This is a genomic window from Alkaliphilus sp. B6464, from assembly GCF_018141165.1.
Lineage (GTDB): Bacteria > Bacillota > Clostridia > Peptostreptococcales > Natronincolaceae > Alkaliphilus_B.
Map to the genome: position 1 here is coordinate 1,153,428 of NZ_CP058557.1, position 57,671 is coordinate 1,211,098.

The window sequence follows — 57,671 nt, forward strand, 5'->3', positions numbered from 1 at the left end:
GAAATGGCTCTAAGAGTAACTAAGATTAGAGATTTTAATGGGGATCTGCATATTGTTCCTAATGGAGAAATAAGCAAAGTAACCAATAAAAGTAGTGGTAAAATGAGAGCACTTGTTGAAATGTCAATTGCATATGAGGAAGATATTGATAATGCTATTGCTGTTTTGAATAAAGCAAGTGAAAAGTTAGGTGCGGAGAATGAACAAATTGTAGAAGGTCCAACTGTATTGGGTGTAAGTAAGTTAGAAAATTCATATGTGGCAATTTCAATTGTTGCAAAGACTTTACCAATGGAGCAATGGGCTATTGAGCGTCTAATGAGAAAAACCTTTAAAGAGGCCTTTGACAATGCAGGAATAGAGATTCCTTATCCAAGGACTGTAGTAATTACTAAAAAAGATTAAGTAATATAGAGGTAGATTGGAGTGGTAATGATAATGCCTATAAAGCTAGAAATTGGGGATGTAGTTGAATTAAAAAAACAACATCCTTGTGGAAGTAAAAGTTTTGAGATTTTAAGAACCGGTGCCGATTTTAGAATAAAGTGTTTGGGCTGTGAAAAGCAAATTTGGCTTCCAAGGCCAGAACTTGAAAGAAGAATACGAAAAATAACAAATAATGAAGCTAATAAAAGCTAATTAACACAGGATACTAATAAAGAAGCCGAGATTCTGATAATTCAGACTTGACTAAATTATAGAACTTATTGAACTTTGAATGAATTTTTGATAAAAACATTTCTATTTATTAAAAGAATGTTATAATGATAATAAATTGTTTTATAAAACATACATTTTATTTTACTTTATTATTTTAAATACTTTATGGAGGGATTTTTCAATGAAGTTTGCAAAAAGAATGGATTATTTGAAAGCATCAGAAATTAGAGAGCTACTAAAGCTTGCAGAAAAACCAGAAGTTATTTCTTTTGCTGGAGGGCTTCCTGCACCAGAGCTATTCCCTACAGAAGAATTAGTTAAAGTTTCAGAAGCTGTATTAAGAGAATCAGGTAGACAAGCTCTTCAATACGGACCAACAGATGGATTTACACCACTTAGAGAAAAAATTGCAAAAAGAATGGAGAAGTTTGGATTTAAAACTGCTGTAGAGAACATTTTAATTACAAGTGGATCTCAACAAGGTTTAGACTTCTCTGCTAGAGTTTTCTTAAATGAAGGTGACATAGTAATTTGTGAAAGTCCAAGCTACTTAGGTGCTATTAATGCATTCAAAGCTTCTATGCCTGAGTTTGTTGAAATTGCAACAGATGCAGAAGGTATGATTATGGAAGATCTAGAAGAAGTTTTAAAAACTAGAGAAAATGTTAAAATGATCTATGTTATTCCGGATTTCCAAAATCCATCAGGAAAAACATGGTCTATTGAAAGACGTAAAAGATTAATCGAACTTGCTAATGAATACGATTTACCAATTATAGAAGATAACCCATACGGAGATCTTAGATTTGAAGGAGAAATTCCTCCATCACTTAAAGCTTTTGATACAGAAGGACGTGTTATTTTCTTAGGAACATTCTCTAAAACATTCTGTCCTGGTATGAGAATCGGCTGGGTAATTGCAGATGCTCCAATTCTTCAAAAATATAACTTCATTAAACAAGGAGCAGACCTACAATCTAGTACAATTGCCCAAAGAGAAATGGACAAGTTCTTAGAAATGTATGATCTTGATGCTCACATTGAAAACCTTATAAAAGTATATAGAAGCCGTAGAGATGTTATGATGGAAGCTATTAAAGAGCATTTCCCAAGCAACGTAAGCTACACATATCCTGAAGGAGGACTATTTACATGGGTGGTTCTTCCAGAAAATATTAGTGCAAGAGACGTAATGCCAAAAGCATTAGAGCAAAACGTAGCCTTCGTTCCAGGAGGATCGTTCTTCCCTAATGGTGGACATGAAAATACATTTAGATTAAACTATTCAAATATGCCTGAAGATAAAATTAAAGAAGGTATTGCAAGATTAGGAAAAGTATTAAAAGAAATGATGTAATTAATAAATCGAGAGTGGCCATTTGGCCACTCTCTTTTCATTGTAAGGGGGAGATTGGGATGAATAAAATGTTATATTGTGGGGGCTATCTTAGTTATAGGATTGCCAGTAATTTTATATTATATACATGAGAAATAAAATATTTTTACTAGCATTCAATAATAAATAAAAGATATGTGTATTGAATACCAGCCAAATGATATAATAATATATTAATGTATCAATATAATTTGTTGATTATTTAACAATATTATTAAGGAGAAGAGATAGTATGTTCCTAGAAGTGCTTAACAATATGAAAATTAAAGATGTTATGGATACTAAAATAGTTACAATTACTAAGGATGCTACTTTAAGACAGGGCATTGAGATAATGCTTCAATATAATAAAGGAGATGTTATCGTTCTTGATAATACAAACAAATTGTTTGGTATCCTAACTATGACCGATATATCGTTAATTGGAGGAGCTTTTTTCAGCAAAAACAAGCTAGACCGACCAATAGGATTATACTGTAATCGAGATATTATATGGACCACCATAGAAGAAAATGCAATTTCCACAAAAGAATTGATGAAGGAAAAAGGCATAGGAAGATTACCAGTAGTTAAAGATCACAAGGTAATAGGTATTGTTAGAATTAGGGACTTGCTAGATAAAGTATATTCAAAAATAGATAAAACTATGGAAACCTTTGGCTATATACTAAACGGTATTCATGAGGCTGTATGTGTAGTGGATCAATATGGAAAAGTAATTTTTTGGTCTAAGAGCTCTGAGTTATTATATGGTATAAAATCTGAGGATATAATTAATAAAGAGATTAGTGAATATTTCCCAAAGGCCTTATTATTAGAGGCATTAAAAAATAGGAAATCAATAACTAGTATATATCATATGCCGAGGGAAGAAAGTCATGTATTTTTAAGTGCAGAGCCACTTTATATTGATAATGAGTTTGTTGGTGCTGTTTCAACAGACAGAGATATAACAGAGGTAATGAATCTTTCTGTGGAGCTTGAGAAAACTAAAGAAAGGCTGGATTTGCTACAGGAAGAAATGAAAAAAATTACAATGGATAAGTACTCTTTTGGTCAAATATTAGGTAAAAGTGAAATTATTATAGATAGAATTAACAAGGCGAAAAAGGTAGCAAGAACAAGTAGCAATGTATTAATTAGTGGTGAAAGTGGTACCGGTAAAGAGGTTTTTGCCAGAGCCTTGCATCAAGAAAGTGGAAGGAAGGGCGATTTTGTTGCAATTAATTGTAGTGCTATCCCAGAATCATTATTCGAGAGCGAAATGTTTGGCTATGAAGGAGGAGCATTTACAGGGGCTTTAAAAAATGGAAAGATGGGGAAAATAGAACTAGCTAATAAAGGAACTTTATTTCTGGATGAAATAGGTGATATGCCTTTTCATATGCAGGCGAAAATGCTGAGAGTTTTACAGGAAAGACAGATCGTTAGAATTGGCTCTGATAAGACTATAGATGTTGATGTTAGAATTATATCCGCTACTCATCATGATCTGAGAAAATTAGTTAATGAAGGGGAGTTCAGAGAAGATTTATTTTATAGATTAAATGTCGTCAATATAGAATTACCAAGCCTAAGAGAAAGAAAAGAAGATATACCTATATTGATAACGCAATTTATAAAAGAATTTTGCCAAGAAAACAATCTTAACCATCCAATTATAACTCCAGAAGTTTTAAGAATACTAATAAACTATAGTTGGCAAGGAAATATTAGAGAGTTAAAAAATACAATAGAGCATTTGTTGGTATTTTCTCAAGAAGGTGAAATTAAAATTAGTAGTATACCTGAGCACATTTTGAGTAAACGGGCAGTAGACGATTTATATAATGAAAATTTTGATTTGCAAAAAAACGTTGAGCGAATAGAATATGAAACTATTAAAAAGGTAATGAATATGGTAGGAAATAATAAAAGTAAAGCTGCAAATATTTTAAATATACCAAGAAGTACTTTATATTATAAGATGAATTATTATAATATGGACTAATTTAAGTATGATAAAGAAACTTGATTTAGCTAGAGTTAAACTCTAGCTAAATTTTTTTGAGTACCTGAAAGCTTATAATAAATTTATTTTTTTATAACTGTCAACTAGCTGACAGTTTTGTTTTTTTTGTATATAAGATAGCATACATCAACATTATTCGACAAAAAATTATCAAAAATAACTGAATTATTATACAAAAGTGTCAGTACACTGACATTTTCGTAGCTTTAATAATAATAGATTCCAAAAAAAATCTAACATAATCGCTCGTGTAAAATAAATTTTTTAAATTTTAATAGTTGAAATATCAATATATGTAACGAGTTCTATAGAAAAATTAAATAATGTTTATTTTAATTGGCACGCCTATTGCTCTATATAAGTGTAACAAAAGGAGGTGATAAGAATGTTTATTAAAATACCATTGAAACAACATGTTGGCGCCCACTGCAAAGCAATTGTAAAACTAGATGAGGAAGTTAAAAAGGGACAATTGCTAGCTACACCAGATGGATTAGGGGCTAATATTCATTCGAGTGTATATGGAATTGTTAAGGAAATAACCAATAATGATATAACCATTGAAGTCAATATAAATCAGCCAGAGGAATATGTAAGGATTAAAGAAACCAGTAACTATCTAGAGGCTATAGAAGAAGCAGGGGTTGTTGGAGCAGGAGGCGCTGGGTTTCCAGCCCATATTAAATTAAATGTAGACCTAAATGGCGGTTATGTAATAGTCAATGCCGCTGAATGTGAACCTATATTAAGTCACAACATACTTGTATTAGAAGAGCAGCCTGAATTAATTTTGAGGGGCTTAAAATATGCAATGGAAATCACTAATGCTGCTAAGGGATATATTGCCATTAAACCTAAGCATAAAAAGGCAATTATTGCTCTAGGAAAGGCTTGTAAAAATGAGTCAAATATAGAGGTAAAGTTTTTACCAGATATGTATCCTGCAGGAGATGAGAGGGTTATTGTAAGAGAATTGTTAGAAGTGGAGCTAAAACCAGGACAATTACCATCAGAGGCTAACGCTGTAATTTCAAATGTTGAAACTATAAAAAATATTTGTTTGGCTATTGAAGAAAGAAGACCAGTAATTACAAAGGATATAACTGTAGGCGGACGTGTTGCAGAATCTAAAGTATTCTTAGATGCATCTATTGGTTATCCGATATCCCACTTCATAGAAAAATGTGGTGGATATAATGAGCCTTACGGTGAGATTGTGCTTGGTGGACCTTTTACAGGAAAAAAGGGCGAAGAGGAAACCTCTATTACTAAGATTACTGGAGGAATTTTAATAGCGATGCCTTTTCCTCAGGAAAAAAGAAAAGCAGGGGTTATAGCTTGTGAGTGTGGTGCACAGGAGGAAAGACTTAGGGAAATTGCTGCGGGAATGGGCACTGTTGTTGTGGCAGAAGTTAAATGTAAGAGAATGACAGAAACCAATGGTAGATATAGATGTGATTTGCCAGGTGTATGCCCTGGCCAAGCTGAGAAGGTACTGGCTCTAAAAAAACAAGGAGCTGAAGTGATTATTACTGGAACTTGTGAGGACTGAACTAACACAGTCATGCAGACGGCTCCTAGGTTAGGAGTACCAGTATATCATAGTACAGACCATGTTTTAAGGGCATCAGGACATAAATTATATAGGAAAAGACAATAAGAAGGAGGTCTGTTTTAAATGTCAATTTCACCAGAAACAGTAAAAAAACATGGTAATGATCCAGCAGTTTCTTGTTGTAGATTTGAAGCGGGTACAGTAGTTGGAGCTTCTAATTTAGAAGACCCTAATATTTTCCCAGATTTAGTTGATTCAGGATTGTTGGAAATGCCAGAAGATTGTTTGAAAATTAGTGAGGTAATTGGAGCGAAATTAATAAAAACCATTGATGCTTTAGTTCCCATGACACCAGATTATTTGGAGGGTGTTAATAAAGAAACTAGTGTAGAGAAAGCTACAACATCTGTAGAAAAAGCAGAGTCTAAGAATGAAACCTTGAATAATCAAGTAGTAGATTCCAGTGTAGTGGCCAGCGGAGGAACAATCAAAATCCACATTGGAGAGGGAAAAAATATCAACTTAGAAATTCCTCTTTCATTAGGAGGAATAACTACTTTAGCTAAGCCAGAGCCTTCAAGAGAAGTAGGCTTAGATACAAAAGAAGAGATAGTAGAACTTAAAAAAGAGACTAATGTTTTAGAAGCAAAAGAAATAAGGAGATTAACTAAAAAGCACTTTAACATTGAAAAAGTAGAGTTTGGAAAAGAAACAAGAATAGAAGGTACTACTCTATATATTAGAGAGGATATTTGCAAGGATGCATTAAAGGCAGACAAGCTAGTAACTGATATTAAACTAGATATTATTACTCCTGATAGATATAAGGAATACAGTGAAACCATTATGGATGTTCAACCTATTGCTACTAAAGAAGAAGGTAAATTAGGAATCGGTACTACAAGAGTATTAGATGGTGTAATAGTGATGGTTACTGGAACCGACGAAAATGGAGTACAAATTGGAGAATTTGGTTCTTCTGAGGGAGTTTTAGAAACAAATATTATGTGGGGTAGACCAGGTGCTCCTGATAAAGGTGACATATTTATTAAAACCCAAGTAACTATTAAGGCTGGTACTAATATGGAAAGACCAGGCCCACTTGCAGCCCATAAGGCTTCAGATTATATAACACAGGAAATAAGAGAAGCAATTAAAAAGTTAGATGAAAGTCTTGTAACTAATACAGAGGAATTGGTGCAGTATAGAAGGCCTGGTAAGAAGAAGGTAGCAATTGTAAAAGAGATTATGGGACAGGGTGCAATGCATGACAACTTAATATTACCAGTGGAGCCAGTAGGTGTATTAGGTGGAAAGCCAAATGTTGACTTAGGTAATGTCCCAGTTGTTCTATCTCCTTTAGAAGTTTTGGATGGTAGTATCCACGCTTTAACTTGTATAGGACCTGCTTCTAAGGAAAACTCAAGGCATTATTGGAGAGAGCCTCTAGTAATTGAAGCAATGAATGATGAAGAAATAGATTTAGCAGCTGTTGTATTTGTAGGTTCTCCTCAAATTAACTCAGAGAAGTTTTATGTATCCGAAAGACTAGGTATGATAGTTGAATCTATGGATTTAGATGGTGTAATCATAACCACAGAAGGCTTTGGGAATAACCATATTGATTTTGCTAGTCATCATGAGCAAGTAGGACAAAGAGGAGTTCCTGTAGTTGGAATGACCTTTGCTGCAAATCAAGGGGCCTTGGTTGTTGGTAATGAGTATATGACCTATATGATTGATCTTAATAAATCAAAACTAGGAATTGAAAACGAAATACTATCAAACAACACTTTATGTAAGGAAGATGCTGTAAGGGCACTAGCCATGTTAAAGGTAGCAATGGCCGGTGAAGATGTTAAAGAAGCAGAGAGAAAATGGAATTCCAACGTAAAGATTAACAATATAGAAATGCTTGAAAAAACCTATGGTTCGAAAGTTGAACTGGTTGAAAATGAACAAATACTTCCAAAGAGTAAGAAACGTTTAGAAATCTACGAAAAATAGTTTTAAAAGATTAAACAAAGGAGCTCAAATATATGGACAATTTGAAATATGGAAATAGACAGATATATATGGAAGGAATAATTGTTGAAATACAAGATGGAGCGGTATCCATAGATCTGAAGGGCAGATTAGGTTTTATGAAAATTCCAAGAAGGATGCTAATTTCGAACCATGATATTAAAGTAGGCCAAGAAGTTGGTTTTATGATGAGCTATCCTGAAAGCTTGAGTGAAGAAATAAATAAAAAATATTTAGATACTATCAACCACAATAAAACAAAGAAGGAGGAGATATTAAATGAGTCTTTCAATAGTTAAAGGGCTACAGTCTGAAATATTTGTACCAATTACACCATCACCAGTTTGGACACCGGTACAAAAAGAGTTAAAAGATATGACAGTAGCACTTGCAACAGCAGCAGGTGTACATTTAAAATCTGATAAAAGATTTAATCTTGCAGGAGATTTTAGCTTTAGAGAAGTTCCAGTTAAAGCACTATCTAGTGATCTAATGGTATCCCACGGAGGATATGACAATGGTGATGTAAATAAGGACATAAACTGTATGTTTCCAATAGATCGTTTAAAGGAATTAGCTGAAGAAGGCTTCATTAAAGCCGCTGCACCAGTACATTTTGGATTTATGGGTGGTGGCGGAGATCAGCAAAAATTCCAAGAGGAAACAGGTCCTGAAATAGCAAGAAAATTGAAAGAAGAGGGTGTAGATGCAGTTTTACTAACAGCTGGCTGAGGTACTTGTCATCGCTCTGCTGTAATCGTACAGAGAGCTATTGAGGAATCGGGGATTCCTACAATTATTATAGCAGCTTTACCACCAGTAGTAAGGCAAAATGGTACACCTAGGGCCGTAGCACCGCTTGTGCCAATGGGAGCAAACGCTGGAGCACCAAATGATAAGGCAATGCAAACTGCAATAGTTAGAGATTCATTAAAGCAGCTAGTAGAAATTTCATCTGTAGGTCAAATAGTCCAGTTACCATATGAATATACAGCCAAAGTTTAAAAAATATAAACCCACTCCTTTATGGAGTGGAGCTCCCAAAATAAGAAGGTGATCTAGTGGAAAATGAAATTCTTTTAAGAAGATTAGTAATTAAATCCTTCCATATAGATAAGGTGTTATTCGGAGATAGGAATAGTATTGAAAACGGAACTTTAGCAATTAGCAAGGAAATTATGGATTTAATCTTAGAAAATGAAGAAACCATTGATTCAATAAATATCAATTTAATATCTCCTGAGGATCACAATATGTGGGTTAACAGCATAATGGACATTATACCTATTTCAACTAAGGCCTTAGGCCAGTTAGGAGAAGGTATAACCCATACTTTAACTGGAGCATATGTTATGTTAACAGGTATGAGTAAGGATGGTTTTCAGATGGCCGAGTTTGGCTCGTCGGAAGGGATATTAAAAGAAACCATGGTTTTGGGAAGGGCCGGTACACCAAGCAACACCGATTTCATAATAAACTTTGACGTAATATTTAAAAGGGGCTACCCCTTTGATAGAAGTTTACCCTTGGCAGCCCATAGAAGTTGTGACAAGTTTATGCAAGATATTAGACAGGTACTAAAGAATATTGATGGACGCCAGGCGGCTGAAGTTAGGGAATATTACGACAAAATAAGACCGGGTAAGAAAAAAGTAGTAATAATAAAGCAAATTGCAGGACAGGGCGCTATGTATGATAATCAGTTATTTCCTAAGGAGCCCAGTGGATTTGTTGGAGGTAGATCCATAATAGATATAGGAAATGTACCTATTATAGTTACTCCTAATGAATACAGAGATGGTGTACTGCGAGCTATGACTTAAGGTGGTGATTATTAATGGGAATTGGGCCATCAACTAAAGAAACTACACTTCATCATTTTAGAGATCCACTCCTTAATATTGTATCTGGGGATGAAGACTTAGACCTTTTGGGAATTATCTTTGTGGGAACCCCTCAAGATAATAATGATAAACACTTTGTGGGACAAAGAACAGCGGCAATGGCGGAAATGATGAGGGCTGATGGAGTTATTATATCTGTTGATGGATGGGGAAACTCTCATGTGGACTATGCTAACACCATAGCGGAAATAGGACAAAGAGGTATTCCAGTTGTTGGTCTTAGCTTTATAGGGAAGCAGGCCAAGTTTGTAGTAAAAAATAAGTATATGGATACAATAGTTGATTTCAATAAATCTATAGAAGGAATTGAAACGGAAGTAGTCGGAGAGAACAATGTAATTGAGTTAGATGCCAAAAAGGTACTAGCATTACTAAAGTTGAAGATGAAAAAGGAGGATAAGTAAATGAACTTTGTAAAGAGTATTCATGCTATAGATTCTCATACTATGGGGGAGCCTACCCGTATGGTTGTAGGTGGTATACCAAATATTCCAGGAAATACAATGGCTGCAAAGAAGGCTTTTTTAGAGAGGGAAATGGACGAGATTAGAACTACTATTATGCACGAGCCTAGAGGGCATAATGATATGTTTGGATCCATAGTTTTAGCGCCCACACAAGAAGAAGCGGATTTTGGAATTATCTTTATGGATGGTGGAGGCTATTTGAATATGTGTGGTCATGGTTCTATAGGAGCTATTACTATAGCTGTAGAAACTGGTATGGTACCAACAAAAGAACCTTTTACAGAGGTAGTAATGGATACGCCAGCTGGTTTAATAAGAGGAAAAGCTAAGGTAGAGAAGGGTAAAGTAAAAGAGGTTTCTATTGTAAATGTCCCGGCATTTTTATATAAGCAGGATATAAAAATTATTGTACCAGAGATAGGGGAAGTTATATTAGATATTTCCTTTGGAGGTAGTTTCTTTGCAATAGTGAATGCGAGGCAGTTAAAAACAACTATAGAGCCTAAAAATACGCAAAGACTAGTTGATATTGGACTAAAAATAAGAGAAATAATAAATAACACGGTAGAGATAAAGCATCCATTATTAGACCATATTAAAACAGTTGATTTGGTGGAGATTTATGATGATCCAGTGCACAAAGATGCGGATTATAGAAATGTTGTTATATTTGGACAAGGTCAAGTGGATAGATCTCCTTGCGGTACGGGAACAAGTGCTAAGTTAGCTACTTTATATTCAAAAGGACAGATTAAAATAGATGAATCATTTGTCTATGAAAGCATTTTAGGAACAATATTTAAGGGAAGAGTAATTGGAACTACAAAAGTAGGGGAGTAAGAAGCGATTATACCAGAAATAACGGGATCAGCTTTTATAACAGGATTCAATCAATTTGTTGTGTCTCCAGATGATCCAGTGAAAACAGGGTTTATACTAAAGTAGTAATAGTTGAGCAATAGGAAGCCTTAATGAGGTATTGTAAAGACGATAGTTAAAATTTTAACAAATTATAAAAATTGGGGGGAAATAATGATGATAACTGCGGTTTTAGGTGTTTTAGCAGCTTTAACAATTTGTTTTGCTATAGTTTTTATAAATGATATAGTTAAGCATAAAAATAATTTAGAATCAAACTCATGGTTAAAGGTAAGTGTAATTGGGTTTATTACAAACTTTTTCGATACCTTAGGAATTGGTTCTTTTGCACCTACCACAGCTTTATTGAAGGCCTTTAAGCAAACAAAAGATAGGGTAATTCCTGGTACTTTAAATGTTGCTTGTACTATACCGGTTGTAGCAGAGGCTTTTATTTTTATGACAGTAATAAAGGTGGAACCAATTACACTAATAGGCATGCTTGCAGCAGCAGCTCTAGGTGCTTGGGTAGGGGCAGGTATAGTTTCAAAACTACCAGAGAAAATAATTCAGTTTACAATGGGTGTAGCTTTATTTATAACAGCATTTTTAATGTTTGCATCTAAGGTAGGATGGATGCCTGGAGGTGGAGATGCAATTGGATTAGAAGGTGGTAAATTAATATTTGCTATAGCAGCTAACTTTGTATTAGGGGCCTTAATGACAGCGGGGATTGGTCTTTATGCACCTTGTATGGCTTTAGTGTACTTTTTAGGTATGTCGCCGAATATTGCCTTTCCAATTATGATGGGATCCTGTGCGTTTCTTATGCCAGTAGCTTCTGTAAAGTTTGTTAAGGAAGGAGCATACGACAGAAAGGCATCCTTAGGTATAACAATAGGTGGAGCTATTGGAGTATTTATTGCGGCATATATTGTAAAGTCATTACCACTTAATATATTAGGTTGGTTAGTTATTGGTGTTATTTTATATACTTCAATTACAATGTTAAAATCAGCTAGCAAAGAACATAGTAAATCAGGTGTTGCCATTGAATAAAGGTTTTGAAGAGAAATAAAATAAAAAATAAAAAAACTAATAATAGAATAAATTATTATTTTAGGTTACAATATAAATAATCGTAAATTGTTATAAAAATTTTAACAATATACGATTATTTATTTGCATTCAGTTAAATGAAGTGATATAATATCTTAATGTGAGAAAATCATTTCTCTGCCCTGTAATAAAACAGGGCCGCTAAGTCCAAAGGGAGGTGGAAAAATGAACAAGTATGAATTAGTATACATTCTAAAGTCAAACGTTGAAGACGAAAAAAGAACTCAACTATTAGACAAATTTAGAGGTATCATCGAAGCTGATGGAGCAATCGAAAATGTTGATGAGTGGGGTAACAGAAAGTTAGCTTATGAAATCAACAAGGTAAACGAAGGATACTACACTTTAGTAAACTTCAATGCTGGAGCTGATGTACCAAAAGAATTAGACAGAAACTTAAAAATTGCTGATGAAGTAATTAGACATATGATTATTAAAATAGAAGAATAATCGTAAAGGTGGGAGAAAAATGAATAGAGTAATTTTAATCGGACGTCTTGCTAGAGACCCAGAGTTACGTTTTACTGCAAGCGGAAAAGCCGTAGCCACCTTTAGTATAGCAGTAAATAGGCCATTTTCTAAAGAAAAGGAAGCAGATTTTTTCAACATAGTAGTATGGGGAAAAACTGCTGAAAACTGTGCTAACTATCTTGCAAAAGGTAGATTGGTAGGATTAGAAGGAAGACTTCAAAGCAGATCCTATGAAACTCAAACTGGCGAAAAACGGTATGTTACAGAGGTTATAGCTGATCAGGTAGAGTTTTTAGAGTGGGGTAATAAAGAAGGACAAGGACAATCCCCATCTAAAAGAAATGATGATTTTGGGTCTGTAGATATAGATATTAACGAATTCCAGGCAATGGATGATGACGAAGACATCCCATTCTAGAGAAGAGGAGGGAAAAAGATGGTAAACAATAAAAGAAGACGTAAAACAAGAAAAAAAATCTGTGTTTTCTGTGCTGATAAAACAAAAAATATTGATTATAAAGATGTGCATAAACTAAAAAAATACGTAACTGAAAGAGGTAAGATTTTACCAAGAAGAATTTCAGGAAATTGTGCAATTCATCAAAGAGAGTTAACACAAGCAATCAAAAGATCAAGACACATTGCCTTATTACCATATACAATGGATTAATATAAGTATAATAAAAGGAAGTAACAATCGTTACTTCCTTTTAAATTTTTTGGATACGATATCGAATTAACATATTGTTTAAAGAATTTGATTTTTAGTGTGAATACGAAATTAAAGAATATAGTCAAAACAGCAATGTAACTAATTTTATATTAATTACATTGCTGTTTTCTATACCAAATAGAGATTAATAGTTTTATATAAACAATGTATAATAGAGAGGAAAAGGTTTAGTAAAACCATAGAAGAGTCCACTATAGAAGAAATCCAGGGAAATATAGGTATACATTAATCATCGTTAAGGCTAAAATATATAATATAATGATTGTATAGTAGGTGAAGTATGAGAAAATTTGAATTAAGAGAAATAATATTTATAAGTTTAATAGTTGCTGCAATTTTAACTATTGGTTATGCATTACTACCGTTTATGCAAATGCTACCTACTCCTGCATTTCGGGCTCTTTTAGTAGCTCCAATCTATAGCGTAGGGGTTACACTATTGGCTTCTAGAATTAGAAGGCCAGGAACTATTACTATGATGGGATTATTAATAGGTGGATTGCTAAGTATCTTCTTTATTTGGATGTTTTTTATAGCTACTATAGGCGGTATTTTAACAGATATTACATGTTTTACATTATTTAAGGGATATGACAAAGATAAAAGCATTGCTATTGCTGCGGGATTGTTTCCTGCCTATCAATTACCAATTACATTTGTGGTTGTAGCATATACATTAGGTGGTGTTACAAAAGACCTTCTAAATAATTCGCTGGCTATATTAATTCCAACTATTATTACTTTTATTTTAGGCTATATAACCTCTAAGGGGTTACAAAAAATTCTACGCGGTCGTAGTTTTGAGTCAATGTAGTTTAAAACTTGCAATAGGAGTGCACATAGGTAAAACACTATGTGGGCTTCTTTTTTATAAGTAGGACAGGACAGACGACTTTTTAAATTATTTTAAAGGATTTATTTATGGGTAAGGAGAATAATATGCATATTGTAACTATAATTTAAAGCATAAAAGGAGAGAAACAAATGGCCTACATAGTAATGGGAGATCATTTTATAGATAGTGAAGAAGTTTTAAAGAAAATTAAAGAAAATACTCAATTTAAAATGGTAAAAGATTTAACTAAAGGCTCAAAGCGAGAGGATACTTTGATTTTTCAAATTATACAAGATGTAAAGCAATTAAAACGAGAATTAGATCTAGAGGGCCAAGCAATTGATGTGAATGAAGAGGAATTAATTGAAGAACTAATGAGTCTAGCTGATGAAACAGCTTACATGGTAGATGATTTTATTCCAGAGGATGCTATATGTTATGTTTATTCCTATCATTATGACGAAGGATCAGAAGAGATAAAAACTATTGTTGTTGCGGCTGATGAAGTTATAGGGGGGCTTAGATTAAGGGATGTGGCGGAAAGAGTTTTACGTTCTGTTGATTAGTAAAGAAAATTTGATTTATATAAAATTTAGTGCCAAATTTGAAATTTTTGAATTAATTTGGTTTAATAGTACTAAGCAATAAAATACAAAATAGAAGGGGGAATTCTAAAATGGCTACACCGGTATTAAATATTGAATTGAGGAATGTTAAAGGAAAAAACAAAGTACTTAAGACAAGAAGAAGTGGAAATGTACCAGGAGTAGTTTACAGCAGAGGAGAAAAGACAAAAGAGATATCATTAAACGAAAGAGAAATGGAAAAAATATTATCAAGATATGGTCAAAGTATGAAAATAGCTTTGGATCTTGAAGGAAAGAGATCCTTTGCAATTATTAAAGAAATACAAAGAGGTAATATTAATAATGAAATATTGCATATGGACTTCCAAACATTAGATGAAAATGAAAAGATTAAAATTCAAATGCCAATTCAAATTATTAATAGAGAAGAGGTAGAATCTTCGGTTCGATTTATACAGATGAATATTAATGAGGTAGAAATTCAAACCTATCCTAAGTATTTACCAGACAAAGTTGAACTAGATGCTATTAAACTAAATGAAAAGGATGTTCTAACAATAGAAGATTTAGATATTGCTAAAAATGAACATATTGAGATATTAGAAGATAGAGAAAAGGTAGTAGCTTCTTTTGCTCATATATCAAGTAGAGCTGAAGTAGATAAAGAAGAAGTATAATTAAACTACACTAGTGGTGAATTAAATTTCACCGCTTTTTTGTTATGTAAATGATGACTAGACTACTAAAAGTATAAAACATAAACTTTTGGAAATAATTGATTAGAAAAGAAACTAGGGGTGATTTATCTATGAAATATGCTTTTAGTAGCGAAGTCAGAAAAGATCTAGGTAAAAATGCAAGTCATCGTTTAAGAGAAAGAGGATATGTACCCGCTGTCATTTATGGAAGTAATATGAATACATTGCCTTTAGAAATTAACTCTAAGGAAGTAGAGGATTTTACTAGAAATTATGGTAGTGGAGGACTAGTAGGATTAAATGTTGGAGGAGTTAATTACACAGTTTTCGTTAAAGAAATTCAGAAGGATCCTGTTACAGGTAAAATAATTCATGTTGATTTTCAACAAGCTTCCCAGAATGAGAGAATAAATGTATCGGTTCCTATAATATTAAGGGGTAAATCCTCAGTTGAAAGAGGCGGTTCAATAATCCAACAACAATTAAGAGATATAGAGGTGGAGTGCTCCGCTAGAGACATTCCTAAAGCTTTAGAGTTTGATATCTCTCAATTTAAGCCTGGAGACATATTAAAGGTTGCAGATATGGAATTTGGACAGGAAATTAGTATTATTCAAGACCCTCAATCTATTATTGCATCAATTGCCTTTGCTAAAGATAGTATAGAAGAAAGCGAAGAGTAAATATAATAGACAGCAGATGCAAGATTTCAATACTTGTATCTGCTATTTAAATTTTTTTGCAAAATATGTTGACATGAATTCTAAACCGTGATATAGTTGTACAAGTCGTCACCAGTAAAAAACATTTTAAATATTGATTTTAAAATTTTAAAAATAACTGTTGACAAAGATTAATAACCATGATATAGTAGTTAGAGTCCCCACGAGGGACATTGAAGGGCATAAGCCCTCAAAGAGGTCTTTGAAAACTAAACAGTATAGATTAAGCCAGCAAATAATAAATCCATCTTTAAAAGATGGTACCCAGAAATTTTATTTAAGAGTTTGATCCTGGCTCAGGATGAACGCTGGCGGCGTGCCTAACACATGCAAGTCGAGCGAAATTATTTTCAGGAAGCCTTCGGGTGGAATGATTTTAATTTAGCGGCGGACGGGTGAGTAACGCGTGGGCAACCTACCCTGTACAGGGGAATAACAATGGGAAACCATTGCTAATACCCCATAATACCTTTTAGGGGCATCCCTAAAAGGTCAAAGAATTTCGGTATAGGATGGGCCCGCGTCTGATTAGCTAGTTGGTGAGGTAATGGCTCACCAAGGCGACGATCAGTAGCCGGCCTGAGAGGGTGAACGGCCACACTGGAACTGAGACACGGTCCAGACTCCTACGGGAGGCAGCAGTGGGGAATATTGCACAATGGGGGAAACCCTGATGCAGCAACGCCGCGTGAGCGATGAAGGCTTTCGAGTCGTAAAGCTCTGTCCTAAGGGAAGATAATGACGGTACCTTAGGAGGAAGCCCCGGCTAACTACGTGCCAGCAGCCGCGGTAATACGTAGGGGGCAAGCGTTATCCGGAATCATTGGGCGTAAAGGGTGCGTAGGCGGCCCTATGGGTCAGAGGTTAAAGGCTACGGCTCAACCGTAGTAAGCCTTTGAAACTGTAGGGCTTGAGTGCAGGAGAGGAGAGTGGAATTCCTAGTGTAGCGGTGAAATGCGTAGATATTAGGAGGAACACCAGTGGCGAAGGCGACTCTCTGGACTGCAACTGACGCTGAGGCACGAAAGCGTGGGTAGCGAACAGGATTAGATACCCTGGTAGTCCACGCCGTAAACGATGAGTGCTAGGTGTTGGGGGTCAAACCTCGGTGCCGCAGTTAACGCATTAAGCACTCCGCCTGGGGAGTACGTTCGCAAGAATGAAACTCAAAGGAATTGACGGGGACCCGCACAAGCAGCGGAGCATGTGGTTTAATTCGAAGCAACGCGAAGAACCTTACCTGGACTTGACATCCCTCGGACAGCTTTTTAATCGAAGCCTTCCCTTCGGGGACTGAGGTGACAGGTGGTGCATGGTTGTCGTCAGCTCGTGTCGTGAGATGTTGGGTTAAGTCCCGCAACGAGCGCAACCCTTGTCTTTAGTTGCCAGCAGTTCGGCTGGGCACTCTAGAGAGACTGCCGGGGATAACTCGGAGGAAGGTGGGGATGACGTCAAATCATCATGCCCCTTATGTTCAGGGCTACACACGTGCTACAATGGCCGATACAACGGGCAGCCAAGGAGTAATCCGGAGCGAATCCTACAAAATCGGTCCCAGTTCGGATTGTGGGCTGAAACTCGCCCACATGAAGTCGGAGTTGCTAGTAATCGCGGATCAGAATGTCGCGGTGAATGCGTTCCCGGGTCTTGTACACACCGCCCGTCACACCACGGGAGTCGGAAGCACCCGAAGCCAGCTATCCAACCTTTATTGGAGGAAGCTGTCGAAGGTGAAGCCAATGACTGGGGTGAAGTCGTAACAAGGTAGCCGTATCGGAAGGTGCGGCTGGATCACCTCCTTTCTAAGGAGAATTGGCAATCTATACTGTCTAGTTTTGAGAGACCTCTCTCGCTAAGTATTATCAACATACTAGCTATATGCTAGAGGTTAGTAATGCTTTGATAAATAGTTCCTTGAAAACTACACAATGTTAGATTATGACCTAACCCGATTTGCAAAGCAAATCGAAGGTAGGTCAAACGCAATGAGCATCAAATTTGTGCGACCGTAAGGGAGCGAACAAATTTGCAATGCGAAACTGCGAATAGCTTTGGTCAAGCTAATAAGGGCAGAAGGCGGATGCCTTGGCACCAGGAGTCGATGAAGGACGTGGTAAGCTGCGATAAGCCTCGGGGAGATGCAAGCAATCTTTGATCCGGGGATTTCCGAATGGGGAAACCTACTTAGGTTAATACCTAAGTATCTATTACTCAATCAATAGGTAATAGAAGACATACCAGGGGAACTGAAACATCTAAGTACCCTGAGGAAGAGAAAGAAAAATCGATTCCCTAAGTAGCGGCGAGCGAAAGGGGATAAGCCCAAACCGATAGGGTTTTCTCTATCGGGGTTGCGGACCGGTCATATATGATGACTCATCGTAATAGAAGAGGTTTGGAAAGACTCACCATAGAAGGTAATAGTCCTGTACATGAAACGATGATATTCTAGACCGTGATCCAGAGTACCACGAGGCACGTGAAACCTTGTGGGAAGCAGGGGGGACCACCCCCCAAGGCTAAATACTACCTGGTGACCGATAGCGCATAGTACCGTGAGGGAAAGGTGAAAAGAACCCCGGAAGGGGAGTGAAATAGAACCTGAAACCTTCTGCTTACAAACTGTGGGAGCACTTTTTATGTGTGACCGCGTACTTTTTGTAGAACGGGCCAACGAGTTACGGTATGGAGCAAGGTTAAGCACCTATGGTGCGAAGCCGTAGGGAAACCGAGTCTTAATAGGGCGTCTAGTTTCATGCCGTAGACCCGAAACCGGGCGACCTACCCATGGTCAGGATGAAGCGGAAGTAAAATTTCGTGGAGGTCCGAACCGATTGACGTTGAAAAGTCACCGGATGAACTGTGGGTAGCGGTGAAATTCCAATCGAGCCCGGAGATAGCTGGTTCTCGCCGAAATAGCTTTAGGGCTAGCCTCGAGGTTAAGAGATACGGAGGTAGAGCACTGAATGGTCTAGGGGCCTTCACCGGTTACCAAAACCTATCAAACTCCGAATGCCGTTATCTTTTACTCGGGAGTCAGACTGCGAGTGATAAGATCCGTAGTCAAGAGGGAAAGAGCCCAGACCATCAGCTAAGGTCCCAAAGTATACGTTAAGTGGAAAAGGATGTGGAGTTGCATAGACAACCAGGATGTTGGCTTAGAAGCAGCCATTCATTCAAAGAGTGCGTAATAGCTCACTGGTCGAGTGATTCTGCGCCGAAAATGTCCGGGGCTCAAACGTATCACCGAAGCTATGGATCCGTAAGGATGGTAGGCGAGCGTTCTATATAGGTTGAAGCTGTACCGGAAGGAGCAGTGGACTGTATAGAAGTGAGAATGTTGGCATGAGTAACGAGAGGCAGGTGAGAATCCTGCCCGTCGAAAACCTAAGGTTTCCTGAGGAAGGCTCGTCCGCTCAGGGTTAGTCGGGACCTAAGCCCAGGCCGAAAGGCGTAGGCGATGGACAACAGGTTGAAATTCCTGTACCACCTAAAATCGTTTGAGAGATGGAGTGACACAGTAGGATAGGCTCAGCGCACCGTTGGTTGTGTGCGTCTAAGCTGGTAGGGAGTTAGAAGAGGCAAATCCCTTTTAACATTAATCCTGAGAAGTGATGGGGAGCGAAATTTAAGTAGCGAACTGGCTGATTCCACACTGTCGAGAAAAGCTTCTATCGAGATTTCTAGGTGCCCGTACCGCAAACCGACACAGGTAGGTGAGGAGAGAATCCTAAGACGATCGGGAGAACTATTGTTAAGGAACTCGGCAAAATGACCCCGTAACTTCGGGATAAGGGGAGCCGGTTTTGGTTAAAGATTTACTCTGTAAGCCTCAACCGGCCGCAGAGAATAGGCCCAAGCGACTGTTTACCATAAACATAGGTCTCTGCTAAGTCGAAAGACGACGTATAGGGGCTGACGCCTGCCCGGTGCTGGAAGGTTAAGGGGAATTGTTAGCATCTGCGAAGCAATGAACTTAAGCCCCAGTAAACGGCGGCCGTAACTATAACGGTCCTAAGGTAGCGAAATTCCTTGTCGGGTAAGTTCCGACCCGCACGAAAGGCGTAACGATTTGGGCGCTGTCTCAACAATAGACCCGGTGAAATTGTAATACCAGTGAAGATGCTGGTTACCCGCGACAGGACGGAAAGACCCCGTGGAGCTTTACTGCAACTTGACATTGGATTTCGGTGCTACATGTACAGCATAGGTGGGAGACTTAGAAGCTGGGACGCCAGTCTCAGTGGAGTCATCGTTGGGATACCACTCTTGTAGTACTGAAGTTCTAACCATAGACTGTGAATCCAGTCTTGGGACACTGTCAGGTGGGCAGTTTGACTGGGGCGGTCGCCTCCCAAAAAGTAACGGAGGCGCCCAAAGGTTCCCTCAGCACGGTCGGAAATCGTGCGTAGAGTGTAAAGGCAAAAGGGAGCTTGATTGCGAGACATACAGGTCGAGCAAGGACGAAAGTCGGGCTTAGTGATCCGGTGGTTCCGAGTGGAAGGGCCATCGCTCAACGGATAAAAGCTACCCCGGGGATAACAGGCTTATCTCCCCCAAGAGTCCACATCGACGGGGAGGTTTGGCACCTCGATGTCGGCTCATCACATCCTGGGGCTGTAGTAGGTCCCAAGGGTTGGGCTGTTCGCCCATTAAAGTGGTACGCGAGCTGGGTTCAGAACGTCGTGAGACAGTTCGGTCCCTATCCGTCGCGGGCGCAGGAAATTTGAGAGGAGCTGTCCTTAGTACGAGAGGACCGGGATGGACGCACCTCTGGTGTACCAGTTGTTCTGCCAAGAGCATCGCTGGGTAGCTAAGTGCGGAAGGGATAAGTGCTGAAGGCATCTAAGCACGAAGCCCCCCTCAAGATAAGATTTCCCACTCCGTAAGGAGGTAAGACCCCAAGAAGACTACTTGGTTGATAGGCCTAGGGTGTAAGTGCAGCAATGTACTTAGCTGATAGGTACTAATAGGTCGAGGGCTTGACCAATATATTCTAACATTGTATAGTTTTGAGGGAATTTTATGACCTAACCCAATTTATGAAATAAATTGATGGTAGGTTAAAGGCAATGAGCACCAAATTTGTATGACCGTAAGGGAATAAACAAATTTGCTATGCGAAACTGCAAAGTATTAAGATTCTCTTGAAAATTATTGACGAAGATGATACAATAAGAATCTAGTCAAAATATCGTGGCAATAGCGAAGGGGTCACACCTGTTCCCATACCGAACACAGTAGTTAAGCCCTTCAGCGCTGATGGTACTTGGCGGGAAGCTGCCTGGGAGAGTAGGTCGCTGCGATATATTTAAGAACACAGTTACAATTTATGTAATTGTGTTTTTTTATTGTCTAATTTTCTGTAAAATACATGGCTTCATATGATCTAGAATAGTTAGCTATCTAATAAAAAGATCTCTGGGCTTATGTTAATACAATGTATATTATTTATTAATATGGTTTATATTATGTTATTGAAGAGTAATTGATATATAATTTTAAAAATAGGCAGGTAACTAAAATATATTGTTGAATTAATTAGTTAAAAGACATTGTAGGGAGTGAATAAGAATGGTTTGGGGGAAAAACAGGCAACTTGAAAAGATGAATGCCAAGGTCATTGAAATTTCACAAGGAGATTTAACCTCAAGGCTAGAGGTTGGAGGGAATAAACAAGTTAGAGAGTTAGCACGATCTATAAATGAACTTTTATTTGGATTTAGGAATTTCATTGGTAAGGTGTATAGTTCTAACGAAAAAACACTAAACTTTACTAAAGAATTAGAACATAGTGCAAGGTATATATCTGATTCTTCAGAGGAAGTAGCGGCGGCTGTAATGGATATTGCATCAGAAGCAGCATCTCAGAGCCAAGCGATTTTTCAAGCACAAGAATATACAGAGAAAATGGAAAAAGATATATTAAATATTTTAGAACAATCTAAAAAAACACAAGATATATCAAAGGAAATGGTTTCAGTAGTTAAAGATAGCACAGAGGTATTTGAAAAGGCAGTTGATCTACTTAATATAAATACTAATTGGAGCATTAGCCTTTCTAGTAAGATTAAGGATTTAAAGCAAGAGGCTGAAAAGGTTCAGCAAATAACTTATGTAGTTACTAATATTAGTGATAATACAAACTTATTAGCTTTAAATGCCTCTATAGAGGCGGCTAGAGCAGGTGAATCCGGTAGGGGTTTCGCTATAGTTGCTGATGAGGTTAAGAAGCTAGCAGAACAATCTTCACAATCAGCAGGGGAGATAGAAATTATTATTAATAGTATTATGGAAAAAGTAAATAATATCACAGAGGAAATTGAAAATGAGGTAGGTAGATCTAAGGAAAATATTACAACAATAAACCAGAGTAAAAATCAACTAGGTCATATTTTACAATCTACGGAAAATACATATAATGCAGTTGAGAGTATATATAACTTAGCTGAGGAAGAAGTAAAGATAATACAAATATTTAATGAAGCAATAGAAAAAATTACATTAGCTGCTGAAAGGTCAACCTCTTTTGCTCAGGAAGCTGCAGCTTCTGTACAGGAGGAAACAGCCTCGGCGCAAATGATGTTTGAATCTATTAAAAAACTTGGATTAATGACTAGTGACATTCAGACTATTATTAATGGTTTTGTAAAAGAATTTATTATGGATGGACGTATGAAAAGCCTAGTTAATAATGGTATTGAAGTGTTAAAGGATACCAGCCAAAATAAAAAGCTACATGATATGAATGAATTTGTTTCATGTGAAATACTACTTATAGAGATGAAAAAACATAATTTCTTTGAGCTTTTAGCTGTAATGAATAATACAGGAGATAGCAAAGCTATTATTCTTAGGGATTCAAACCATAGCGATGAAGAAATAAAGGGAAATTATGCACATAGACCTTATTTCCAAGAAGCTATTAAAGGAGAAACTTTTATTTCGGAGCCTTATATTTCTTTGTCTTCTAACACATATTGTGTTACCATAGCTGTACCTGTTATAAATGAGCAAGGTAATATAGTAGGAATTATAATGGGAGATTTATCTTTAGAATAATAAAAAATTCGAATACTAAATATGAAAAAGATGGGTATGTTATGCCTGTCTTTTTTGCATAATAGTATAAAAGGCTTGTTCAAATAGCAGATTCTATTTTTTATATAATAAAATAAATTTAAAATTTTTATAAAAGGCACTTTACATACCCTATGGGGGTATGGTATATTTAGAGCAAGGGAGGTGATTGTATGGAAAATTGTTGTGGCGTAGATAAAGAAACAAAGAAACCAACAGAAAATTCGATTAAAGCCCAAAAATCTGTTTTAGATAGACTCAATAGAATAGAAGGACAGATTAGAGGCATCAAAAATATGATTGAAAATAACACTTATTGTGATGATGTTATTAATCAAATAGAAGCTTCTAGATCTGCTCTCCATTCTGTACAAATTATTTTATTAGAGAGTCATATAAAGAATTGCGTAGTTGATCAGCTTCAATATGGAGATACTGACGTAATAGAAGAGGTTTTAAAAACCATTAAGAAGTTAACAAAATAATTAGACATAAAGTTACAAAACTATATATTATGAAGGGGTGAAATATTTATGAAAACTACTACTAAAACAGTAAGTGTTAAGGGTATGACCTGTGCTTCCTGTTCATCTGCAGTTGAGAGAAATATTTCTAAGGCTAATGGAGTTTCAAAAGCAACTGTAAACCTGGCTACAGAAAAACTTACTGTAGAATATGATACAGAAAAAATAAGCATGGAAGATATGGCAGATAGAATAGATAAACTAGGATATAAACTAGTAGAAGATACAGATGTAAGAGAAATAACTATTCCTATTAAAGGGATGACCTGTGCTTCTTGTAGTGCTGCTGTAGAAAGGGCATTAAAAAAGCAAAATGGAGTAATAGAAGCTAGCGTTAATCTTGCTACGGAAAAGGCTAAAGTAAAATATGATAATGATATAATAAAAATATCTAAAATCAAGCAAGCTATTGAAAAAGCAGGATATAAACCATTAGATGTAGAAGTTGAAATGAGTAGTGATAAAGATAAAGAAGCAAAGGAAAAGGAAATAAAAACCCTTTGGAAAAAATTTATTATTGCAGTTATATTTACTACACCACTTTTTTATATTTCTATGGGACATATGATGGGAGCACCTTTACCTCAGATCTTAGATCCCCACTACAATCCGTTAAACTTTGCTGTAACTCAGATGCTTTTAACTATACCTGTTATGTTAGCTGGCTATAGGTTTTATACTATAGGCTTTAAAACATTGTTTAAAGGCAGTCCTAATATGGATTCTTTAATAGCTATAGGTACTAGTGCTGCTTTTGTTTATGGTATTTACGCTATTATGGAAATAGCTGGTGGAAACCATGATATGGCTATGGAACTATATTTTGAAACAGCAGGTGTTATTATTACTTTAATAATGCTAGGTAAGTATTTAGAATCTGTGTCTAAGGGAAAAACATCAGAGGCTATTAAACAACTAATGGGACTACAGCCTAAAGTAGCAACAATTATTCAGGATGGAAAAGAAGTTAAAATTTCTATAGAAGAAGTAGAAGTAGGACATATCATAATTGTAAAACCTGGCGAAAAAATACCAGTAGATGGTATAGTAAAGGAAGGATATACTTCTATTGATGAGTCTATGCTAACTGGTGAAAGTATCCCAGTAGAGAAAAATAAAGGAGATAAGGTGACTGGTGGAAGCATTAATAAAAATGGATCTATTACCTTTGAGGCAACAAAAGTTGGAAAGGATACTGCATTAGCACAAATAATTAGATTAGTAGAAGATGCACAAGGTTCTAAAGCTCCTATCGCTAAAATGGCTGATATTGTTTCAGGATACTTTGTACCTATAGTTATTGGCATCGCTATTGTTGCTGGGATAGTATGGTATGTAACAGGAAATTCACTAAACTTCGCTCTAACCATATTTATTTCTGTATTAGTTATTGCTTGTCCTTGTGCCTTAGGTCTAGCTACACCTACAGCTATTATGGTAGGTACAGGTAAAGGTGCAGAACATGGGGTACTAATTAAAGGTGGAGAGGCACTTGAAACTACACACAAAATTAAAACTGTTGTTTTTGATAAAACAGGTACTATTACAGAAGGTAAACCAAAGGTTACCGATATAGTTGTTCAAAGCGGAATAACAGAAGAAGAACTTCTACTTCTTGCAGCATCTGCAGAAAAAGGCTCAGAGCATCCACTGGGAGAAGCTATTGTTAAAGCTGGGGAAGAAAAAAACTCAGAGCTGAAAAAGGTAGATAAGTTTATTGCTATTCCAGGACATGGTATAGAAGTTACAATTGAAGATAAAAACATGCTACTTGGTAATAAAAAGTTAATGGATGATAGAAAGATTGCAATTACTCTCCAAAACGAGTCAGATAAATTAGCCACTGAAGGTAAAACACCAATGTATATTTCTATAAATGGAGAATTAGCAGGTATTATTGCTGTTGCAGACGTTGTAAAAGAAAGCAGTAAAGCTGCTATAGCTGCTCTTCATAAACTGGGGATTGAAGTAGCTATGATAACTGGAGACAATAGGAGAACTGCTGAGGCTATAGCAAAACAGGTAGGAATTGATATAGTATTGGCAGAAGTATTGCCTGAAGATAAGGCTAATGAAGTTAAAAAGCTACAGGCTACAGGCAAGAAAGTTGCAATGGTTGGGGATGGTGTTAATGATGCACCAGCACTGGCTCAAGCTGACATAGGAATGGCTATAGGATCTGGTACAGATGTTGCTATGGAGTCTGCTGATATTGTACTAATGAGAAGTGACCTAATGGACGTTGTAACAGCTATTCAATTAAGCAAGAAGACTATTACAAATATTAAACAAAACCTATTCTGGGCCTTCGGTTACAACACTGCTGGTATACCAATTGCAGCAGGTCTATTATATGCATTAGGTGGACCGCTTTTAAACCCTATGTTTGCAGCAAGTGCTATGGCTTTAAGCTCTGTTTCAGTAGTTACAAACGCTTTAAGATTAAGAAGATTTAAACCATCTCACCGTTAATAATATGAAAAAATATTAAACATTAAATGAAATTATGGCAACACAATAAAATCTACTATATATCTAAAATTTAAAAACTGGAGGAATATACAATGAAAAAGAAAATTATGATTGAAGGTATGACTTGTGGACATTGTTCAGGAAGGGTAGAAAAAGCATTAAAAGCACAAGAAGCCGTAAAGGAAGTAACTGTTGACTTAGCAGGTAAAAATGCTATAGTGGAACTTTCAGCAAATATTTCTGATGAAGCTATTAAAGAAATAATAGAAGATGCAGGATATGATGTAATAGATATTAAAAACTTATAGAATTATTTAACAAAAGAGCGTAAAGACTGCTAATACTAAAGGCTAGTCTTTACGCTTTTATTTATGCATTAATCAGTCCTATTTTAATATCTTGAAAAACATTAATTCTTTATAGTCAAAAATTTAATAAGTATTTAATTTTATATAAAATAAATAATTAAGGCACCTAAGGATTTGTTATCCTAAGGTGCCTTTTTAGTAGAATAAGTATTGAGCTAAGTAAATAGATCTATAATTGTAAAAAAAATCCTATTTTAAATAGAAAATCATTCTTAATGTTCAGAAAATGTTCAGACATATTTTGTTAAAATTTACATATGCTTTTATAGTTATAGTATCAGATAAAAATATTATAGGCAATACGGCCCTTTGGCCTATAATATAGAACTATTTCAATGAAGCTGTCATATAAGCTATTTATGAAAGGAGCGGATTATTGCAGTGTTGTAAAGAAAATACAATGGAGATTTACATATGATAAGAGCATAAAGTAGCATAGAGTCATTAATTTAGAAGAAGGGAGGGAGTTTTTAAAATATGATATTTCAAAAAAGTAGAAAGAAACGAAGAATCAGTGGCTTTATGATTTTAGTTATGTTGTTAACAGTTATGAGCGGTGTCTTTACAGAAAGCTTTTTAGTCTATGCGAATGAAGGAGATACTGATTTAGTAGAAGTAAGTGGTGAAGTTGTTTCTACTGAAGATAATGAAAATGATAATGATAATACAGCACAAGAACCAGAGGACTTGGAAGAACTAGGACCGGATGAAAATGAAGAAGATATAGAAGGTAACGAAGAAGAAACAGAAACTATACCTGAAGATGAAATAGAAGAAGTAACTCCAGAGGAAGGCACTACGGAAGGGATACTTCCTATAATACCAATGATTGAGCCTATAGAAGACCCTAAAGACTTAGGAGATATCTTTACTTTTAAAAGTTTAAAGGTAGGAGAAGAAGAATTTGACGAAAATAGCCAATCAATTATTATAGAAAAGGATATAATTGTAAAACTTGAATATGGCTGGGAAATTGAAAGTGGGGTTACTGTAAACTCAGGAGATACAGCAAGTATTAAAGTACCAGAAGCTTTTAAATTTCCAAAAGATTTTAATGGTAATATAACAGTAGATACAGTAGATGGTAAAACTATTGTAGGCACATTTAATCTATCTGCCGAAACAAACATATTAGAGTTTGTTTTTAATGATGAAATTGCAAGTAGTGGAGTAAAAAATGGTGTTGTAGGTTTTGGAGTAGAATTTAACTTAGAGAAGTTTAATGAAAGCACTATCCAAAAAATCGAATTTAATGACAAAGTGAATAAGGAACTAACAATAACTCTTAAACCTAAGGAAGAGGCCACTGCAATAACTAAAGCAGGGGAGCCTGATTCAAAACAAGATGCTAAGGAAATTACATGGATTATAGATGTTATAAATACTGAAAACTCTAAAATAAAAGGTGCTAAGGTTGAAGACACTATACCAGCTGGATTAAATTTACCTACGGAAATAAAAGTTTATCCATTAACCCTAGGCTATAATGGTAGTAAAAATATAGGAGTTGAACGTTCTATTACTCCAACAATAAATGATAGAACCATTACAGTAGACCTTGGAGAAATAGAAAGCTACAGTGGATACAGGATTGAGTTTACTACTGGAATAGGGGATTATAGCAAAACTTCATTTGAAAATACTGCTAAATTTTCTTATGATGGGTCTACTCCACTAGAAGCAACAAGTACTCCAGTGAAGATTACTAGAAGTAAGCTTATAGAAAAAGATGGGAGCCAAGATGGACAAAAAGATATAATAGAGTGGACTATCGACGTGAACAAAGCCGGACGTAATATAACAGATGCTATTGTTGAAGATATACTACCAGAAGGATTAGTCTTAATTAAGGATTCTATAAAAATATATGAGCTTACAAAAAATGGAGAGGATTGGATCGAAGCTGATGTAACTAGTGAATTTAATTCAGGAGATATTTCTGATATTTCTAATATTAAATTAGGAAATATCGGAACAAAAGCGTATAGAATTAAGTTCAAAACAGATATAGATTATAGCAAAGTGAACAATGGTAACTATGAAAAAGACGGCAATTCATTTACTAATAAAGTAATTTTGAAAGATGGAAGTGCCGAAATCGATTCTAGCGAAAAGAAAGTTTATGTAGCAAGAAAACCTATATTAAGAAAAGAAGGTAAATCTGCCGAAAAGTATGATGACAAAACTATTACGTGGACCATACATGTAAATGAGGCTAGGCATCCAATAAATAAGGCACAAATTACCGATTTAATTCCAGAAGGATTAAAGTTGAACAAAGATAATATAAAAATATTTAAAAATAACACAGAAGTAAATGAGGGATATACTATAACTACTAACCCCGAGAAGCCTACTGGAAAAGAAGATACAACTCTAACAATAAATTTGGGGGATATAGACAAAGACTATTATAAAATAGAATACGTTACGGAAATAACTGATTTTACTGAAGGGAAAACATTTGAAAATAGGGTTTATTTAACGGGATATGGTGTTGGAAACGGTGGTACAATACCCCCAGCTCCAGTTAAGCCTAAAGATAATTCGTATAAGAAAGAATTTGTTAGCACTGACTATGAAGCAAAAACCATTAGCTGGAGAATTACTATAGACCCAATTAAAGATCCTATAGCAAACCTTAAAATTATAGATACTTTCCCTAATAAAGGTTTAGTATTGTTAGAAGATACATTAAAAGTAGAACCAGGATTTGAGAGGGATACTGATTATACCATTAAACCGCGTACCGAGGATGGTGTAACTGGATATCAAAAAGGATTTGAAATTGAATTTAAAGAAAATGCTTTACCCCTAAATAAAAAAATCACTATTACCTATAAAACTTCTTTTGATCCAGAAAAAGGGATAGAAGAAAATACTGCGAATGGATTATATGAAAACAAAGCTCAATTTATAGGAACAACTAAAAGTGGTAAAGATATAGAAAAAGATTCTAAGGATTCAACAACTGTAAATACAGAATCTTGGTTTAGTGGTAAAAAAGAAGGTAAAAGAATACATGAAGGTGAAGAAGGACGAACTAATGGGTGGATCAGTGGCAAGGAGAGAAAACTTCAGTGGGAAGTATATATAAACTATCTGAAACAAAGCCTTGGTAGTAGTGTTACTGTAACTGATACTTGGGAATATGAAGGACTCCTTGATGAAGATAGTATTGAAGTTAGACAGTATAAAGTAAACCCAAATGGAACAACAGATATTCTTAATGACTCTTTAGTAAAGGGAGAAGACTATACAGTTTCTTCTAACGAGGATAAAAAAGGCTTTACACTAACCTTTAATAAAGAAGTTAAAGAAAGATATGTAATAATATATACAACCAGTGTAGATGGTAAATCGAAAAATGAATATATGAATAGAGCTGAAGTTAAAATTGGAGAACAATCATCAACATATGCAGGTACAGTAGCTTATTCCGAGTATAACGAGTTCCTATCAAAGGAAGCTATAAATGTAAATGGGACGAAGGTTTATACAGATGACGAGCTTAACTGGGAGATTATTATAAACAGAAGCTTGTCAGAAATTGAAAATGCTAAGGTAGTAGACACTATAAGCCCAGGTCTTGTATATGTGGTAGATAGTCTTAAGGTATATAAAATTGTTGGTGAAGAAGAGGTTATTCTAACAAATAGGTATACTTTAGAAACAGAAAATAATGATTTAAATGAAACTATTTTAACGATAGAATTTCAAGATAAAATTGATTCTAAGTATGTAATAAGATATAGTACAGTAGTTTCAGCAGAAACTGGAGAGGTTAATAATAAGGTTTCCTTTAGTGGTTCTGAAGAAATAGAAGAAATAGTAGAAACCACAAAGCTGAGTGCAAGGCAATTTTCTTGGGTAGGTGGAGAGATAGATCCTAACAAAGGTAATATTAAGCTAATAAAAATTGATGGAGATTCACCTAATGAAAGAATAAAAGACGCTGAGTTCCAATTATACTATTATTTAAATGGCGAAAATAAACTAGTTGGTGAACCTATTAAGACCGATGACGATGGAGTGATTTTATTCCAAAATCTATCCTTTAGAACTTACTTCTTGGAAGAAGTTAATCCACCAGAAGGATATCAGGCATTAGAGATACCAATAGAAATTAAGCTTTATAAGGAAGAAGTAAGTGAGGATTATGATAATAAAACAAGGACAAAAACTTTAGAAGTTAAAAACTACAAGCTTGGTTCACTAGCTATCAAAAAAGTAGATTCTAAAGATGAAACTAAGGTTTTAGCTGGAGCAGAGTTTAAACTTAAGAATACTGAAACTAACAATGAGTATATTCTAATAACAGATGATAATGGATTAGCAAAGCAAGAAAATTTACCACAAGGCACATATACTTTAAGAGAAACAAAACCACCAAAGGGATATAGATTAGACTCTAAGACTCACACTATAGTTATTAGTGGAAGTGATGAAGAAGACAAGGAACTTCATATTGATCTATCTATATCAAATATAAAAACACCACCACAGCCAGTTTTAGGTGGGTTAAGTATTAAAAAGATAGATAGTAAGGATAGCACAGTAGCATTATCAGGAGCAGAGTTTGAGGTTAAAGACTCTAAAGGAGAAGTAGTAGCTGTACTAACAACCGATAAAAACGGAGTAGATACGGTTACAGGCTTACCATTAGGGAAATATACACTGGTTGAAACAAAAGCTCCAAGAGGATATGATTTAGATAAAACTATTCATGAATTAACAATAAGTAGTTCTATTACTGTTAATTTGGTTTTGAAAAATATTAAAGTACCAACTACACCTGGCGGAGAAGATCCAGATGAGCCAGACAAACCAGATAAACCAAATAAGCCAAATAAACCAAATGAGCCAGATAAACCAACAGAACCAGTAGAACCACAGGAGTATGTTGAGCCAGAAGAACCAGAGACTCCTGTAGTTGAAGAAACTATACCAGAGGAAGTTCCTGTAGATGACGGGGTTGAGGTACCAGATGATGGTATACCACTTGGAACTATAACAGATTTTGAAACTGAGAAATTACCCCAAACAGGTGAAGGAAGTCCTCTTATGACGTATTCAGTTGGGCTGTTACTAATTATTTTAGGTTGGGTAACAATAAGAAAGAAAGCTGCCCAATAAAAGGCATAAGTAACAGGGTTTAACAATAAATATACTTAAAGTATTTAGACAATAAGTTCTCCAACTAAAGAAGATGGGGGACTTATTGTTCCATTTTTAGACGACATGATATTAATAGTGTATAAATTTATTGGAGGACATAATGAAAAATAGATTATCTATAAAAAATGTACTAGCAATAACATTAATTGTTATTGGTAGTGGCATTATTTTGTACCCAAATTTGCGTAATTTTTATTATGATATAAAACAACAAGAGATTAAGAATAATTATATTGAAAGTATGAGTGCAATTCATGCTATAGATGATGATACGAACCAAGATATGGATAACATTAAAGATAATATAATTGAAGAAGATGAAAGCCTTGAAGATCAGATGGTACACCAATCGGAGAATAAAAAGATGTTAGAATTAGATAAACAATGGCCTGTTGAGGCTACCTTAATAATTGAAAAAATTGATCTATTAATGCCAATATTAAAAGGTGCAACAAAGGAGCATTTAAATGTTTCTATATCCAGTATTAATAACACCGGAAAGCCTTGGGAAGGAAATAATTATGCAATAGCAGGACATAGAAGTAGAAAATATGGGCGTCATTTTAATAGATTAAATGAATTGGAAATCGACGATGAAATTTCAGTGATGGATACAAAAAATAATGAGTTTATTTATAGGGTTTTTAGCAAAGAAATAGTAGACGAGAATGAAATTTCAGTATTGGAAAACTGTAATAAAAGTGAACTAACATTGATTACTTGTGATCCCATTAATGTAAAAAATCCACCAACACGATTAGTAGTGAAAGCCATCCAGATTAATTAAATTTTATTTTGAGAAAAGCAAGTATATTTAGCTGTATTAAAAAATTATATGTTAAGTTTATATAAGTTAGGGTATTTATATGACAACAAGCTAGATAAAAATAATAAGATTAATAATAAGAATGTATTTGAGATTATTAATAGGATAATAAAAAAAATATTATTAAATGAATTATTAAAAACAAATATTTAAAGCTTTTAAACTATATAAAACTAGGACAAATTGTAGTATAGTAAAAGATAATTAAATATATTTATCAGGTGCTTTCCACCGATAAAGGCAAATCTAGTGAAAGCTAGAGACGCAAAGCTAAAGGGCCTTCCTTAGAAATAAGATGGTAGCCAGTTACCGAAAGGGGAGTTTTTATGTTAAAGCTACGTAAAGTAATTTCTTTATTAGTTATTATTTTATCAGTATACTCCACAGTAGTTTTTGCACAGGCTTCTACTCCAAGTATTGATAAAACCAAATTAGATGCTGGATTAGTAAGTATTAATTATAATCCTCAAAAACAAGTGACTACAAAAGTAATTATTAGTAAAGGGGATGTGAAGTATACTTATAACCTAAAATCAAATAATAGTTTTCCATTACAGTTTGGAGATGGAGAGTATACAATTTCTATTTTAGAAAATGTGGAAGGTAATAAATACAAGCTAGTAGAAAAAGAGGATGTTATTTTGAAATCAACAAATAAAAACGAAGTGTTTTTACAATCCATCCAAATGATTGACTGGAATAATGATATGATCCCTATTAAAAAGGCTAGAGAATTAACTAAGGATGCTAAAAATGATAAAGATAAAGTTACTGCAATATATAATTATATTATAAACAATATTAGTTATGATAATAATAAAATAAACAACATTAGCACAGAATATATACCTTCTATAGAGGAAACATTAAAAGTATCCAAAGGAATATGCTACGATTATTCAGCCTTATTTGCGGCAATGCTTCGAAGTGTAGATGTTCCTACAAAACTAATGATGGGACGTAAAAGTGATATTGATACATATCATGCTTGGAATCAAGTATACTTAAACGATACTAATGAATGGATTACTATAGATACTACTTATGATGCCGCTAAAAAAACAAAGTCACCTAATTTAATGATTAAAAACGAAAAAGAATATTCTATAGAAAAACAATATTAAATACTATTATTATGTATAAAAATTAATTGTATATAGAACTAAAGCAGTTGGCTTTTATTCAAAGCTAACTGCTTTTTAATATAAATAAGTAGTTTTAAGGCTTTAGAAAGCTAAACAATTAGTATATTTTAATAAACTAGAATGGTTAAGGACTTATTATTGAACTATGTTATAATAAACCTATCCTTCCAAGAAAGAAGGGAGGTGGATCACAATTGTCACAACCAACAAAAGAAAAAGAGTACATAGTAAAGCTTATAACAGCAATAGCAGCCTTAATTACAGCAATAGCAACGTTAATATCCGCAATAAAGTAGAAAAAGCAGGTGTTCGCGCACCTGCTTTTTCTTTTTCGTCACAATTGTCACAACACAATTATTTGATTTATTGATTATATATAATATACCACATTTGCGAAGATTTATGCAATATTATAATAAAATGTTTCTATATATAAATGAGTCATAGCATAAACTTTGTATTTAATTCCGAATCACATATAAAATTTAAATCTACAATTAATTGATGTTTTTATCGTGTAATAATAATAAAAAGCTTAATACATGCTGCAATTCCAATTAATATAGCAGTTAGACTCATTAGCGAAAAAACAAATTTGTTCCAACGAATGGAAGTGGGAGTTACATTTACAGGATTAAATTTTTCAGAACTTGTATACATTTTTTCAGCTAAAAAATTTAAATGTAATATTGCCAATATACCTGTAGGAAGTAGCAATGAAAATAATGCAAAGAATAGAATATCGCTGAATTTTTCCAAGTAAGTCACTCCTTTTATATATTATCTAGTTCCTAAACTATACCATTCATAATTATCTAAATCTGAAGTTTCAATCTTATCTTTAATAATATTCTGTAAATCAATTATTATATATGGATCTGCATATACTATTTCATACTTATCACTAGTTTTGTTCATAGCTCGTACTATTAGAATAAATGTTTCGCTATCATTTACTTGATACCCTTCTTTTAGTAAGTTAACATTTATGGGCTCAGAAATTAAATAATGAGTTATTTTATTTTGTTTAATTCTTTTCCATTCGTTTTTCACTGTTATCTCGGCATTTCCTATTAATTTGTTTTCAAACTCAGTCAGTTTACTTTCAAGGACGTACTTTCTGTAATTTTCAAGCACTGATTGCATGTTTATAAAAAATACAGCTAATCTATCCATTATTGAGTCTTGGATTGGAATAATATGTTACAGCCTCCAAATATATTTTGATTTTAGTGGCTATAGTGATATGGCAATAGGGCTTGGGAAATTATTTGGATTTGATTTCTTAGAAAACTTCAATTACCCATATATATCCCAGTCGGCTTCTGAATTTTGGAGAAGATGGCATATCTCTTTAGGTAGCTGGTTTAGAGATTATGTCTATATTCCCCTAGGAGGTAATAGGGTATATAAAATAAAATCATATATGAACTTATTTATAGTATGGTTTTTAACTGGTCTATGGCATGGCGCAAACTGGGCCTTTATTATTTGGGGTCTATATTATGGCGTTCTTATCATATTAGAAAAGGCCTTTTTAGAAAAGTTATTGAGGAGATTACCAAAAATATTGAGACATATTTATTTATTATTAATAGTGGTTAATAGTCCTTATTGGATGGATATTTTTCAGGGTGGACAATATAAGCCAGGGATTAGCCTTTATCAAAGTAATGATTGGATTAGGTACAAACCCAATAATCAATAACAATGTCTTAATCTATATCAATGATTATTGGTATATTATGATTGCATCTGGAATTTTTTCAACTCCAATAGTAAAAAAGATCAAGGATGCTGCTCTAAAAACAAACCAAAAATTATTGGAAAACAGTATAGCTTATGGACTTCATAGCTCGATACTTATTATTTGCATGTTTATAGTTATCGTTTTATTAAGTAGTTCTAGTTATAATCCGTTTTTATACTTTAGATTTTAGGAGATGAGGATCTTAAAATGAATAAGAAAAAAGCAAAATATATTGTAGTTCCGTTTTTAGTAATCATGTGAGAAAGATAAAAAAGTCCAGGAAGAAGATGTTATTGCTACCTTAAGAAACAAAAATAAATGGGATTATGGAGGAGCCTATATTAGAGGTAATGTTTGTAACATACTCAAAATAAAAAATGATAATGCTCTAACAGATAAAAAGATGCTTGTTTTTAGAGATTCTTATCAGGCACCTACAACATTAATGTTTGCTGATTTATTTAGTGAAGTTCAATTTATTGACCCTAGAAATATAGAGAATATTAAAATGAGTTATGAAGAGATTATCCAAAACAGTGATTCTGATATAGTTGTGTTTATGTACAATAGTTCCGGATTTGATTCTATGATTAAAAATATGATTGATAAAGGCATTAGTTAAAACAAATTGAGTGAAGAATATTATAAGAATAATTAAAGATCCAACTGAAGTGCACCTTAAATATTAGTCACGAATCTTCCGAATGCCGTTCGTATAAACTTTAAACTTAGACACTATACGATTATTCTGATTATTGCTACAACCGGAATCAAAGCAACTGATGCATTAAATGCTCACTTCAGGATCTTCGATATGTACACGTTCTTTATGCAGCTAGGCTTGGTGCAAGTGTAGACGATATATCAAAATAACTAGGCTGGAATGATACAAATCTTATTTATAAGTATCACGGTATTGTAGATAAGCTTATATATTCTGCAAATTCATATACCGAGGTATTCTTTGATCATATTTTAAATAAATAACGATCATTGTAGGTGAATAATTCTATCTTCTTTTGATCTATATTAAAATATTATTTTATATTATCATTATACATCTAAAAAGATGATAAGATATAGCTATTATTTAAATACTTGTAAAATTTCTTATGGATGACTTACATAGACATGTGAGACTTTACCATAATAATCGCTTAATTTTACAATAGCTACAGTAGTCGGAAATCCTATGTTTTCCCTATATTCAGTAGTATGTTTTATCATTATTCCAATGCCATAAGCTTTGTCTGGTACAACTTCAATGATTTTAGGTATTTGATTGTTTGTTATGAAATACTCATACCTCTCTTTACCTAAATCAACACTACCACTAAAGTTTATTGTCTGATTCGGATGATCATTATCTATAACCGCTTCCATTTCTCTTATCCATTTATCTACTTCGCTTATTTCATTCTGAACTTCTTTTGGAGCATTTTCAAATAAAATTATTTCATAACTCATTTTCTTATTTGCTTCTCTATTACAACCTACCAAAAATAGACTGCTACAAATAATTAATGCAACACCTAAGATGATATATTTACTTCTCATAATATCACTCCTTTTTATAATTCTTTTTATGTATAAAATCAGTAGTATTAGGTATGCATATTTTACATCAAATACGCAATAACCTACAATTATATTATACCAGTATTTCCCTTATCGTTAAATGTTTTTGTAAATATCACCATTATTTATTTTAACCTGTTCCTTTAATTCCCTCTGGGATGTCTAGGCCATGAACAACTGGTTCGCATACATATATATGATAAATAAGTACTTACTATCAAATACTATAATACACAATAGTAAAATTGCTTTCGCCGCCCGCCCGATGGCTTCTAGGGGAGGTGCGAGTCTAGATTCGATGCAAAATTTTGATAGGAAAATTAGCACTGTTGTTTTATGTTGGGTATTATGATATTTAATAGGAACATAGTATTATGGGAAGATTTTTGGAGGTGCTTTATGGAGCTCTTTTTAGATGAGTATGAGTTAGGGGTATTGAGTGTATTTGTTTTCAGACTAAAATCAGATACTGCAGCTCGTGACTATAAAAGAGAAATCAATAACTTTAAGAAGTTTATAAGTAAAGATATAGTAAGTGCTACTGACCAAGACGTAAATAATTACTTAGAGTTCCTGAAGAAAGAAGGGAAGGCTGCTACTATCATTCGGCGGATTTATAGCCAGCTGCTTGTAAGCTTGCAGATATACCTTTGTTTACTAGCATTGAAATATAAATACTTATAGTAAATATAGATTATTTTATACTATCACGAGACATCTGAAAAGACTCCTGAAGTGCAAGAGTCTTTTTAGATACTAGTTTGTACAGTTTATTATATATATCTAATATCTACATAGTCTAAACTATTAATATTAATTAGGTTATATTCAAAAGCTACTTTAATGCAGTGATTCATATATTATTTTAGCTTCATTTAATTTAGGTAATAGTGGTTTGTAGCGTTGTTCAGAATGAGCTAAAAGGTCTGCTTTTTGAAAACAGAAAAGGTATGGCATAAGCTCATCTCCTACCAAGTTAATTCCTTCTTTAACGCCTTCTACTGTAGGGATGATTTTATAATCATGATATTTAATAAGTCTACATATCTTATCTATAAAATCTACTTCATATCCGAGTCTTGTTAAAATTAGGTTTGCGATTATTACACTTGCTTCCTCATGTCCCTTAAAACTATCAACATTATTAACAGTAGTTTTTCTATAAGGTTTACCTATATCATGTAAAAGTGCTGTTATCTTTAAAGTTGAATCAAAATCTACTTTGTTCACTGTTTCTAATATGTGATCAAATACATTGTAAATATGATAAGGCATATTCTGTTCACAATTAACACAAATAATAAGTTCTGGAATAATTCTAAGGATTTCATCCCTGTCATCTTTTATATCCTTGCTTGAAACAAGTATATAGTTTAATTTCTCTTTATCTGCTGAATATGTCATACTATCTCTCCTTTTAATAAATCAATATATTATATATTGATCTGTATTACACTAAAAACCTAGTCCAACGCCTTTAATGGTGCTGGACTAGGTTTACCCATTCTAATTATTGTAACACAACCATTTTTTACTTTATATAAGTATATTTTTTTATGTCAGTCAGGCAGTTAATTATTTTGACCAATAGGTTGGTCGAACCAGCATCATAGGTAGCTTTGTAAGAGAATCACCCTTAGCTGTATTGAGTTGGGCTTGAGTAAGAAAGATGCTATTTGTGAGATTAGCTCCACTAAGATCGGCGTCTCGCAAATCAGCCCCGATGAGATCGGCCCCACTCAAATCGACTCCTCTAAGGTTTGCTGCAATAAGACATGCTCCCCTCAGGTCTGCACCTTTAAGATTGGTTTTTCTTAGGTCTGTGCCAAAATAATCTAATCGACGAGAGTTGGCATTCCGATTTCTTGAAGGAGTGTTCTTTCTACTGCGGGCTTTAGTACGCACCAGCTCACTGGTATTTTTAAGCAGTATGTTAACTTTGGCTCGATGATCTACCACATCCAGTGCTAATAGAGAGTCAACATCAAGAAGGGTAAGGTGTTCAGTATTGTACAGTAATGAACTTATCTCCTCTTTAATACCGTGGTCCGTTTGCAGGATAAATGCTTGAGTAAGATACCATAGCATTTCATGAAGCTGCCTCATAATCAGGAACGCCTCAAACATTTGCTTAGCAGATTCGGGGGCTTGTCTCCAGTCATGTCCGCCACAGGTAACTTGAGCTACCTTTTGACCAGCACCAAAGCAATCATAGGCAGTACAACCCTTAAGACCCTTATCCCTAAGATTTTTGTGAACAGAGCAGGTAAAGTTCGATTGTAAGTTTATGCAAGGCTTACCGGCATCTTTATTCGTTGGGAAACCTTCCGAAGCTGAAAAGTACAATGCTACACAGCATAGACCGAAACAATTTCCACAGTCAGCACTCAATTCTTTATTACGCTTATCTTCATGTGTATATATCATATTCATTTACCTCTTATTAGAAAAATACAAATGGCTTTTACTTTTAAAGTATATCATATACAGCGTGTATTTCAACGTCTATATAACTCTCGCGCTGTAATTTTTCACGATTCTACAATAAATTATAGCTAAATTATACCGTTACATACAAGGTATTACTATATCCTAACGAGGGTGGTTTATACCAGTTCAGTTTAAAATGAGAAAAAGAAGTACTCAGTTTTAAACCGAGCTATAGTTCAATCAAAGTTTTAATAGCTATAATAAAATCTATATGTGGGATAATACAGAAAACATACGTGGATTTATTATTTATAGTAAAATTTAGTGCCCAAATAATAAGATAATATATAACCTTATTATTTGGGCATATTTAAAATTAAAACTATTAAATTTCTATTTATTTCTTATTTCTATTTCGATATTTATCTACATATTTTAAATGTTCATCATATGTTTTGGTAAACACATGGCCGTCCTCTTTTTCACTTAATACATAGTATAGATATTCGTGATTTTCTGGATATAGGGCTGCATGTATGGAAGCCTTACTTGGTGATGCTATAGGCCCCGGGGGTAAACCAATAACTTTATAGCTATTAAATGGAGTAGGTTTTTCAAGATCAGATGTATATATATCCGATTTATGTTCCTTACCTTTGCCAACCCCATATATGACTGTTGCATCAATCTGAAGAAGCATGTCCTTTTCCAAACGATTATAAATTACCCCACTAACCGCGGATCTCTCTCCATCGTGCTTTGCTTCTCGTTCTATTAGAGAAGCTATAGTAAGTATATCATGTATTGAAAGATTTAGTTCTTTTGCTCTATTTTTATACTCGTCTGTAAATACATTGTCCATTGTTTGTGCAAGACGCTTGACTATGTCTTCAACTGATTGTTTTTCTGTAAAATGGTAAGTATCTGGATATAAATAGCCTTCTAAATTAAAATAAAGATTTTTAGTATCAAAATCATAATTACCGTTATCAAAGTATTTTTGTGTAGCTTCAATAAATTCGTCTTTAGTACCAAAACCAAGTTCTTCTACCTTCTGGGCAATTTGATAAAGAGTAAATCCTTCAGGTATAGTTAGTATAACGGGTTTGTCTGGAATACCTTTTTCTAATAATGCAAAAATATCATTTAATGTGGAGTTAGAAGGGATTGAATATGTCCCAGGTTTAATTTTACGGTCTACCCCTGCAGCCTTCGCTTTGTAACGGAACCAAATCTTACTTTTAATTATTCCTTTATCTAATAATGTATTAGATACCGTGTTAAGGGAAGCGCCTTGGGGAACTATTATTTCTATAGTATCAACATTGGTAGACGTAGATAAATATGATGGTACAAATAATACAGAGGCTCCTACTAGAAGCCCAATAACTATTAATATATATAATATTTTTTTCATTTTACACCTCACAAGTTTCAAATAAAAGCTTTTATACTATTTTAACACTTTATTTAAGAAAGTGCATTAATAATTATTAATTAAGAGACCGAGGAATAGTTTTGAAACCCCTAGTTATTGGATAAAATTGCAGCTAATGGGCATAAGTGCAAGGGTTTATAAATTATGCTATAATATCTTTAGTTTATTTAAGGTAGCTTTTTATAATAAAAACCTAATCTTAATAGGAAAGAGGAGATTCTTGTGATTAAAAAGGAGAGAATAGATGAAACCAATATTATTCGAGGCATTGCTTGTTTATCAGTAGTATTAGTCCACATTACGGCAGGACCTGTAACTACACTTGAAGTTGGCAGTATTCATAGTATTATATTTACTCTATTAAATCGTGGGTCAAGATTTACAACTCCAACTTTTATTTTTCTTAGTGGATTAACGTTATTCTATAGCTATGAAGAAAGAAATTTTAAATATGGAAAATTTTTAAGAAGGAGATTTAATGCTACGTTAATACCTTATGGGATTTGGAGCATTATTTATTTTTTATACTTCTATTCTCAAGGTATATATATACTATCTTTAGGGATGTTTGTAGAAAATATTTTGTTGGCTAATATGAGCTATCATTTATATTTTATATTAACAATTACACAGTTTTATATATTATTTGGAATATTTCTTTACGGATACAAGAGATTTAATTCCCATATTTTATTAAGTTTATCTCTAATGTTTAACTTATTATTTTTAAAATATGTATCGATGCCATATTCTGATAGGTTTTTTATGACTTATATATTTTTCTTCTCGCTAGGATGCTATGTAGCTAAAAATCTATCTATAATTAAGAAGCTTGTTGTAAAGCTAAGGTACCTCCTTCTAATATGCTATATTAGTGTAGTAATTTATGATAGTTATTTATTTTATCAATACTATATTTTAAATAAAGCAGTAGATGTTTTTGGAGTTTTAGTAATATGGATTTTGTTTGGAACTATTTCAATTTTTCTACTTATGTCTATAGGTATTGGTATTTTAGAAAGATATACAAAAATTACGAATGTTTTAAAAACTATTAGTAAAAGCTCCTATTATGTTTATTTAAGCCATCCATTAGTACTTAATATATCAGATAAGTGGCTTTTAGAAAGTGGAGTTTACTCTATAACAGGAAGAGCTATACTTAATGCGATTATTGTTTACAGCGTTACATTAGGATTAAGTATTGGATATACAAAGTTGAAAACAAATATAAAAGGTAGAACTGATATGTTGAATAAAAAGGCTTCTATTTAAATTATGATAAATGTCATATAATTGAAAGTTATTAACGATTAAAAATAGAAGAAGTAAAAGAGAATTTGATTTAGAAAGCTGGATGGAACGTGCAAAAATCTTAAATATCAAAGAGTTAAATAGTTTTATTTCAGGCATAAAAATGGGTTTAGAAGCACTTAAAAGAACTAATAAAATTTTGACATTAATATCTCCCTTGAGTTATATTTACGATTCATGAATAGTAAAGAACGACCCGAAGGGATAAGAGAAACGCAGAAAGGGGAAAAATTATGTTCACGAATATATTAGTTGTGGATGATGAAAAGGAAATTGCGGATCTGGTGGAATTATATCTCAGCAACGAGGGCTTTACCGTTTATAAGTTCTACACTGCTGCAGAGGCACTGAAATGCATCAGCACCACAAAACTGGATCTGGCAATTCTGGATATCATGCTCCCGGAAACGGATGGATTTACCATTTGCTCGAGAATCCGGGAGAGTTATCACTATCCTGTGATTATGCTGACTGCCAAGGTCGAGGATATCGATAAAATCAAAGGCCTTACCCTCGGTGCTGATGATTATATCACAAAACCCTTCAATCCATTGGAAATGGTTGCAAGAGTCAAGGCCCAGCTAAGACGCTATACCCGCTACAATAATTTTGACGGAAAGACTCTTGAAGATAGTAACGAGTATGATTTTTCAGGGTTGATCATCAATAAAGATACTCATAAATGTTCTCTTTACGGACAAGCCTTGACGCTGACTCCTATCGAGTTTTCGATTCTCTGGTACCTATGCGAAAACAGAGGCAAGGTGGTCTCCTCAGAGGAGCTTTTTGAGGCGGTTTGGGGCGAAAGTTATATGGATAACAACAACACCGTCATGGCACATATCGGACGGATTCGAGAAAAAATGAAGGAAGCACCGAGGAACCCGAAATTTATTAAGACAGTATGGGGGGTTGGTTATCAAATTGAACAAGATGAATGATAGAAGCTTCCGAGATAGACTGACCGTTCGATTATTCAGACAGTTTACCTTTGTGGTTACCGTATTTACCATAGTGCTAGCGGGAATATTCCTTCTAGGTTACTTTATCGGACATAATGTCATTGATTGGCATGGTCCCTTGAATTTTGCTTTTAAATTCGTTAAAACCATTGATAATTTTAAGATTTATATTTTCATCCTGGTATGGGTGATTGGGTTTCTGGTGATTATGATGAGCTTGTGGAGGAAAACCATAGACTATGCCACTCAGATGATCAATTCCATCGAGGGCCTGTATGGCTCTGATACAGATCTGGTCAATCTGCCCGATGAACTGAAGGATGTAGAAGACAGACTGAACCAAATCAAGTATAACAGCCTCCGAAATCAACAATTAGCGAGAGAAGCCGAACAGCGGAAAAACGATCTGGTAGTCTATCTTGCCCATGACCTGAAAACACCTCTGACCTCTGTCATTGGCTATTTGACCCTGCTTCGTGACGAACAGCAGATTTCCGCCGAATTGAGAGAAAAATACTTATCCATATCGGTAGAAAAAGCGGAACGCCTGGAAACACTCATCAATGAATTCTTTGAAATCACCAGATTCAATCTCAATGAGATGGTTTTGGAAACCACGAAGGTAAATCTTACACGAATGCTGGAACAGATCACCGATGAGTTTAAACCGATGATGCTTCCCAAGGGTCTGACCTGCAAGGTAAAAGCAGAGAAGGATATCCTGATCCGCTGTGATGTAAAAAAGCTGGATCGTGTCTTTGACAATCTGATTCGCAATTCTATCAACTACAGCTATGAAAACAGTGAGATCCTGATAACTGCAACCCCAAGCGAACAAGTTGTTACCTTGAAGTTCCGCAATCACGGAGATACCATCCCGGAACAAAAGCTAAACCACATCTTCGGACAATTTTATCGTTTGGATACGGCGAGAACGACACAATCCGGCGGAGCTGGCCTCGGACTTGCCATTGCCAAGGAAATTATAGATCTTCATGGAGGTTCGATTACGGCATACAGCGAAAACGACATAATCGAGTTTACCATTGAACTCCCAGTGGAGTTAATAGAAAAAGTAGGAAAATCTTAAGATATTCATCTGTAAATATGAGGTTTTCCTTAAGGATAATCAAATAAAAAGCACTGATTCATTCCGTATAATAGATACTGAATGAATCAGTGCTTTTATTTTGCCGATCTAAGCACATCACATTCATCGTGAAAGTAAAATAAGGGGGGAATCCAAAATGAATGACATAGGAAAATACCACGTTAAAACCAAAATATCCAGAACCATAAAAGTTTTATCTTATGGGCTGATCGTAGGATTATTATTGATCATAGCATACGCTGCAAATTTTGGACCAGATAATAATCAAAATGCCTTTTCTCGTTTAGAGAACATGGGGGCTTATGATAAATTTACCAACTATGTTGATGGGTACAGCTTGAACGTAGATCAGAATATGAAGGTGGATATGAGCTATTCCGGTGTCGGTGCGGTTTTAGAAAATAAAAACAAAAGAATAGAAATTTATAAGCAGGAGCTGTCTAAAGATGTAAGCCAGGCGGCTTATATCAATTACTCCAACAAGTTTTTATCTAATACGGCTAATCATGTAAAAGAATATGAAAGCAAATCGATAAAAAACGGGGAAAACGTTCATGTCCTTCAATGGTCTAGACAAAAGCTTAGTCGGGTTAAAAATGACATGAATTACTATGTTTCTATAGAGATATTTTCCGGGACAAGAGTGGTATACACCATTTTGGTGAAATCCACAGTTCCTCTTGATACGACGGGCGGTTACCAGTATCTCATCGATCATTTCACCACTTTTGCTCCAACCAAGGCTCCTTACATGAGAGTGGCAAAGTCTGTTCCCGTGGAGGAAAGGGGCTGGAATCAGGAGACAAAGGATGCACTTCAAACATATTTCGGTAAGGATAGTGTTCTGACCTGGGGCATTTTCGAACCTAGCGCGCCGGATGACTTTACCCAGTTGAAGCATCTGGAAACCTCCATGGAATATGAGTTTCCATTCCTGCTGAATTACACTAGCTTTGAAAACAAATATCAGCACCCGAACCTGAAATCCCGTCTTGAGAACGCGTATAAGAATCATAAAATTCTGGAGTTGACGCTGCAGACCTCATGGAAGCAAGATGGGGAAGGGAATATGGTCTATGATATTTTGAACGGGGAATATGATGAATTTTTGAAGGATTATGCCAAGACTGTAAGTGAATTTGACCATCCGGTTCTGTTTCGGCTGGGCAATGAAATGAATGGTGACTGGTGTCCTTATTCGAGCTACCATACTTCCAAGGACACGATGATCTTCAAGGAATTCTATCGTTATGTCTATCAAATATTTGAAGATGCAAAGGCTGATAATGTGATCTGGGTCTGGAATCCAAACGGAAAATCTTTCCCGGACTTCAACTGGAATGATGCTTCCATGTATTATCCGGGAGACGAATATGTCGATATTGTCGGTTTAACTGCCTATAACACAGGAACCTATTATCCAGCAGAGAACTGGACGGAATTCGATGTTCTGTATGATCCTCTCTATGCTGAGTATGATAAGCTTTATGAAATGCCGATGATGATTACAGAATTTGCTTCCAGCAGTGTCGGCGGAGATAAGAATCAATGGATCAGAAACATGTTTTCCCATATTAATAAATATGAAAACATTAAAGTTGCAATCTGGTGGGACGGCCGTGACTTGGATGCTGACGGAAACGTAGCAAGACCGTATTTTATCGATGAGACACCGGATATTATCCAGACATTTAAGGAACGGCTGAAGACATTCAAGAAATAGCTGAATTGGAAGCCGTTGGATTAGGATCTGCTTACGGCTGATATTACTCATATACCGGAAACAAATCAGGGGGATATTGCATTAGGGTTAAGTATTGGATATACAAAGTTGAAAACAAATATAAAAGGTAGAACTGATATGTTAAATAAAAAGGCTTCTATGTAAATTGTAATAAATTGCATAGAATTGAAAGTTATTAACGATTACTGTATAATTGGGTTAGTTTAATTGATAATGGAGGTGTTTACTATTTTATCTCAAAAGCTTAAAAGTAGCTCTTCAAATAAAGTAATTTTTTATTGTATTATTTATTTAATAGCATTACAATTTATAATTAATGCCTGTGTTCCAAGTAGAGTAGTATATAACCATAGACTAGATTATGACTTGGTTAAAGATAGGCCGACAAATATAGAAGCAGTTCTAAAGGAAATAAAAACAATAATAGCTAATGAAGAATTGGATGATTATGTTGTTATCTTAGGGGACTCTGTATCCTATAGTAGTCCAGGGCTTTCCAATACTTCCATAGGGTACTATTTAAATCAAATAGCCCAAGATAAAGGGAAAAAATTTAGAATCTTTAATTTAGCAATGCCATCTATGCAGGCGGGCGATATCTATACTTTATTATTAAAAATGGATCAGTATGGAATATCGAGAGATAATGTAATAATTAATGTACTTTATGCAGGGTTTGTAGAGAAACTGGATACACCGCCCGTATTTTGGCTGGATAAGCAACTAAAGCATATGGATCCCATTACTTACAAAGAGATCAATACTTTAGGTGCTAAAGATGAGAAAAAACAATCACAAATTGTAGCGTTGGCCCAAAATATTAAAGACAAGCTTTATGAAAACATACCTCTTTTTCAATATAAGGATTATTTACAGGTTTATATAAAAGAAGAATTAGGGAAGCTTAGAGGTCATGTTGTATATGCTAGTGAGCCAGTACAGCCATGGTATGAAAAACCTTTTTTAAAGGATTTATTAGCAGAATATCAGTATCAAATCGGATTTAATCCTACCCTATTTGTTATGAACAATACGAATCCACAAATATATTTCCTTGAAAAAATTATAAATCTTCAAGAAGGGAAGAATACGCTAATATATCTAGCACCTATTAACGAGGAATTGGTAGGAGAATATTTGGATAAAGAAAATTACTTTAAAAATGTAAAGACTATTGATGATTACTTTGCGCAAAAACCTGTAAAGTATATTAACTATTATGGAAAGATGCCTTTTGATTTATTTTCTGACCAAGTTCATTATACAGCTGATGGCTATAAATATTTAGCAGATCTATTGTGGGATCAAATAGCAGTGTGGAACCTTCAGTAGATTATAACCTATTAGATGGAGGAGGAGCTTATGCTTTTTCATAGTTTTGAATTTATTTTTCTATTAATTATGGCTTTTATTTTGTTTTATCTTTTCCCTAAGAAAAGATTGTGGATGCTAGCAATAGCTAACTTAGTATTTTACGGTGTATCCGGAATTGGGTATTTAGGAATATTTTTAGCTGTATCCTTAACTACCTATTTCTGTTCCCGTAAGCTGTCGTCTCCTAATGGGAAAATATATTATTTAATTGCAATTATTATTAACTTAGGTAACCTAGTGTTTTTTAAATATACGGGATTTATTTTAAGAAACATTGAAATGGCTCTTAATATTCATTTTCCATGGCAGGACGCTTTATTAGCAAAAATTATACTGCCTGTTGGTATTTCTTTTTATACATTCCAGCTTATAGCATATGTAGTGGATGTTTGGAGAAAAGATATAGAGCCTTGTAAATCTTTTGTTGAATTTTGGGTATTTATTGCATTTTTCGCCCAATTAATTGCAGGTCCTATTATGCGTGGAGAAGAATTTTTACCACAGGTTGCAAAGTTGAAAGAAATTAAATATGATGAAAGAAATATTAGATATGGACTATATTACATTGCAATGGGTATGACTAAGAAACTAGTATTCGCAGATATGCTAGCTCCTAAGGTTCAGTATTATTTTGGTCAAGCTAGTCAGTTAGGAACATTAGATTCTTGGTTTGCAGCATACCTGTTTGCCTTTCAAATTTACTTTGACTTTTCTTCCTACAGCGAAATTGCCGTAGGTATTGGCCATTTATTTGGATTTAAAATGGCAATTAACTTCAAGACACCTTATCTAAGTGGAAATGCGTCGGAATTTTGGAAGAGATGGCATATTACATTGTCATCTTGGATAAAAGATTATATTTATATTCCATTAGGGGGCTCCAGAAGAGGATTTCCTATGCAATGTGTATTTTTATTAACTGCTATGACTCTTTCTGGCCTGTGGCATGGAGCAGCTTGGGGTTTTATTGTTTGGGGTATTTATCATGGACTTCTTAGTGTAGCCCATAAAGTATATACTCGTATGTTAAAAGGCAGAAATCTAACATTTATTAAAAGTAAGGCTTATAGATGGATTACTGTATTTGTATTCTTTCAACTAACTACTATTGGTTGGGTATTCTTTAGAGCAGAGAGCTTGCAAGATGCTATTCGTATGGTATGGAAGATGATATCTTTCTCAGATATTAGGTTCAGCAGTATGTATATTCTTTACTTTGGATTTATTGCATTTTTATGGTTTCTACATTTTGCGGAATTTGCTATACGAAACAATGCACACAAACTTATTAATACATGGAGGGCTTATTGCCCAGATTATATTAGGGCAGCGGCTTATGTAATGATATTTATAACCTTAGTAATGTTTACTCAAAGAGAACAAAGTTCATTTATCTATTTTCAGTTTTAGATAAAGCCAAAACACCTATATAGGTGTTTTGGCTTTATAACGTATAGGAATATATTAGTATTCTTAATATATTTTTGTAAAATGGTGTTTCAGTGAGCTTATTAATTTAAAGAGCTTCGACAGAAGCCTATGTTTTATTTAATGGATAGCATTTAAAATAGTGTATATAAATATATTAGAGTTATATAATGAAAAGTTATCACAAGTATAATATATTTTGTACTAGAGGGGTTATAGCTTATGTCAACTAAAAAAAAATTATTAACTGCTTTGAGTATATTAATAGTTATTTTCATAATATATAAATTAGAAAAACAAAGCATACACAGGCCTGTTTTTAATGTAGAATATATACAGCATATTGTGGAATCCTTCGGCATACTAGGAATATTAGTATATATTCTAATAAATTCTATTAGACCATTTTTATTTATCCCAACTACCATTATGTTTATTAGCGGTGGTGTTATTTTTGGAACTATTAGAGGAAGTATATATACATTAACAGGATTAATGGTTGCTTCATCTCTCTCGTTTTTTTTGGCAAGAAGGTTTCAAAAACCATTTAAAAAGATATTCGGGAATAAGTATTTAAGTAAAATAAATAGTTTAAGCAATGATCAGGTAATAAGAGGATTATTTGTAATGAGGGTATCACCAGCTTTCCCTTTTGATCCTGTTAGTTATGGTTCAGGGATATCTCATATGTCTTACAAGCAGTTTTGTATTGGCACCCTATTAGGTGCATTCCCTAAGGTAATACTTTATACATTTTTAGGTGATCAAATAAATAATATATTTTCCTTGCAAACATTGATAGTTTTCGTCATATTATTAATTTTAGCCCTGTGTCCGTACTTTTTTCGAAAAAAACCTCAAGCTTTCAACAAATAATACATATTTCCCAGGAAATGTTGCAGGATTTTACAAGCTTATGTAGAATTATCCCTTAAGATAGTATTTAAGGGGTGACATTAATGTTTCAAATGCTTATAGGTATCGCTTTTTTAGGACTAATTACTATACCAGTATTCATATTAATTTTAGCTTTACGTCAAAACTTACTTGAATGTTTGAAACCTAAACCTAAAGCAAAGCGAAAACATGTTACAACCAAATCTTATTATAAAGATTCGGATGAGTTATTGCCAGTAAAATTAAGAGTTATAAAATAGTCTATTTCCACATAAATGGGGATAGATTTTTTTATTGATTAAGTCAAATTTGTTTCGAACAATGTACAGGAATAGTGAATAACATAGTAAATATAGGGCAAAATAAAAGGTAAAACAAGTTATTATAATAACTGTGACAGAAATTTGTACAAAGTTTCAAAAGAATATACTTATTTAACATCTGAGGCTTATGCCTTAGAACTTAAAGTAAAAATTTTTTTATAAGGTTGGTGGATATATATGGATGAGAGATTACAGTGTCATCTTTGCAATAAAGAAGATAACGAAGGAATTATTATACTTAATAAATACATATGTAGAGAATGCGAACTGGAAATAATATCCCCATCAGTTGATGAACTTAAATATGAAGTAATTAAAAGAAGCATGAAGGATATTTGGAAAGGCGTTTTTATTAATATAAATGTAAATAGTAATGGGATTTCTTTTTAGGAAATCCCATTACTATTTAAGTGAAAATTACAATATTAGACGACATTTTAACACTTTAAAAAATCATCATAAATTCTAAACTCAATAGGAATACATAATTTTACTTAAACTTAGTGACTTCCAATTTTGTTTTTCATATTTTCAAAGGATATTTTTCCTCTTTCACTTTTAACTTGTTCTATAGGGACGGAAAGCATTTGGGAGATTTCTATATCTGACTTTTTACTACCATAAGCCATTAAAAATTCCTTTAAGTTAGTAATTTTATTTTCTCTCATTAGCAGTCACCATCCTTTTCTAAGAACATTTTACATAGAAAATGAAAAAATCCTACACTACTACCAATATTTTGATTCCCCAGACCTCACATTGCCTTGTATATTATACAGGCATAGTCTGTAGTAATATTATTTCTAAAGGATAAAGGTTTTATACATTGAAAGGGGAAAAAAATTTTTTCTCGAATAATATATATAAAGTCGTATTATGATATTACATAACTAAAGTAAAAAAGGAGGTAAAAAATGACTAGGGCTCCTATTATAGATCAACTATTAGAACTAAATAATCAAGACATAGTATCATTTCATGTCCCAGGACACAAAAATGGGAGGATTTATAGTAAAATTTCATATAAAAAGTTTCAAGATATTGTATATAACTTAGATACTACAGAAATTCCTGGAACCGATAATCTGCACAATGCTAAACATATAATCAGACAAAGTCAGGATAAGGCTAGCAAAATTTTTAAAAGTGAGGAGACATTCTTTTTGGTAAATGGTAGTACAGCTGGCATATATAGTATGATAATGGCCTCCACCTGTCCGGGAGATAAAATACTTATAGATAGGAATTGTCATCAGTCAGTAATAAATGCTAGTATACTGGGTGACTTGGTACCAATATATGTTTATCCTAACATGGATGAAGAACAGGGAATTGCAATGGGAATATTACCGGAAGATATTGAAAAACAATTGATGGGGCATAATGATATTAAAGCAGTAGTACTTACTTATCCAACTTACCATGGTATTGCATGTGATTTAAAAAAAATAAGGGAAATAGTACATAAATATGATAAAATACTATTAATAGATGAAGCTCACGGCGCACACTTTGGATTAAGTGAATATTTGCCTCCATCTGCCTTAAGCTGTGGAGCAGATGGAGTGGTACAAAGTACTCATAAAACATTACCTTCTTTTACGCAAAGCTCTATGCTTCATGTACAGGGAGATAGAATAGATAGGGAGAAACTGAAGTTTATGCTTAGAATCCATCAAAGCAGCAGTCCATCATACTTATTATTATCTTCTTTAGATTTTGCAGTTATGGTTTATGAAACTGAGGGTAAATATTTAATGAAAGCTTTACTTGAAAATATTAACAATTTTAGGGAAATGGTTTATAAACTAGGCAAAGTAAGTATAATGAGTAAGGATATAATAGGGATTAAGGGAGTCCATGCTATAGACCCTACTCGACTATGGTTTGGGTTAAAAGGTATTACAGGATATAAGCTGGAGCAAAGACTTAGAGATGAATTTAATATACAGATGGAGCTGTCTAATAATTATGGTGTATTGGCAGTAACATCAATTGCTAATGATACACAGGATTTTTACAAGTTGCTAAGTGCTCTTGATATAATTTCTAAAGAAGAAACAAATAAAAACTCTGATGAGCTACAAACTTTTATATACAAAATGCCTGAACAGGTTTTTACTCCAAGGCAAGCTTTATATAAGAACAAGAAAAGAGTATTGCTTAAGGAAAGTAGCGGCTATACTAGCGGGGAATATATAATACCATATCCGCCAGGTATTCCATTAATTGTTCCAGGGGAAAAAATTAATGATGAAATTATAGAACATGTTACAGCTATTATTCAGTCTGATAAAGAGATTTTAGGACTTAAAGATGCTAGTTACCACTGTATTGAAGTATTAGCATAGGTTAATCTATAGAATAGGTAAAGACTTAGCTCTTATGGACTTTTAGAACTATCAGCCATCGAACAAAGTATAAAATAAAATAGCATATGAGGTGATTAGGTGAACAAAGGATTATTTATTACTATAGAAGGCCCAGATGGTGCTGGAAAATCTACACAAATTCCTTTTATTAAGAGGTTTTTAGAAAAAAAAGGGTATGAAGTATTATTAACAAGAGAGCCTGGAGGAACTGTAATAGGAGAGAAAATTAGAGGGTTAATTTTGGATAAAAGCCATCAAGAAATGTCAGATATTACTGAAGCTCTATTATACGCAGCTTCTAGAGCACAACATGTGGCAGAGCTTATTATTCCAGCTCTCAATGAGGGAAAGATTGTACTATGCGATAGATTTGTAGACTCAAGTATGGTTTACCAAGGAAAAGGTAGGGGTATAGGGTTAGAATCTATTAAAAATATTAATGATTTTGCTACTAACGGACTAAGGCCTAATCTTACTATTTTACTAGATATAGATCCTGAAGTAGGATTAAAACGTATTAAGGCTACAAAAGAAGTAGATAGATTGGAGCAGGAAAAATTAGATTTCCATAGAAAAGTTTATGAAGGATATATGGAGCTTATTAATATGTATCCAGAGCGTATTAAGGTTATTAGTGCGAATCAATCTATTGAAGACATAAGTAAGGATATTGAAAGTAAATTAAAAATATTAATAGGGGAGGAATAATTTTATGAAATTAATTATTGCTATTGTTCACGATGAGGATGTTCACCATCTTATAGATGATCTAACTAAAGATAAGTTCATGGTGACTAAATTAGCTACTACAGGGGGATTTTTAAAGGCTGGAAATACAACACTGTTAATCGGTGTAGAAGATGATAAAGTAGATCGGGTTATTGAAATTATTAAAAATAATTGCGAAACAAGAAATCAGATGGTTACTGCACCGACTCCAATATCTGGAGCTGCAGGAGTTTTTATTCCATATCCTATAGAGGTTAAGGTTGGAGGGGCAACAATATTTGTTGTAGATATAGAAAAACATTTAAAACTGTAGTAGAAAGTAGGGACAGAGAATGGCCTTTAAAGGTATTGTTGGGCAGGAAAAAGCTATAGAGAGCTTAAAACGAGCTCTAGAGCATGACCAAGTGGCCCATGCCTATTTGTTTGAAGGAGCAGAAGGACTAGGCAAGAAAGCTATAGCTCTAGAACTAGCCTCTGCTCTAGTTTGCAATAGTAATAAGGACAGGCCATGTGGAAAATGTAGTAGTTGTGTAAAGGTAAGCAGCGGTAACCATCCTGAAATTAAAGTAATTGAAGGTAAAGGAACAATAAAGGTCGATGAAATACGGGAGCTTATAAAGGATATACAACTAAAGCCCTATGAAGGCACACGAAAAGCCTATATTATATGTAATGCAGATAAAATGAATATACAAGCACAAAATGCTCTTTTAAAAACATTAGAAGAACCTCCTCTTTATGTTACTTTAATTCTGCTAACTACAAAGGGAAATAGCCTACTGCCTACAATTGTTTCTAGATGTCAAACTATAAAGCTAAATCCTGTACGTTTAGAGGATATAAGATCATATTTAATTAATAGTAAAAATATTGATATGGAGAAAGCACAGATGCTTGCGGCTTTTTCTGGTGGGATTGTAGGTAGAGCAATCGAACTATTAGACAACCCTGATTTTCATCAAAGAAGAGAAGGGGTTATTAAATTATGTAACAATTTAATGGGTACAAAACTCCTTAGCATATTAGATCAAATTTCGTTTTTTGAGGAACAAAGACCATATACTGAAGAGATTTTTGATCTTATGGTTAGCTGGTATAGGGATCTTATGGTATATAAGGAAACGGGAAGTATGGATCTTGTAATAAATGTAGATAAAAAAGAAGAGATAGATTTTCAGGTAAAAGGAATAGATTTAGGGAAAGTTAGAGATATTATTTTTATAATAGAAAAAGCAAAAAATAATTTGAAAAGCAATGTTCAATTCCACTTGAATATAGAAGTAATGCTTTTAAATATCCAGGAGGTATTATCTAAATGGTAACGGTTGTAGGAGTAAGATTCAAAAAGGCAGGAAAGATATACTATTTTGATCCTAGCGACATAGAAATAAATAAAAATGATTCTGTTATTGTTGAAACTGCTAGAGGGGTAGAATTTGGACAGGTTGTAGTTGGGCCAAAGCAGGTTTTAGAAGAAGATATTGTTAGCCCTTTAAAATCCGTTATCCGTATTGCCACAGAAGAAGATGAAAACCAGCATACAGAGAATAAGATAAAAGAAAAGGAAGCTCTAGAAGTTTGTACTGAAAAAATACGAAAACATGACCTAGATATGAATCTAGTAGATGTTGAATATACATTTGATAATAATAAAGTAATCTTCTATTTTACTGCAGATGGTAGGGTTGATTTTAGAGAGTTAGTAAAGGATTTAGCTTCTGTTTTTAAAACAAGAATAGAACTAAGGCAAATAGGTGTAAGAGATGAGGCAAAAATGCTCGGAGGAATTGGTCCATGCGGTAGATCACTTTGTTGTTCCACTTGGCTTGGCGATTTTGAGCCAGTTTCAATTAAAATGGCTAAGGATCAAAATCTTTCTTTAAATCCTGCTAAAATTTCGGGTATTTGTGGCAGATTATTTTGCTGTTTAAAATATGAGCATGATGTATACGCACAAATCCTACAAAAACTGCCGAATGTGGGCTCTATAGTTTTAACTCCAGATGGAGAAGGTATTGTAGTTGAAGCCAATGTATTATTAGAGTTTGTGAAGGTTAAAATTAATAATCCTAATGATAATAATGGAGAAATTAAATCCTACTTTTTACATGATGTAACTAAGGTTAAAGAAGTTGAAGTAGAAGATGAATTAGATATTCCAGAAGAGCTAAAATCTGAATTGAAGAAATTAGATGAAATATAGATTTATATAGTATGTAATAATAATAAAAGGAAAAGCTTATATAGAATGGTTTATACATTACCATAGGAGGTGGTTATGATGGCTTATGTAATTACTGATGAGTGTATTAGCTGTGGTGCTTGTGAGTCAGAATGTCCAGTAGATGCTATTACAGCTGGCTCAGACAAATATGTTATAGATGCTGCAACATGTATCGAATGTGGAGCTTGTGCAAATGTATGTCCAGTAGATGCACCAATTCCACAATAGGACCCTTAGATAAGGGTCTTTATTATTGCAATAAAAAATATAGGTTCTCTAATTACTAAAGTACTATTAACTGATTTTTACGACTTTTATAACTAATGTAACATATTGAATAATCAATGCTTATATATTTACAAGGCGCTTTTATAGAGTTTATAAAAAATAGCAGGTCATATTTACTTATTACTATTGCAAAGTTAAGTAATATTTTCTATTATAGTATGGGAGTATTATTATATAGTTATTAATGAAATACATAGCCTGAATTATCTAAAAGTTATAGGAGTTGATATTGTGGCAGAACATGTAATAGATAATGCAAAAAAATGTTTGCAATGTAAAAATCCAAGATGTCAAAAAGGGTGTCCTATCAATACCCCTATAAAAGAAATGATCAATTTATTTTTAGAAGGAGACATTAATGGGGCTGGAAAAATTGTATTTGAGAACAACCCATTATCTGTAGTATGCTCTTTAGTATGCCCCCATGAAAGGCAGTGTGAGGGTAGTTGTATATTAGGAATAAAATCAAGTCCTGTTAAAATAGGTGATATAGAGAACTATATTTCAGACTATAGTTTAAATTTAATAGATTTAAAACCGGAGAAAAAACGCAAAGGTAATATTGGAATAATAGGCTCTGGTCCAGCAGGTATTACTATAGCCTTACTGCTAGCCTTAAAAGGATATAATATTACAATATTTGAAGCTAAAGATAAGATAGGTGGAATGCTTAGATACGGAATTCCGGAGTTTAGATTACCTAAAGATATTTTAGACAAAATTAAAAATAGATTAGTAGAGCTAGGTGTCGTAATTAGACCTAACGTATTAGTAGGTTCTAGAATAACCATTGAAGAGTTGTTTAGAGACGGATTTGATGCTATATTTATCGGTACAGGTGTATGGCAACCTAAAAAGCTAAATATTAAAGGTGAAGGCTTAGGACATGTTCATTTTGCAATTGACTATTTAAAAAACCCTGATGTATATAAATTAGGAAATAAGGTGTGCGTTATTGGTGGTGGAAACGTTGCAATGGATGTAGCTAGAACAGCTATTAGAAAAGGTTCTAAAGAGGTTACTATAATGTATAGGAGAGGCACTGAAGATATGCCTGCAACTAATCATGAAATAGAATATGCTAAGGTAGATGGAGTTAAGTTTGAGTTGTATAGGGCTCCTATTGAAATTACAGAGGAAGGTATAATTTATATTGAAACTAAGATGGTAGCTGACGAAGCTGGAGAAAGACTTGTTGCTGTAGATGGTTCTGAAAGCTTATTTGAGTGTAACTCTATTATAGTTGCAGTTAGCCAAGGACCTAGAACTAATATAATATCTACAACAAAAGGAATAGAGGTAAACGAAAGAGGATTAGCGATAGTAGATGAAGATGGCAGAACTACTAAAGAAGGAGTTTTTGCATCTGGGGATGTTGTTACTGGAGCGAGAACTGTTGTAGAGGCAGTAAAATATTCGAAGCATGTAGCTGAGGCTATTGATAAATATGTTAGTGAAAAATATGGGAAAAAATCTAATAAAGTATGTTAATTAAAATAAAAATCAAGGGTATAGACATAAGTGCTTATTCTTGATTTTTTTTAATTTTATTATTTAGAGTAAACATATAAAATGGTATTATTTTATATTGTATATCTTTTATGTTATAATCATATGAAATTTATATCCAATTTAAAGTATTCAAAAAATAAGACATGATAAAAAAATATCAAGAGTTGAAAAAATATTCTAAAAGATGTATTATTGTCTTATAAAGCGCTATATAAAAAACATACATACAGTACCAGATGATAACAACGAGAGATATCCACTAGGGTAGCCGAAGAAGCAATGTAAAAGATGCCAATTTTTTTACAGAAACTTTCAGGCAGAAGGATCGTTGTTTGATGGAACTCTGAAGAGCCCGTATATGCGGCGCCGTAGGAGAAATACATTTTAGTGTAGAAACTCTCAGGCAAAAATACAGAGGACATGATGGCAGATTTTCTTACTATTCCATTATGTTCTTATTTTTTGCATAAATTATGAGAATATATTTTAAACTTGGGAATAGTTTTGTATGGAGGAATTTCCTCATACTATTAATTAAAATGATGTACTAGCTTTAATTTAGG

53 protein-coding genes, 3 rRNA genes, 1 pseudogene and 3 riboswitches (1 of these 60 only partly in view) are annotated in these 57,671 nt (G+C 34.0%); of the genes and pseudogenes, 50 read left to right on the top strand and 7 right to left on the bottom strand.

Annotated features, from left to right (window positions below):
* The 30 genes and pseudogenes from HYG84_RS05560 to HYG84_RS05705 form a co-directional block, all read left to right on the top strand.
* Positions 1 to 405: the final stretch of a mechanosensitive ion channel family protein gene (locus HYG84_RS05560; protein ID WP_212381127.1), read on the top strand. Its footprint begins 468 nt before the window's first position; only the last 405 of its 873 coding nucleotides appear in the window; its start codon lies beyond the left edge, outside the window; it ends in the stop codon at positions 403 to 405.
* Positions 406 to 438: 33 nt separating this feature from the next.
* Complete coding sequence (locus HYG84_RS05565; RefSeq protein WP_212382088.1) at positions 439 to 639, top strand: DUF951 domain-containing protein; 201 nt, start codon at positions 439 to 441, stop codon at positions 637 to 639.
* Positions 640 to 841: 202 nt separating this feature from the next.
* Complete coding sequence (locus HYG84_RS05570) at positions 842 to 2,017, top strand: aminotransferase-like domain-containing protein (RefSeq protein ID WP_212381129.1); 1,176 nt, start codon at positions 842 to 844, stop codon at positions 2,015 to 2,017.
* Positions 2,018 to 2,288: 271 nt separating this feature from the next.
* Positions 2,289 to 4,046, top strand: a complete 1,758-nt coding sequence (prdR, locus tag HYG84_RS05575) for a sigma-54 dependent transcriptional regulator PrdR (protein WP_212381131.1) — start codon at positions 2,289 to 2,291, stop codon at positions 4,044 to 4,046.
* Between the two features lie 406 nt (positions 4,047 to 4,452).
* The gene (gene prdC, locus HYG84_RS05580; RefSeq protein ID WP_212381133.1) at positions 4,453 to 5,727 is read left to right on the top strand and encodes a proline reductase-associated electron transfer protein PrdC; all 1,275 of its coding nucleotides are present in this window, start codon (positions 4,453 to 4,455) and stop codon (positions 5,725 to 5,727) included.
* Positions 5,728 to 5,745: 18 nt separating this feature from the next.
* The gene (gene prdA, locus HYG84_RS05585; RefSeq protein WP_212381135.1) at positions 5,746 to 7,629 is read left to right on the top strand and encodes a D-proline reductase (dithiol) proprotein PrdA; all 1,884 of its coding nucleotides are present in this window, start codon (positions 5,746 to 5,748) and stop codon (positions 7,627 to 7,629) included.
* A gap of 32 nt (positions 7,630 to 7,661) precedes the next feature.
* Positions 7,662 to 7,946: a CBO2463/CBO2479 domain-containing protein gene (locus HYG84_RS05590; protein WP_212381138.1), complete on the top strand. Its 285-nt coding sequence runs from the start codon at positions 7,662 to 7,664 to the stop codon at positions 7,944 to 7,946.
* Positions 7,927 to 8,652 (top strand): D-proline reductase (dithiol) protein PrdB, encoded by a 726-nt coding sequence (gene prdB / locus HYG84_RS05595; protein ID WP_212381140.1) that lies wholly within the window; start codon positions 7,927 to 7,929, stop codon positions 8,650 to 8,652. Before HYG84_RS05590 ends, prdB begins: the two co-directional genes overlap by 20 nt.
* 56 nt (positions 8,653 to 8,708) lie before the next feature.
* Positions 8,709 to 9,470, top strand: a complete 762-nt coding sequence (gene prdD, locus HYG84_RS05600; protein ID WP_212381142.1) for a proline reductase cluster protein PrdD — start codon at positions 8,709 to 8,711, stop codon at positions 9,468 to 9,470.
* Between the two features lie 14 nt (positions 9,471 to 9,484).
* Positions 9,485 to 9,955: a glycine/sarcosine/betaine reductase component B subunit gene (locus HYG84_RS05605; protein WP_212381144.1), complete on the top strand. Its 471-nt coding sequence runs from the start codon at positions 9,485 to 9,487 to the stop codon at positions 9,953 to 9,955.
* A pseudogene (locus HYG84_RS05610) lies at positions 9,956 to 10,963 on the top strand (proline racemase). It begins immediately after the preceding gene.
* 90 nt (positions 10,964 to 11,053) lie between these two features.
* Positions 11,054 to 11,935: a sulfite exporter TauE/SafE family protein gene (locus HYG84_RS05615; RefSeq protein ID WP_212381146.1), complete on the top strand. Its 882-nt coding sequence runs from the start codon at positions 11,054 to 11,056 to the stop codon at positions 11,933 to 11,935.
* Positions 11,936 to 12,160: 225 nt separating this feature from the next.
* Positions 12,161 to 12,445, top strand: coding sequence for a 30S ribosomal protein S6 (rpsF, locus tag HYG84_RS05620; RefSeq protein WP_212381148.1), 285 nt, complete (start codon positions 12,161 to 12,163; stop codon positions 12,443 to 12,445).
* Positions 12,446 to 12,464: 19 nt separating this feature from the next.
* Positions 12,465 to 12,884, top strand: coding sequence for a single-stranded DNA-binding protein (locus HYG84_RS05625; RefSeq protein ID WP_212381149.1), 420 nt, complete (start codon positions 12,465 to 12,467; stop codon positions 12,882 to 12,884).
* Positions 12,885 to 12,902: 18 nt separating this feature from the next.
* A complete protein-coding gene (gene rpsR / locus HYG84_RS05630; protein ID WP_212381150.1) occupies positions 12,903 to 13,136 on the top strand; it encodes a 30S ribosomal protein S18 in 234 nt (77 codons plus the stop codon).
* Between the two features lie 343 nt (positions 13,137 to 13,479).
* Positions 13,480 to 14,013, top strand: a complete 534-nt coding sequence (locus HYG84_RS05635; protein ID WP_212381151.1) for a hypothetical protein — start codon at positions 13,480 to 13,482, stop codon at positions 14,011 to 14,013.
* 170 nt (positions 14,014 to 14,183) lie between these two features.
* Positions 14,184 to 14,600, top strand: coding sequence for a hypothetical protein (locus HYG84_RS05640; RefSeq protein WP_212381152.1), 417 nt, complete (start codon positions 14,184 to 14,186; stop codon positions 14,598 to 14,600).
* A 110-nt stretch (positions 14,601 to 14,710) separates the two neighbouring features.
* Entirely contained in the window at positions 14,711 to 15,298 is a 588-nt protein-coding gene (locus HYG84_RS05645; protein WP_212381153.1) for a 50S ribosomal protein L25, read from the top strand.
* Between the two features lie 131 nt (positions 15,299 to 15,429).
* On the top strand, positions 15,430 to 16,002 hold the full coding sequence (locus HYG84_RS05650) for a 50S ribosomal protein L25 (RefSeq protein WP_212381155.1): 573 nt from the start codon (positions 15,430 to 15,432) through the stop codon (positions 16,000 to 16,002).
* 312 nt (positions 16,003 to 16,314) lie between these two features.
* Positions 16,315 to 17,843, top strand: a 16S ribosomal RNA gene (locus HYG84_RS05655).
* 251 nt (positions 17,844 to 18,094) lie between these two features.
* Positions 18,095 to 21,031, top strand: a 23S ribosomal RNA gene (locus HYG84_RS05660).
* Positions 21,032 to 21,233: 202 nt separating this feature from the next.
* A 5S ribosomal RNA gene (rrf, locus tag HYG84_RS05665) occupies positions 21,234 to 21,350 on the top strand.
* The 16S, 23S and 5S rRNA genes sit together here, the layout of an rRNA operon.
* 265 nt (positions 21,351 to 21,615) lie before the next feature.
* Positions 21,616 to 23,103, top strand: coding sequence for a methyl-accepting chemotaxis protein (locus tag HYG84_RS05670; protein WP_212381157.1), 1,488 nt, complete (start codon positions 21,616 to 21,618; stop codon positions 23,101 to 23,103).
* 191 nt (positions 23,104 to 23,294) lie between these two features.
* Positions 23,295 to 23,606 (top strand): metal-sensitive transcriptional regulator, encoded by a 312-nt coding sequence (locus HYG84_RS05675; protein WP_212381159.1) that lies wholly within the window; start codon positions 23,295 to 23,297, stop codon positions 23,604 to 23,606.
* A 48-nt stretch (positions 23,607 to 23,654) separates the two neighbouring features.
* Complete coding sequence (locus tag HYG84_RS05680) at positions 23,655 to 26,117, top strand: heavy metal translocating P-type ATPase (RefSeq protein ID WP_212381161.1); 2,463 nt, start codon at positions 23,655 to 23,657, stop codon at positions 26,115 to 26,117.
* Positions 26,118 to 26,209: 92 nt separating this feature from the next.
* Positions 26,210 to 26,425 (top strand): heavy-metal-associated domain-containing protein, encoded by a 216-nt coding sequence (locus HYG84_RS05685; protein WP_212381163.1) that lies wholly within the window; start codon positions 26,210 to 26,212, stop codon positions 26,423 to 26,425.
* A 537-nt stretch (positions 26,426 to 26,962) separates the two neighbouring features.
* Positions 26,963 to 31,621, top strand: coding sequence for a collagen binding domain-containing protein (locus tag HYG84_RS05690; RefSeq protein WP_212381165.1), 4,659 nt, complete (start codon positions 26,963 to 26,965; stop codon positions 31,619 to 31,621).
* A gap of 142 nt (positions 31,622 to 31,763) precedes the next feature.
* Complete coding sequence (locus HYG84_RS05695) at positions 31,764 to 32,450, top strand: class D sortase (RefSeq protein WP_212381167.1); 687 nt, start codon at positions 31,764 to 31,766, stop codon at positions 32,448 to 32,450.
* Positions 32,451 to 32,498: 48 nt separating this feature from the next.
* On the top strand, positions 32,499 to 32,642 hold the full coding sequence (locus HYG84_RS05700) for a hypothetical protein (RefSeq protein ID WP_212381169.1): 144 nt from the start codon (positions 32,499 to 32,501) through the stop codon (positions 32,640 to 32,642).
* Between the two features lie 76 nt (positions 32,643 to 32,718).
* Positions 32,719 to 32,803, top strand: a riboswitch (cyclic di-GMP riboswitch).
* 12 nt (positions 32,804 to 32,815) lie between these two features.
* Positions 32,816 to 33,613 carry a transglutaminase-like domain-containing protein gene (locus HYG84_RS05705; protein WP_212381171.1) on the top strand — a complete coding sequence of 266 codons (798 nt, stop codon included), beginning with the start codon at positions 32,816 to 32,818 and terminating at the stop codon, positions 33,611 to 33,613.
* Positions 33,614 to 34,144: 531 nt separating this feature from the next.
* Here the strand turns inward: HYG84_RS05705 and HYG84_RS05710 are convergent.
* Together HYG84_RS05710 and HYG84_RS05715 are read right to left on the bottom strand one after the other, a co-directional pair.
* The gene (locus HYG84_RS05710) at positions 34,145 to 34,393 is read right to left on the bottom strand and encodes a hypothetical protein (protein ID WP_212381173.1); all 249 of its coding nucleotides are present in this window, start codon (positions 34,391 to 34,393) and stop codon (positions 34,145 to 34,147) included.
* 21 nt (positions 34,394 to 34,414) lie between these two features.
* The gene (locus HYG84_RS05715) at positions 34,415 to 34,810 is read right to left on the bottom strand and encodes a hypothetical protein (protein WP_212381175.1); all 396 of its coding nucleotides are present in this window, start codon (positions 34,808 to 34,810) and stop codon (positions 34,415 to 34,417) included.
* On the opposite strand from HYG84_RS05715, the gene HYG84_RS20735 reads away from it, so the two are divergent.
* The 3 genes from HYG84_RS20735 (at position 34,779) to HYG84_RS20620 (ending at position 36,006) form a co-directional block, all read left to right on the top strand.
* A complete protein-coding gene (locus tag HYG84_RS20735) occupies positions 34,779 to 35,342 on the top strand; it encodes an MBOAT family O-acyltransferase (RefSeq protein WP_249168722.1) in 564 nt (187 codons plus the stop codon). The two genes, HYG84_RS05715 and HYG84_RS20735, sit on opposite strands and share 32 nt — an antisense overlap.
* A complete protein-coding gene (locus HYG84_RS20270) occupies positions 35,269 to 35,574 on the top strand; it encodes a hypothetical protein (RefSeq protein ID WP_249168771.1) in 306 nt (101 codons plus the stop codon). Before HYG84_RS20735 ends, HYG84_RS20270 begins: the two co-directional genes overlap by 74 nt.
* Before the next feature lie 213 nt (positions 35,575 to 35,787).
* Positions 35,788 to 36,006, top strand: a complete 219-nt coding sequence (locus HYG84_RS20620) for a hypothetical protein (RefSeq protein ID WP_212381177.1) — start codon at positions 35,788 to 35,790, stop codon at positions 36,004 to 36,006.
* Positions 36,007 to 36,494: 488 nt separating this feature from the next.
* Here HYG84_RS20620 and HYG84_RS05730 read toward each other — a convergent pair whose 3' ends face one another.
* Complete coding sequence (locus HYG84_RS05730) at positions 36,495 to 36,941, bottom strand: hypothetical protein (RefSeq protein ID WP_212381179.1); 447 nt, start codon at positions 36,939 to 36,941, stop codon at positions 36,495 to 36,497.
* 420 nt (positions 36,942 to 37,361) lie between these two features.
* Between HYG84_RS05730 and HYG84_RS05735 the strand changes: the two genes are divergently transcribed.
* A complete protein-coding gene (locus HYG84_RS05735; protein ID WP_212381181.1) occupies positions 37,362 to 37,646 on the top strand; it encodes a site-specific integrase in 285 nt (94 codons plus the stop codon).
* Between the two features lie 156 nt (positions 37,647 to 37,802).
* On the opposite strand, the gene HYG84_RS05740 is transcribed toward HYG84_RS05735, so the two are convergent.
* The 3 genes from HYG84_RS05740 to mltG form a co-directional block, all read right to left on the bottom strand.
* On the bottom strand, positions 37,803 to 38,366 hold the full coding sequence (locus HYG84_RS05740) for an HD domain-containing protein (protein ID WP_212381183.1): 564 nt from the start codon (positions 38,364 to 38,366) through the stop codon (positions 37,803 to 37,805).
* A 171-nt stretch (positions 38,367 to 38,537) separates the two neighbouring features.
* Complete coding sequence (locus HYG84_RS05745; protein ID WP_212381185.1) at positions 38,538 to 39,389, bottom strand: pentapeptide repeat-containing protein; 852 nt, start codon at positions 39,387 to 39,389, stop codon at positions 38,538 to 38,540.
* A gap of 400 nt (positions 39,390 to 39,789) precedes the next feature.
* Positions 39,790 to 40,809 (bottom strand): endolytic transglycosylase MltG, encoded by a 1,020-nt coding sequence (mltG, locus tag HYG84_RS05750; RefSeq protein ID WP_212381187.1) that lies wholly within the window; start codon positions 40,807 to 40,809, stop codon positions 39,790 to 39,792.
* 243 nt (positions 40,810 to 41,052) lie between these two features.
* Between mltG and HYG84_RS05755 the strand changes: the two genes are divergently transcribed.
* From HYG84_RS05755 to HYG84_RS05795, 9 genes are all read left to right on the top strand, one after another.
* Entirely contained in the window at positions 41,053 to 42,105 is a 1,053-nt protein-coding gene (locus HYG84_RS05755; protein ID WP_212381189.1) for an acyltransferase, read from the top strand.
* A 272-nt stretch (positions 42,106 to 42,377) separates the two neighbouring features.
* Positions 42,378 to 43,085: a VanR-ABDEGLN family response regulator transcription factor gene (gene vanR / locus HYG84_RS05760; protein ID WP_212381191.1), complete on the top strand. Its 708-nt coding sequence runs from the start codon at positions 42,378 to 42,380 to the stop codon at positions 43,083 to 43,085.
* On the top strand, positions 43,078 to 44,196 hold the full coding sequence (locus HYG84_RS05765; RefSeq protein WP_212382089.1) for a sensor histidine kinase: 1,119 nt from the start codon (positions 43,078 to 43,080) through the stop codon (positions 44,194 to 44,196). The genes vanR and HYG84_RS05765 overlap by 8 nt, the downstream gene beginning before the upstream one ends.
* 157 nt (positions 44,197 to 44,353) lie before the next feature.
* Positions 44,354 to 45,940: a glycoside hydrolase family 26 protein gene (locus HYG84_RS05770; protein ID WP_212381193.1), complete on the top strand. Its 1,587-nt coding sequence runs from the start codon at positions 44,354 to 44,356 to the stop codon at positions 45,938 to 45,940.
* Positions 45,941 to 46,174: 234 nt separating this feature from the next.
* On the top strand, positions 46,175 to 47,293 hold the full coding sequence (locus HYG84_RS05775) for a hypothetical protein (RefSeq protein WP_212381195.1): 1,119 nt from the start codon (positions 46,175 to 46,177) through the stop codon (positions 47,291 to 47,293).
* 30 nt (positions 47,294 to 47,323) lie between these two features.
* Entirely contained in the window at positions 47,324 to 48,745 is a 1,422-nt protein-coding gene (locus HYG84_RS05780; RefSeq protein WP_212381196.1) for an MBOAT family O-acyltransferase, read from the top strand.
* A gap of 240 nt (positions 48,746 to 48,985) precedes the next feature.
* The gene (locus HYG84_RS05785) at positions 48,986 to 49,639 is read left to right on the top strand and encodes a TVP38/TMEM64 family protein (RefSeq protein WP_212381198.1); all 654 of its coding nucleotides are present in this window, start codon (positions 48,986 to 48,988) and stop codon (positions 49,637 to 49,639) included.
* A gap of 83 nt (positions 49,640 to 49,722) precedes the next feature.
* A complete protein-coding gene (locus HYG84_RS05790) occupies positions 49,723 to 49,920 on the top strand; it encodes a hypothetical protein (RefSeq protein ID WP_212381200.1) in 198 nt (65 codons plus the stop codon).
* Positions 49,921 to 50,160: 240 nt separating this feature from the next.
* Positions 50,161 to 50,373: a sigma factor G inhibitor Gin gene (locus HYG84_RS05795; protein ID WP_212381201.1), complete on the top strand. Its 213-nt coding sequence runs from the start codon at positions 50,161 to 50,163 to the stop codon at positions 50,371 to 50,373.
* Positions 50,374 to 50,483: 110 nt separating this feature from the next.
* Here HYG84_RS05795 and HYG84_RS05800 read toward each other — a convergent pair whose 3' ends face one another.
* A complete protein-coding gene (locus HYG84_RS05800; RefSeq protein WP_212381203.1) occupies positions 50,484 to 50,651 on the bottom strand; it encodes a hypothetical protein in 168 nt (55 codons plus the stop codon).
* 246 nt (positions 50,652 to 50,897) lie between these two features.
* Here HYG84_RS05800 and HYG84_RS05805 point away from each other — a divergent pair, with 246 nt between their 5' ends.
* The 7 genes from HYG84_RS05805 to HYG84_RS05835 all read left to right on the top strand — a co-directional run bounded on the left by HYG84_RS05805 (position 50,898) and on the right by HYG84_RS05835 (position 57,087).
* On the top strand, positions 50,898 to 52,334 hold the full coding sequence (locus HYG84_RS05805; protein WP_212381204.1) for an aminotransferase class I/II-fold pyridoxal phosphate-dependent enzyme: 1,437 nt from the start codon (positions 50,898 to 50,900) through the stop codon (positions 52,332 to 52,334).
* 99 nt (positions 52,335 to 52,433) lie between these two features.
* The gene (gene tmk, locus HYG84_RS05810) at positions 52,434 to 53,063 is read left to right on the top strand and encodes a dTMP kinase (RefSeq protein ID WP_212381205.1); all 630 of its coding nucleotides are present in this window, start codon (positions 52,434 to 52,436) and stop codon (positions 53,061 to 53,063) included.
* Positions 53,064 to 53,067: 4 nt separating this feature from the next.
* A complete protein-coding gene (locus HYG84_RS05815) occupies positions 53,068 to 53,397 on the top strand; it encodes a cyclic-di-AMP receptor (protein WP_212381206.1) in 330 nt (109 codons plus the stop codon).
* 19 nt (positions 53,398 to 53,416) lie between these two features.
* Positions 53,417 to 54,406: a DNA polymerase III subunit delta' gene (gene holB, locus HYG84_RS05820; RefSeq protein WP_212381207.1), complete on the top strand. Its 990-nt coding sequence runs from the start codon at positions 53,417 to 53,419 to the stop codon at positions 54,404 to 54,406.
* Positions 54,400 to 55,287, top strand: a complete 888-nt coding sequence (locus tag HYG84_RS05825; protein WP_212381208.1) for a PSP1 domain-containing protein — start codon at positions 54,400 to 54,402, stop codon at positions 55,285 to 55,287. Before holB ends, HYG84_RS05825 begins: the two co-directional genes overlap by 7 nt.
* Before the next feature lie 78 nt (positions 55,288 to 55,365).
* The gene (locus HYG84_RS05830; protein ID WP_212382091.1) at positions 55,366 to 55,536 is read left to right on the top strand and encodes a DUF362 domain-containing protein; all 171 of its coding nucleotides are present in this window, start codon (positions 55,366 to 55,368) and stop codon (positions 55,534 to 55,536) included.
* A 291-nt stretch (positions 55,537 to 55,827) separates the two neighbouring features.
* Positions 55,828 to 57,087, top strand: coding sequence for an NAD(P)-dependent oxidoreductase (locus HYG84_RS05835; RefSeq protein WP_212381209.1), 1,260 nt, complete (start codon positions 55,828 to 55,830; stop codon positions 57,085 to 57,087).
* Positions 57,088 to 57,344: 257 nt separating this feature from the next.
* A riboswitch (glycine riboswitch) is annotated at positions 57,345 to 57,446 on the top strand.
* Positions 57,447 to 57,449: 3 nt separating this feature from the next.
* Positions 57,450 to 57,525, top strand: a riboswitch (glycine riboswitch).
* Positions 57,526 to 57,671 lie beyond the last annotated feature (146 nt).

Bases quoted from the DNA above. Each gene is read 5' to 3' on its own strand.
- HYG84_RS05565 (WP_212382088.1), top strand. From the start codon at position 439: ATGCCTATAAAGCTAGAAATTGGGGATGTAGTTGAATTAAAAAAACAA.
- HYG84_RS05570 (WP_212381129.1), top strand. From the start codon at position 842: ATGAAGTTTGCAAAAAGAATGGATTATTTGAAAGCATCAGAAATTAGA.
- prdR (WP_212381131.1), top strand. From the start codon at position 2,289: ATGTTCCTAGAAGTGCTTAACAATATGAAAATTAAAGATGTTATGGAT.
- prdA (WP_212381135.1), top strand. From the start codon at position 5,746: ATGTCAATTTCACCAGAAACAGTAAAAAAACATGGTAATGATCCAGCA.
- HYG84_RS05590 (WP_212381138.1), top strand. From the start codon at position 7,662: ATGGACAATTTGAAATATGGAAATAGACAGATATATATGGAAGGAATA.
- HYG84_RS05605 (WP_212381144.1), top strand. From the start codon at position 9,485: ATGGGAATTGGGCCATCAACTAAAGAAACTACACTTCATCATTTTAGA.
- HYG84_RS05615 (WP_212381146.1), top strand. From the start codon at position 11,054: ATGATAACTGCGGTTTTAGGTGTTTTAGCAGCTTTAACAATTTGTTTT.
- rpsF (WP_212381148.1), top strand. From the start codon at position 12,161: ATGAACAAGTATGAATTAGTATACATTCTAAAGTCAAACGTTGAAGAC.
- HYG84_RS05625 (WP_212381149.1), top strand. From the start codon at position 12,465: ATGAATAGAGTAATTTTAATCGGACGTCTTGCTAGAGACCCAGAGTTA.
- rpsR (WP_212381150.1), top strand. From the start codon at position 12,903: ATGGTAAACAATAAAAGAAGACGTAAAACAAGAAAAAAAATCTGTGTT.
- HYG84_RS05635 (WP_212381151.1), top strand. From the start codon at position 13,480: ATGAGAAAATTTGAATTAAGAGAAATAATATTTATAAGTTTAATAGTT.
- HYG84_RS05640 (WP_212381152.1), top strand. From the start codon at position 14,184: ATGGCCTACATAGTAATGGGAGATCATTTTATAGATAGTGAAGAAGTT.
- HYG84_RS05645 (WP_212381153.1), top strand. From the start codon at position 14,711: ATGGCTACACCGGTATTAAATATTGAATTGAGGAATGTTAAAGGAAAA.
- HYG84_RS05650 (WP_212381155.1), top strand. From the start codon at position 15,430: ATGAAATATGCTTTTAGTAGCGAAGTCAGAAAAGATCTAGGTAAAAAT.
- HYG84_RS05670 (WP_212381157.1), top strand. From the start codon at position 21,616: ATGGTTTGGGGGAAAAACAGGCAACTTGAAAAGATGAATGCCAAGGTC.
- HYG84_RS05675 (WP_212381159.1), top strand. From the start codon at position 23,295: ATGGAAAATTGTTGTGGCGTAGATAAAGAAACAAAGAAACCAACAGAA.
- HYG84_RS05680 (WP_212381161.1), top strand. From the start codon at position 23,655: ATGAAAACTACTACTAAAACAGTAAGTGTTAAGGGTATGACCTGTGCT.
- HYG84_RS05685 (WP_212381163.1), top strand. From the start codon at position 26,210: ATGAAAAAGAAAATTATGATTGAAGGTATGACTTGTGGACATTGTTCA.
- HYG84_RS05690 (WP_212381165.1), top strand. From the start codon at position 26,963: ATGATATTTCAAAAAAGTAGAAAGAAACGAAGAATCAGTGGCTTTATG.
- HYG84_RS05695 (WP_212381167.1), top strand. From the start codon at position 31,764: ATGAAAAATAGATTATCTATAAAAAATGTACTAGCAATAACATTAATT.
- HYG84_RS05700 (WP_212381169.1), top strand. From the start codon at position 32,499: ATGTTAAGTTTATATAAGTTAGGGTATTTATATGACAACAAGCTAGAT.
- HYG84_RS05705 (WP_212381171.1), top strand. From the start codon at position 32,816: ATGTTAAAGCTACGTAAAGTAATTTCTTTATTAGTTATTATTTTATCA.
- HYG84_RS20735 (WP_249168722.1), top strand. From the start codon at position 34,779: ATGTTTATAAAAAATACAGCTAATCTATCCATTATTGAGTCTTGGATT.
- HYG84_RS05715 (WP_212381175.1), bottom strand. From the start codon at position 34,810: ATGGATAGATTAGCTGTATTTTTTATAAACATGCAATCAGTGCTTGAA.
- HYG84_RS20620 (WP_212381177.1), top strand. From the start codon at position 35,788: ATGCTTGTTTTTAGAGATTCTTATCAGGCACCTACAACATTAATGTTT.
- HYG84_RS05730 (WP_212381179.1), bottom strand. From the start codon at position 36,941: ATGAGAAGTAAATATATCATCTTAGGTGTTGCATTAATTATTTGTAGC.
- HYG84_RS05735 (WP_212381181.1), top strand. From the start codon at position 37,362: ATGGAGCTCTTTTTAGATGAGTATGAGTTAGGGGTATTGAGTGTATTT.
- HYG84_RS05740 (WP_212381183.1), bottom strand. From the start codon at position 38,366: ATGACATATTCAGCAGATAAAGAGAAATTAAACTATATACTTGTTTCA.
- HYG84_RS05745 (WP_212381185.1), bottom strand. From the start codon at position 39,389: ATGATATATACACATGAAGATAAGCGTAATAAAGAATTGAGTGCTGAC.
- mltG (WP_212381187.1), bottom strand. From the start codon at position 40,809: ATGAAAAAAATATTATATATATTAATAGTTATTGGGCTTCTAGTAGGA.
- vanR (WP_212381191.1), top strand. From the start codon at position 42,378: ATGTTCACGAATATATTAGTTGTGGATGATGAAAAGGAAATTGCGGAT.
- HYG84_RS05765 (WP_212382089.1), top strand. From the start codon at position 43,078: ATGAATGATAGAAGCTTCCGAGATAGACTGACCGTTCGATTATTCAGA.
- HYG84_RS05770 (WP_212381193.1), top strand. From the start codon at position 44,354: ATGAATGACATAGGAAAATACCACGTTAAAACCAAAATATCCAGAACC.
- HYG84_RS05775 (WP_212381195.1), top strand. From the start codon at position 46,175: ATGGAGGTGTTTACTATTTTATCTCAAAAGCTTAAAAGTAGCTCTTCA.
- HYG84_RS05780 (WP_212381196.1), top strand. From the start codon at position 47,324: ATGCTTTTTCATAGTTTTGAATTTATTTTTCTATTAATTATGGCTTTT.
- HYG84_RS05785 (WP_212381198.1), top strand. From the start codon at position 48,986: ATGTCAACTAAAAAAAAATTATTAACTGCTTTGAGTATATTAATAGTT.
- HYG84_RS05790 (WP_212381200.1), top strand. From the start codon at position 49,723: ATGTTTCAAATGCTTATAGGTATCGCTTTTTTAGGACTAATTACTATA.
- HYG84_RS05795 (WP_212381201.1), top strand. From the start codon at position 50,161: ATGGATGAGAGATTACAGTGTCATCTTTGCAATAAAGAAGATAACGAA.
- HYG84_RS05800 (WP_212381203.1), bottom strand. From the start codon at position 50,651: ATGAGAGAAAATAAAATTACTAACTTAAAGGAATTTTTAATGGCTTAT.
- HYG84_RS05805 (WP_212381204.1), top strand. From the start codon at position 50,898: ATGACTAGGGCTCCTATTATAGATCAACTATTAGAACTAAATAATCAA.
- HYG84_RS05815 (WP_212381206.1), top strand. From the start codon at position 53,068: ATGAAATTAATTATTGCTATTGTTCACGATGAGGATGTTCACCATCTT.
- holB (WP_212381207.1), top strand. From the start codon at position 53,417: ATGGCCTTTAAAGGTATTGTTGGGCAGGAAAAAGCTATAGAGAGCTTA.
- HYG84_RS05825 (WP_212381208.1), top strand. From the start codon at position 54,400: ATGGTAACGGTTGTAGGAGTAAGATTCAAAAAGGCAGGAAAGATATAC.
- HYG84_RS05830 (WP_212382091.1), top strand. From the start codon at position 55,366: ATGGCTTATGTAATTACTGATGAGTGTATTAGCTGTGGTGCTTGTGAG.